The sequence below is a fragment of the Streptomyces sp. NPDC031111 genome, from assembly GCF_055570675.1.
In genome coordinates this window covers 1-56,965 of the sequence record NZ_JBVIGS010000024.1, presented here as the reverse complement: position 1 = coordinate 56,965, position 56,965 = coordinate 1, and the positions used below count along the sequence as shown (strand labels likewise).

At 71.8% G+C, this 56,965-nt stretch carries 50 protein-coding genes, 10 tRNA genes and 1 other RNA gene (1 of these 61 cut by a window edge); 29 read left to right on the top strand and 32 right to left on the bottom strand.

Annotated elements, in window-relative coordinates; genetic code table 11:
* The 8 genes from ACZ470_RS35005 to ACZ470_RS34970 all read right to left on the bottom strand — a co-directional run.
* Window positions 1-175: the start of an RNA polymerase sigma factor SigF gene (locus ACZ470_RS35005; RefSeq protein WP_468433878.1), read on the bottom strand. It extends 728 nt beyond the left edge of the window; the window shows 175 of its 903 coding nt (coding positions 1-175); it begins with the start codon at window positions 173-175; the stop codon falls past the left edge of the window.
* A 248-nt stretch (window positions 176-423) separates the two neighbouring features.
* A complete protein-coding gene (locus ACZ470_RS35000; RefSeq protein ID WP_468433944.1) occupies window positions 424-1,311 on the bottom strand; it encodes an RNA polymerase sigma factor SigF in 888 nt (295 codons plus the stop codon).
* Between the two features lie 176 nt (window positions 1,312-1,487).
* The gene (locus tag ACZ470_RS34995) at window positions 1,488-1,781 is read right to left on the bottom strand and encodes a Dabb family protein (protein ID WP_468433877.1); all 294 of its coding nucleotides are present in this window, start codon (window positions 1,779-1,781) and stop codon (window positions 1,488-1,490) included.
* Complete coding sequence (locus ACZ470_RS34990) at window positions 1,781-1,957, bottom strand: hypothetical protein (protein WP_468433875.1); 177 nt, start codon at window positions 1,955-1,957, stop codon at window positions 1,781-1,783. Before ACZ470_RS34990 ends, ACZ470_RS34995 begins: the two co-directional genes overlap by 1 nt.
* A 92-nt stretch (window positions 1,958-2,049) precedes the next feature.
* Window positions 2,050-2,134, bottom strand: a tRNA-Ser gene (locus tag ACZ470_RS34985).
* Window positions 2,135-2,179: 45 nt separating this feature from the next.
* A complete protein-coding gene (gene tadA / locus ACZ470_RS34980; protein ID WP_468433943.1) occupies window positions 2,180-2,608 on the bottom strand; it encodes a tRNA adenosine(34) deaminase TadA in 429 nt (142 codons plus the stop codon).
* A gap of 65 nt (window positions 2,609-2,673) precedes the next feature.
* Window positions 2,674-3,213 (bottom strand): tRNA adenosine deaminase-associated protein, encoded by a 540-nt coding sequence (locus ACZ470_RS34975; RefSeq protein ID WP_468433941.1) that lies wholly within the window; start codon window positions 3,211-3,213, stop codon window positions 2,674-2,676.
* Between the two features lie 323 nt (window positions 3,214-3,536).
* Entirely contained in the window at window positions 3,537-3,740 is a 204-nt protein-coding gene (locus ACZ470_RS34970) for a hypothetical protein (protein WP_468433873.1), read from the bottom strand.
* Window positions 3,741-3,877: 137 nt separating this feature from the next.
* Here ACZ470_RS34970 and upp point away from each other — a divergent pair, with 137 nt between their 5' ends.
* On the top strand, window positions 3,878-4,513 hold the full coding sequence (gene upp / locus ACZ470_RS34965) for a uracil phosphoribosyltransferase (protein ID WP_468433871.1): 636 nt from the start codon (window positions 3,878-3,880) through the stop codon (window positions 4,511-4,513).
* 33 nt (window positions 4,514-4,546) lie between these two features.
* Here upp and ACZ470_RS34960 read toward each other — a convergent pair whose 3' ends face one another.
* The 4 genes from ACZ470_RS34960 to ACZ470_RS34945 all read right to left on the bottom strand — a co-directional run bounded on the left by ACZ470_RS34960 (window position 4,547) and on the right by ACZ470_RS34945 (window position 7,629).
* A complete protein-coding gene (locus tag ACZ470_RS34960; protein WP_468433940.1) occupies window positions 4,547-5,158 on the bottom strand; it encodes a LytR C-terminal domain-containing protein in 612 nt (203 codons plus the stop codon).
* Between the two features lie 124 nt (window positions 5,159-5,282).
* Window positions 5,283-5,579 (bottom strand): type II toxin-antitoxin system VapB family antitoxin, encoded by a 297-nt coding sequence (locus ACZ470_RS34955; RefSeq protein ID WP_004943146.1) that lies wholly within the window; start codon window positions 5,577-5,579, stop codon window positions 5,283-5,285.
* 697 nt (window positions 5,580-6,276) lie between these two features.
* A complete protein-coding gene (locus tag ACZ470_RS34950) occupies window positions 6,277-6,882 on the bottom strand; it encodes an HhH-GPD-type base excision DNA repair protein (protein ID WP_468433869.1) in 606 nt (201 codons plus the stop codon).
* Between the two features lie 24 nt (window positions 6,883-6,906).
* Window positions 6,907-7,629, bottom strand: a complete 723-nt coding sequence (locus ACZ470_RS34945; RefSeq protein WP_468433867.1) for a siderophore-interacting protein — start codon at window positions 7,627-7,629, stop codon at window positions 6,907-6,909.
* 76 nt (window positions 7,630-7,705) lie between these two features.
* Between ACZ470_RS34945 and ACZ470_RS34940 the strand changes: the two genes are divergently transcribed.
* From ACZ470_RS34940 to ACZ470_RS34900, 9 genes are all read left to right on the top strand, one after another.
* Window positions 7,706-9,793: a penicillin acylase family protein gene (locus tag ACZ470_RS34940; RefSeq protein WP_468433865.1), complete on the top strand. Its 2,088-nt coding sequence runs from the start codon at window positions 7,706-7,708 to the stop codon at window positions 9,791-9,793.
* Entirely contained in the window at window positions 9,786-10,394 is a 609-nt protein-coding gene (locus ACZ470_RS34935; protein ID WP_468433863.1) for a GNAT family N-acetyltransferase, read from the top strand. Before ACZ470_RS34940 ends, ACZ470_RS34935 begins: the two co-directional genes overlap by 8 nt.
* Window positions 10,391-10,870 (top strand): cupin domain-containing protein, encoded by a 480-nt coding sequence (locus tag ACZ470_RS34930; RefSeq protein ID WP_468433861.1) that lies wholly within the window; start codon window positions 10,391-10,393, stop codon window positions 10,868-10,870. Before ACZ470_RS34935 ends, ACZ470_RS34930 begins: the two co-directional genes overlap by 4 nt.
* The gene (locus ACZ470_RS34925) at window positions 10,867-11,637 is read left to right on the top strand and encodes an SDR family NAD(P)-dependent oxidoreductase (RefSeq protein ID WP_468433859.1); all 771 of its coding nucleotides are present in this window, start codon (window positions 10,867-10,869) and stop codon (window positions 11,635-11,637) included. Before ACZ470_RS34930 ends, ACZ470_RS34925 begins: the two co-directional genes overlap by 4 nt.
* 136 nt (window positions 11,638-11,773) lie before the next feature.
* Window positions 11,774-13,537, top strand: coding sequence for a copper resistance CopC/CopD family protein (locus tag ACZ470_RS34920; protein ID WP_468433938.1), 1,764 nt, complete (start codon window positions 11,774-11,776; stop codon window positions 13,535-13,537).
* A gap of 162 nt (window positions 13,538-13,699) precedes the next feature.
* Entirely contained in the window at window positions 13,700-15,391 is a 1,692-nt protein-coding gene (locus ACZ470_RS34915; RefSeq protein WP_468433937.1) for a stealth family protein, read from the top strand.
* 13 nt (window positions 15,392-15,404) lie between these two features.
* Complete coding sequence (locus ACZ470_RS34910) at window positions 15,405-17,210, top strand: stealth family protein (RefSeq protein ID WP_468433857.1); 1,806 nt, start codon at window positions 15,405-15,407, stop codon at window positions 17,208-17,210.
* A gap of 37 nt (window positions 17,211-17,247) precedes the next feature.
* A complete protein-coding gene (locus ACZ470_RS34905) occupies window positions 17,248-17,817 on the top strand; it encodes a DM13 domain-containing protein (protein ID WP_468433856.1) in 570 nt (189 codons plus the stop codon).
* Window positions 17,818-17,885: 68 nt separating this feature from the next.
* A complete protein-coding gene (locus ACZ470_RS34900) occupies window positions 17,886-18,722 on the top strand; it encodes a DUF2182 domain-containing protein (RefSeq protein WP_468433855.1) in 837 nt (278 codons plus the stop codon).
* Window positions 18,723-18,741: 19 nt separating this feature from the next.
* Here the strand turns inward: ACZ470_RS34900 and ACZ470_RS34895 are convergent, their stop codons facing one another.
* The 3 genes from ACZ470_RS34895 to ACZ470_RS34885 form a co-directional block, all read right to left on the bottom strand.
* Complete coding sequence (locus ACZ470_RS34895) at window positions 18,742-19,401, bottom strand: DUF1326 domain-containing protein (RefSeq protein ID WP_468433854.1); 660 nt, start codon at window positions 19,399-19,401, stop codon at window positions 18,742-18,744.
* A gap of 134 nt (window positions 19,402-19,535) precedes the next feature.
* Window positions 19,536-20,957, bottom strand: a complete 1,422-nt coding sequence (locus ACZ470_RS34890) for an ATP-binding protein (RefSeq protein ID WP_468433852.1) — start codon at window positions 20,955-20,957, stop codon at window positions 19,536-19,538.
* Between the two features lie 154 nt (window positions 20,958-21,111).
* Window positions 21,112-21,199: transfer RNA gene (locus tag ACZ470_RS34885), tRNA-Ser, on the bottom strand.
* A gap of 72 nt (window positions 21,200-21,271) precedes the next feature.
* Here ACZ470_RS34885 and ffs point away from each other — a divergent pair.
* The 6 genes from ffs to ACZ470_RS34855 all read left to right on the top strand — a co-directional run bounded on the left by ffs (window position 21,272) and on the right by ACZ470_RS34855 (window position 29,831).
* An RNA gene (ffs, locus tag ACZ470_RS34880) (signal recognition particle sRNA small type) lies at window positions 21,272-21,370 on the top strand.
* Between the two features lie 47 nt (window positions 21,371-21,417).
* A complete protein-coding gene (locus ACZ470_RS34875) occupies window positions 21,418-23,646 on the top strand; it encodes a DNA polymerase III subunit gamma and tau (RefSeq protein WP_468433851.1) in 2,229 nt (742 codons plus the stop codon).
* A gap of 122 nt (window positions 23,647-23,768) precedes the next feature.
* Window positions 23,769-25,022, top strand: a complete 1,254-nt coding sequence (gene purD, locus ACZ470_RS34870; RefSeq protein ID WP_468433849.1) for a phosphoribosylamine--glycine ligase — start codon at window positions 23,769-23,771, stop codon at window positions 25,020-25,022.
* A gap of 296 nt (window positions 25,023-25,318) precedes the next feature.
* Window positions 25,319-27,082, top strand: a complete 1,764-nt coding sequence (locus ACZ470_RS34865) for a hypothetical protein (RefSeq protein WP_468433847.1) — start codon at window positions 25,319-25,321, stop codon at window positions 27,080-27,082.
* 243 nt (window positions 27,083-27,325) lie between these two features.
* Window positions 27,326-28,849, top strand: a complete 1,524-nt coding sequence (locus ACZ470_RS34860; protein ID WP_468433845.1) for a N,N-dimethylformamidase beta subunit family domain-containing protein — start codon at window positions 27,326-27,328, stop codon at window positions 28,847-28,849.
* Between the two features lie 82 nt (window positions 28,850-28,931).
* Window positions 28,932-29,831 (top strand): phosphoribosylaminoimidazolesuccinocarboxamide synthase, encoded by a 900-nt coding sequence (locus ACZ470_RS34855; RefSeq protein ID WP_468433843.1) that lies wholly within the window; start codon window positions 28,932-28,934, stop codon window positions 29,829-29,831.
* Between the two features lie 101 nt (window positions 29,832-29,932).
* Here ACZ470_RS34855 and ACZ470_RS34850 read toward each other — a convergent pair.
* The 8 genes from ACZ470_RS34850 to ACZ470_RS34815 all read right to left on the bottom strand — a co-directional run bounded on the left by ACZ470_RS34850 (window position 29,933) and on the right by ACZ470_RS34815 (window position 34,501).
* Window positions 29,933-30,005: transfer RNA gene (locus ACZ470_RS34850), tRNA-Gly, on the bottom strand.
* A 22-nt stretch (window positions 30,006-30,027) separates the two neighbouring features.
* Window positions 30,028-30,648, bottom strand: coding sequence for a response regulator (locus ACZ470_RS34845; protein ID WP_468433841.1), 621 nt, complete (start codon window positions 30,646-30,648; stop codon window positions 30,028-30,030).
* Entirely contained in the window at window positions 30,645-31,925 is a 1,281-nt protein-coding gene (locus ACZ470_RS34840) for a sensor histidine kinase (RefSeq protein ID WP_468433840.1), read from the bottom strand. Before ACZ470_RS34840 ends, ACZ470_RS34845 begins: the two co-directional genes overlap by 4 nt.
* Before the next feature lie 28 nt (window positions 31,926-31,953).
* Entirely contained in the window at window positions 31,954-32,730 is a 777-nt protein-coding gene (locus ACZ470_RS34835; protein ID WP_468433839.1) for an ABC transporter permease, read from the bottom strand.
* A complete protein-coding gene (locus tag ACZ470_RS34830; RefSeq protein ID WP_468433837.1) occupies window positions 32,727-33,689 on the bottom strand; it encodes an ABC transporter ATP-binding protein in 963 nt (320 codons plus the stop codon). The genes ACZ470_RS34835 and ACZ470_RS34830 overlap by 4 nt, the downstream gene beginning before the upstream one ends.
* A gap of 133 nt (window positions 33,690-33,822) precedes the next feature.
* Window positions 33,823-33,895, bottom strand: a tRNA-Gly gene (locus ACZ470_RS34825).
* A 77-nt stretch (window positions 33,896-33,972) separates the two neighbouring features.
* Window positions 33,973-34,047, bottom strand: a tRNA-Gly gene (locus ACZ470_RS34820).
* Window positions 34,048-34,183: 136 nt separating this feature from the next.
* Entirely contained in the window at window positions 34,184-34,501 is a 318-nt protein-coding gene (locus ACZ470_RS34815) for a histone-like nucleoid-structuring protein Lsr2 (protein WP_468433835.1), read from the bottom strand.
* 353 nt (window positions 34,502-34,854) lie between these two features.
* Here ACZ470_RS34815 and purS point away from each other — a divergent pair, with 353 nt between their 5' ends.
* The 7 genes from purS (at window position 34,855) to purM (ending at window position 42,463) form a co-directional block, all read left to right on the top strand.
* A complete protein-coding gene (purS, locus tag ACZ470_RS34810; protein WP_006133353.1) occupies window positions 34,855-35,118 on the top strand; it encodes a phosphoribosylformylglycinamidine synthase subunit PurS in 264 nt (87 codons plus the stop codon).
* Window positions 35,115-35,795, top strand: coding sequence for a phosphoribosylformylglycinamidine synthase subunit PurQ (gene purQ / locus ACZ470_RS34805; RefSeq protein ID WP_468433833.1), 681 nt, complete (start codon window positions 35,115-35,117; stop codon window positions 35,793-35,795). Before purS ends, purQ begins: the two co-directional genes overlap by 4 nt.
* Window positions 35,792-38,050, top strand: coding sequence for a phosphoribosylformylglycinamidine synthase subunit PurL (gene purL / locus ACZ470_RS34800; protein WP_468433831.1), 2,259 nt, complete (start codon window positions 35,792-35,794; stop codon window positions 38,048-38,050). The genes purQ and purL overlap by 4 nt, the downstream gene beginning before the upstream one ends.
* A 91-nt stretch (window positions 38,051-38,141) precedes the next feature.
* Window positions 38,142-38,939, top strand: coding sequence for a maleylpyruvate isomerase family mycothiol-dependent enzyme (locus ACZ470_RS34795; RefSeq protein ID WP_468433830.1), 798 nt, complete (start codon window positions 38,142-38,144; stop codon window positions 38,937-38,939).
* Between the two features lie 48 nt (window positions 38,940-38,987).
* Window positions 38,988-39,773, top strand: coding sequence for an META domain-containing protein (locus tag ACZ470_RS34790; RefSeq protein ID WP_468433828.1), 786 nt, complete (start codon window positions 38,988-38,990; stop codon window positions 39,771-39,773).
* 62 nt (window positions 39,774-39,835) lie between these two features.
* Complete coding sequence (gene purF / locus ACZ470_RS34785) at window positions 39,836-41,362, top strand: amidophosphoribosyltransferase (protein WP_468433826.1); 1,527 nt, start codon at window positions 39,836-39,838, stop codon at window positions 41,360-41,362.
* A 33-nt stretch (window positions 41,363-41,395) separates the two neighbouring features.
* Window positions 41,396-42,463: a phosphoribosylformylglycinamidine cyclo-ligase gene (purM, locus tag ACZ470_RS34780; protein ID WP_468433825.1), complete on the top strand. Its 1,068-nt coding sequence runs from the start codon at window positions 41,396-41,398 to the stop codon at window positions 42,461-42,463.
* A gap of 132 nt (window positions 42,464-42,595) precedes the next feature.
* On the opposite strand, the gene ACZ470_RS34775 is transcribed toward purM, so the two are convergent.
* Complete coding sequence (locus tag ACZ470_RS34775) at window positions 42,596-42,844, bottom strand: DUF3073 domain-containing protein (protein ID WP_468433823.1); 249 nt, start codon at window positions 42,842-42,844, stop codon at window positions 42,596-42,598.
* A gap of 318 nt (window positions 42,845-43,162) precedes the next feature.
* The gene (locus tag ACZ470_RS34770) at window positions 43,163-44,251 is read right to left on the bottom strand and encodes a Leu/Phe/Val dehydrogenase (protein ID WP_468433821.1); all 1,089 of its coding nucleotides are present in this window, start codon (window positions 44,249-44,251) and stop codon (window positions 43,163-43,165) included.
* Window positions 44,252-44,471: 220 nt separating this feature from the next.
* On the opposite strand from ACZ470_RS34770, the gene ACZ470_RS34765 reads away from it, so the two are divergent.
* The gene (locus ACZ470_RS34765) at window positions 44,472-45,314 is read left to right on the top strand and encodes a DUF8083 family protein (RefSeq protein WP_468433819.1); all 843 of its coding nucleotides are present in this window, start codon (window positions 44,472-44,474) and stop codon (window positions 45,312-45,314) included.
* Window positions 45,315-45,854: 540 nt separating this feature from the next.
* Complete coding sequence (gene bldC / locus ACZ470_RS34760) at window positions 45,855-46,061, top strand: developmental transcriptional regulator BldC (RefSeq protein WP_003949541.1); 207 nt, start codon at window positions 45,855-45,857, stop codon at window positions 46,059-46,061.
* 437 nt (window positions 46,062-46,498) lie between these two features.
* Here the strand turns inward: bldC and ACZ470_RS34755 are convergent, their stop codons facing one another.
* The 7 genes from ACZ470_RS34755 to ACZ470_RS34725 all read right to left on the bottom strand — a co-directional run bounded on the left by ACZ470_RS34755 (window position 46,499) and on the right by ACZ470_RS34725 (window position 53,201).
* Entirely contained in the window at window positions 46,499-46,687 is a 189-nt protein-coding gene (locus tag ACZ470_RS34755; protein ID WP_468433817.1) for a DUF6274 family protein, read from the bottom strand.
* A 330-nt stretch (window positions 46,688-47,017) separates the two neighbouring features.
* Window positions 47,018-47,092 (bottom strand) — tRNA-Asp (locus ACZ470_RS34750).
* A 93-nt stretch (window positions 47,093-47,185) separates the two neighbouring features.
* Complete coding sequence (gene hrpA / locus ACZ470_RS34745; protein ID WP_468433816.1) at window positions 47,186-51,166, bottom strand: ATP-dependent RNA helicase HrpA; 3,981 nt, start codon at window positions 51,164-51,166, stop codon at window positions 47,186-47,188.
* 94 nt (window positions 51,167-51,260) lie between these two features.
* A tRNA-Phe gene (locus tag ACZ470_RS34740) sits at window positions 51,261-51,334 on the bottom strand.
* Window positions 51,335-51,358: 24 nt separating this feature from the next.
* Window positions 51,359-51,433, bottom strand: a tRNA-Asp gene (locus tag ACZ470_RS34735).
* Between the two features lie 37 nt (window positions 51,434-51,470).
* Window positions 51,471-51,543 (bottom strand) — tRNA-Glu (locus tag ACZ470_RS34730).
* An 80-nt stretch (window positions 51,544-51,623) separates the two neighbouring features.
* The gene (locus ACZ470_RS34725; protein ID WP_468433814.1) at window positions 51,624-53,201 is read right to left on the bottom strand and encodes a metallophosphoesterase family protein; all 1,578 of its coding nucleotides are present in this window, start codon (window positions 53,199-53,201) and stop codon (window positions 51,624-51,626) included.
* 84 nt (window positions 53,202-53,285) lie between these two features.
* Here ACZ470_RS34725 and ACZ470_RS34720 point away from each other — a divergent pair, with 84 nt between their 5' ends.
* The 4 genes from ACZ470_RS34720 (at window position 53,286) to ACZ470_RS34705 (ending at window position 56,847) form a co-directional block, all read left to right on the top strand.
* Window positions 53,286-53,636, top strand: a complete 351-nt coding sequence (locus ACZ470_RS34720; RefSeq protein WP_159534388.1) for a metallopeptidase family protein — start codon at window positions 53,286-53,288, stop codon at window positions 53,634-53,636.
* 73 nt (window positions 53,637-53,709) lie between these two features.
* Complete coding sequence (locus ACZ470_RS34715; RefSeq protein WP_468433812.1) at window positions 53,710-54,249, top strand: hypothetical protein; 540 nt, start codon at window positions 53,710-53,712, stop codon at window positions 54,247-54,249.
* A gap of 252 nt (window positions 54,250-54,501) precedes the next feature.
* Window positions 54,502-56,622, top strand: a complete 2,121-nt coding sequence (locus ACZ470_RS34710) for a DEAD/DEAH box helicase (RefSeq protein ID WP_468433811.1) — start codon at window positions 54,502-54,504, stop codon at window positions 56,620-56,622.
* Between the two features lie 152 nt (window positions 56,623-56,774).
* Window positions 56,775-56,847, top strand: a tRNA-Lys gene (locus ACZ470_RS34705).
* The last annotated feature ends 118 nt before the right edge of the window (window positions 56,848-56,965 follow it).

The window sequence follows — 56,965 nt, the reverse complement described above, 5'->3', positions numbered from 1 at the left end:
ACAGGGAGCGGGACAGGGTGCGGGTGTCGAGGGCCGCCGTGTCCGGGAGTTCCGGAGCCGGCGCGGCCGCGAGGGCCGGCCCTTCGTCGATGGGGCCGAGTGCGTCGAGAGCATGGGGAGCTGTCTCGCTCTCCGCGAGCGTGAGCACCTTCGAGCTGCCCTGTTCTGCGGACATGCCACCCCCTTTGGGTCGCGGGACGGTCGCGGCGAACGCTCCCCGTTCTGAGGAACGCAGCCATCACCTGGAATACCGGCGCCGAGGCCCCGGCAAACGCGCTTCCCGCAGAATGTCACATGTCGGCAACGCGCTGTAGTGACATGTCGACATCTGAGATGCGAATCAGCCCTGGAAACAAGCGGTCTGACGGCCTTTCGGCTCAGAAATGCGCAGAACGGCACTTCTGAGCGATTCGCTCGATCCGGTTACGCGTCGATCCTGTTTGCGGACCGCAGCCGCTGGAAGCTACGCGCCAGTAGCCGGGACACGTGCATCTGCGAGACGCCGAGTTCCGCACTGATCTGCGACTGGGTGAGATTGCTGTAGTAACGCAGCAGCAGGATGCGCTGCTCCCGCTCGGGCAGCTGGACGAGCAGATGCCGGACCAGGTCGCGGTGTTCGACGCCGTCCAGGGCGGGGTCCTCGTAGCCCAGCCGGTCCAGCAGTCCGGGCATCCCGTCGCCCTCCTGTGCGGCCTCCAGCGAGGTGGCGTGGTACGACCGTCCCGCCTCGATGCAGGACAGCACCTCCTCCTCGCTGATGCGCAGCCGCTCGGCGATCTCGGCGGTCGACGGGGAGCGTCCGAAGGCGGTCGTCAGGTCCTCCGTCGCGCTGTTGACCTGCACCCACAGCTCGTGCAGCCGGCGCGGTACGTGGACGGTGCGGACGTTGTCCCGGAAGTACCGCTTGATCTCGCCGACCACCGTGGGCATCGCGAACGTCGGGAACTGCACGCCCCGCTCCGGGTCGAAGCGGTCGATGGCGTTGATCAGCCCGATGGTACCGACCTGGACGACGTCCTCCATCGGCTCGTTGCGGGAGCGGAACCGGGCGGCGGCGTAGCGCACGAGCGGGAGGTTCGCCTCGATGAGCGCGGCGCGTACGCGGGCGTGCTCCGGCGTACCCGGCTCCAGATCCTTGAGCTGACCGAAGAGGACCTGCGTCAGCGCCCGGGTGTCGGCCCCGCGCCGCTTGGCCGGGCTCGCCGGCCCGGTGTCGGCCGGGGCGGGCAGGGGCGGGGCGGGGGCCGGGGCCTGGACCGCGTCGGGGGACACCTCGTCCTGGGGCGGCGCAGTACTGGCCGACACGGTCAACGCCACCTCTTCATCGCTCACACGGTCCGTCAACTCATCCTTCAAAAGCGGTCATAGCATCACAAGACTGACTCTCTGTGCGCAAGCACCGCATATTCCGTGTTGAGTCTCAAATAAGGGCATACGGCACGAAAAACCCCCCGCTGTCACGGCGGGGGGTTACGAGGGACGGAGCGTCAGAACTCGTAGTCGGCGATCACCCACGTGGCGAACTCGCGCCACAGTCCGACGCCCGCCTGGTGCTCCGGGTGCTCCACGTACCGGCGCAGCGCCTCGGCGTCCTCGAACGCGGAGTTGATGGCGAAGTCGTAGGCGATGGGGCGGTCGCTGATGTTCCAGGCGCACTCCCAGAAGCGGATCTCCGGGATCCTGCCGTCCAGCGCGCGGAAGGCCTCCTCGCCCGCGACGACCCGCGGGTCGTCGCGCTCGACGCCCTCGTTCAGCCGGAAGAGCACCAGGTGGCGGATCATCACTTTCCTCCGTTGGCGATCCAGGTCATGAAGTCGCCGATGGCCTTGGCGGCCTCCGATATGCCCTCGAACCCTATCTGGACGTAGTCGGCCGCGGTCTCCGGGTCCGTGATGATCAGATACAGCACGAAGACCACGAGGACGTAGACGGCGACCTTCTTCGCGTTCACCGCCATCGCGGCCCTCCCCTGTCACTGGTGTCACACGAGCATCGAGCGGGCCCATGATCGCACGAAGGGCCCCGTCTGACGACGAGGCCCTTCCCAAGCGGTAGCGGAGGGATTTGAACCCTCGGTGACTTGCGCCACACTCGCTTTCGAGGCGAGCTCCTTCGGCCGCTCGGACACGCTACCGAGGGAGACCTTACAGCACGGTGGGGCGTGGTTTGAAATCGGTATTCAGCGATTCCGGAAGAACTCCGTGAGCAGCCGCGCGCACTCCTCGGCGAGCACTCCCTCGATCACTTCGGGCCGGTAGTTGAGCCGCCGGTCGCGGACCAGATCCCAGAGGGAGCCGACCGCGCCCGCCTTCTCGTCCCGGGCGCCGTAGACGACCCGGTCCACCCGAGACTGCTGGACGGCGCCCGCGCACATCGTGCACGGCTCCAGCGTCACCACCAGGGTGCAGCCGGCCAGCCGCCACTCCCCGAGCTCCGCGGCGGCCCGCCGGAGGGCGAGCACCTCCGCGTGTGCCGTCGGGTCGCCGACGGCCTCCCGCTCGTTGTGGGCGGCGGCCAGCACGGTGCCGTCCGGGGCGAGCACGACCGCGCCGACGGGAACGTCCCCGCCCCGGACGGCCAGTTCGGCCTGGTCCAGGGCGTGGCGCATCGCCGCCCGCCAGGGGTCGCGTACCGGGTCCGGCGGCACTCCGGGTGGGGTGGGGGCCGACACGGTCAGCGGACGGTCTCCAGGACCTCCGAGGCGCCCAGTACCTCGGCGATCTCGGTGACGGCGTCCTCGGTCAGCGAACGCAACTCCTTCTCGCTGACGCCCAGGTCCTCCAGGATCTGCGCGTCACCGACCGGTCCGCGCGGCACGGCGTCGGCGGAACCGGCGGCCGGGGGGCCGTCGTCGGCGTCCTCGTCGTCCGGTTCACCGTCCTCCGTGCCGTCGAGGTCGAGGGCGTCCAGGTCGGTGCCGTCGTCCCCGGGCTCACGGCCGAGCAGCTCGTCGGTGAGCAGGATCTCGCCGTAGCTGCTGCGGGCGGCGGCGGCCGCGTCGGACACGTAGACCCGAGGATCCTCCTCGCCGTCCACGCGGACGACTCCGAACCAGCCCTCCTCCTGCTCGATCAGCACGAGCACCGTGTCCTCGTCGGGAGAGGCCTCCCGGGCCAGGTCGGCCAGATCCGACAGGGTTTCCACATCGTCGAGCTCCGTGTCGCTCGCTTCCCACCCGTCTTCGGTGCGCGCGAGCAGTGCGGCGAAGTACACCGTGACTCTCCCACTGGTCATAGGCGTGCCGGTTGGGGGTCCCCCCGGCGGAGGTGTTGCGGGCGGGGAGACGGTGCTCCGAGCCCCACCCACTCGGAATCGTGGCAGAAACAAGGCCGTCAGGGGACGTCTTCGGCTCCCTGTGTCCGGCAGTTTTGATCGCAGTCCGCCGAGTGCGCCCGCAATGGACTCACCAGCGCACTCCTTGTCGCCACGTGCGGATCGTACGCGGAGCAACCCGCCCTCCTCGCACGGCCACTTCGGCAAACGTGTCCGCGTGGCGCGATCTTCCCGCGGCCGGGCGGGTTTTTCCCCGGTGCCGCCTACCAGCGGAAGGTGCGCATGCGCATGGCGTGGCGCAGCCGGGCCGCCTTGGCGCGGCGCGGCTGGACCCGGTCGCGCAGCGCCCGGGCCTCGGCGAGTTCGCGCAGGAACCGGGCGCGGCGCCGGCGCCGGTCGGCCTCCGCCTCCGCCGGATCGGTCACTCCGCGCGGCGACGGATCGTCTCGCTCTTCCTGCTCAGGCATCGGTTCACCACCCCAGTCCGTCCCTCCCACTTTCCCCCGGACGAGCGGTTTGACGCCAGCGAACGAGTGACGGGCGCGCGAGGGGCTTGCCGTGCGCGGGGACGCCGGGGGGACCGGGCCCGGTTAATGTTGACGACATGCGTCTCCATGTCGTCGACCACCCCCTGGTCGCTCACAAGCTCACCACGCTGCGCGACCAGCGCACCGACTCCGCGACCTTCCGCCGTCTCGCCGACGAGCTGGTCACCCTGCTCGCCTACGAGGCCACGCGCGACGTGCGCACGGAGCAGGTCGACATCCAGACGCCGGTGGAGCGCACCACGGGGGTGAAGCTCTCCCACCCGCGCCCGCTGGTGGTGCCGATCCTGCGGGCCGGCCTCGGCATGCTGGACGGCATGGTCCGGCTGCTGCCGACCGCCGAGGTGGGCTTCCTCGGCATGATCCGCAACGAGGAGACGCTTCAGGCCTCCACGTACGCCACCCGGATGCCGGAGGACCTCTCCGGGCGTCAGGTTTACGTCCTGGACCCGATGCTCGCCACCGGCGGCACGCTGGTCGCGGCGATCCAGGAGCTGATCAAGCGCGGCGCGGACGACGTGACCGCCGTGGTGCTGCTGGCCGCCCCCGAGGGCGTCGAGGTCATGGAGCGCGAGCTGGCCGGCACGCCGGTGACGGTCGTGACGGCGTCGGTCGACGAGCGGCTCAACGAGCACGGCTACATCGTGCCGGGCCTCGGCGACGCGGGCGACCGCATGTACGGGGCGGCCGAGTAGGCCCAGGGGTGTCCCCCCGGGGCCCCGCGTTTCTCAGCAGTTCTTGTCCGAGGCGGTCGTCGGCTTGGGCTCGGCCAGAGTGGTCAGGGCCCGGTCGGCGGCCGCCTTCGGCGTCAGGGCCCGGAAGCCGTCGCCGATGATCAGGTCGACCTCGTCGCCCTTGCGGGCCGGGTCGGTGCGGCGTTCGGCGTCGGCGAGCTGGGTGCCGAGCACCGGCAGCGAGGTGTCGAGCGCCGTGGAGGGCCCGAGGAGTACGCCGGTGCCCTTGACCTTCTTGTCGTACTCCTTGGTCGCGTTGGTGACCTCGCCGATCCTGAAGCCGCGCTTCTTCAGCTCGTCGGCGGTCTTCTGCGCGAGTCCGCCGCGGGTCGTGGCGTTGAGGACGTTGACGGTGATCGTCCCGGGCTCGGGGAGTGCCTTCGGGGCGGCCGTGCGGCTCGCCTTGGCCGCGCAGGCCGCCTTGGTGCCGGCCGCCGACGCGGAGTCGCCGCCGCCGGTGAACACGTCGATGAGCTGGAGCGTGCCCCAGCCGCCCACGCCGAGCACGGCGACGGACGCGACGGTCAGGCCGACGAGCCTGCCGCGCCGCCGGGGCCGGCGCATCCGCGGGTACTTGTCACCCGTGATCCGGTACTGGCCGCCCATGCCGGGTGGAGTGAGCATGCTCATGAGCGCAGCGTAGTGCGCTCCGGCGGCAATGCCTACTAGATGATCATTCGACTGGGTGCAGTCCAACCCGAAAGGGCCACACCGGGCCTCGGGGAGGGTGTCAGTCCAGTTCGAGGACGCGGGCGTGCAGCACCTGGCGCTGCTGGAGCGCGGCCCGTACCGCGCGGTGCAGCCCGTCCTCCAGATACAGATCGCCCTGCCACTTCACGACGTGCGCGAAGAGGTCGCCGTAGAAGGTCGAGTCCTCGGCGAGGAGGGTCTCGAGGTCGAGCTGCTGCTTGGTCGTCACGAGCTGATCGAGGCGGACCGGGCGCGGCGCGACGTCCGCCCACTGCCGGGTGCTTTCCCGGCCGTGGTCGGGGTACGGCCGGCCGTTTCCGATGCGCTTGAAGATCACACGGAAAGCCTACCGGTCAACGCGTTCCGGGCGCAGCCATGGCGACGCAGTGCGACGCCGGAAAAGGCACCCGAATACGGGATGAAAGGGGAGCGCGGGTGTGATACGAGCCATCGCGAACCCGCGCCGACCGGGGCTTCCGCCCCCCTCCCCGGGCTTGGCTCGCCGCCGGGTGAGGCCGTGGCCGGCCGCGGGTGCGTCGTGGCCGGTCGCGCAGTTCCCCGCGCCCCTAAGGGCGCTCCAGTCGCGGGCGGTCGTGTCGTCGGGTGGGGTGGTGGTCGGGTGCGGGTGCGTCGTGGCCGGTCGCGCAGTTCCCCGCGCCCCTGGGGGTGCTCCAGTCGCGGGCGGTCGTGTCGCTGGGGGTGGGGGCGTGGTCGGGTGCGGGTGCGTCGTGGCTGGTCGCGCGGTTCCCCGCGCCCCTGGGGGTGCTCCAGTCGCGGGGCGGTCGTGTCGCTGGGGGTGGGGGCGTGGTCGGGTGCGGGTGGGTCGTGGCTGGTCGCGCAGTTCCTCGCGCCCCTGGGGGTGCTCCAGTCGCGGGTGGTCGTGTCGCTGGGGCGGTACGGGTGGGCGCGGCGGCACCCGGCCAACGCGGTGAGTGAGGGGGCGCGGGCCCGCTGTCCGGACTCACGGTGTTCGTCGCCGGGTGCGGGCGGCTGGCGCCGCGGGTGGATCCGGTCGGGGGCCGGGCCGTCGCCGACTACCGCTTCCCGGAACTCTTCGCGGCCTTGGCCGCTTTTGCCGCCGCCTTCATTTCCTGCTTGTGCGCCCGCACCTTGGCCAGTGACTCCGGGCCGGTGATGTCGGCGACGGAGCGGAAGGACTTCTCCTCGCCGTACGCGCCCGCGGCCTCCCGCCAGCCCGTGGGCCGCACGCCGAGCTGCTTGCCCAGCAGGGCCAGGAAGATCTGGGCCTTCTGCTTGCCGAAGCCGGGCAGCTCCTCCAGCCGCTTCAGGAGCTCCCGGCCGTCGGCGACGCCCCGCCACACGGCCTCCGCGTCACCGTCGTACCGCTCGACGAGGTACCGGCACAGCTGCTGGATGCGGCCCGCCATCGAGCCGGGATAGCGGTGCACGGCAGGCTTGTCGGAGAGCAGCGCGGCGAACGCGTCGGGGTCGTACGCGGCGATCTCGTGCGCGTCCAGATCGTCCGCGCCGAGCCGCTCGGCGATCGTCGCCGGGCCCTTGAACGCCCACTCCATCGGGATCTGCTGGTCCAGCAGCATCCCGGTCAGCGCGGCGAGCGGGCTGCGGCCCAGCAGCGCGTCGGCGTCGGGGTCCTGGGCGAGGTGAAGAGTGACGTCCATGCCCCGATGATCGCGCGTCGCGGCTCAGCTCGCGCGCCAGTACCCCAGCGCGTGCACCCGCTGCTTCGGCACCCCCAGCTCCTTGCGCACGAAGGCCGACAGCGCCCGGGTGGTCGCGGTGTCGCAGGCGATCCACACATACGGGTCGGGGGTGGACCGCAGGAGGTCGGGCAGTTCGGACCGCACCTGTTCGACCAGCGCGGCCCCGGCCGACTGCCGGGCCACCTCGCGCACCTCGTGCCGGTCCGGGTCGGCCCCGCAGGGAAGTCCGTCCAGCGCGCCCTCGAACCAGAGCGTCGCCGGAGCGGACCCCAGCGCGCCGAGCAGGGAGTTGATGGCCGGCAGCGAGGCCGGGTCGCCGACCGCGAAGAGGTGGGAGGGGCCCGGGTCCGGCTCCTCGAAGCCCGTGCCCTGCACGGTCGCCTCGATGGTGTCGCCGGGCTTCGCCGCCCTGGCCCAGTCGCTGGCGCACCCCTCGTGCAGCGCGAACTCCAGGCTGAAGGTGCCGGCCACCGGGTCGGGGTCGACCAGCGTGTACGCCCGCTGGTGCGGCTTGCCCGCGTTGTCGAACCACAGCCGCACCCACATGGTGGGATGGTCACCGGTGGCCGCCAGCATCCCGCCGTCGGTGAAGCGCACCCGCCGGTAGTCGGCGGTCACGTCCTCGGTGCCCGTCACGGTGAACCTGAAGTCCTTCGCGCGCAGCAGTTTGAGGACCGCGCCCTCCCAACCCCGCCCCTGCCCCATAGCGCCTTCACCCTTCACGTACGATTCCGTCACGGCTTACTTAGGGGAGCCTAACCTAATGGGAAATGAGGGCACAGTGGGCGGCGAGATCTTCCGGGACCCCTGGGGCATCCCGCACCTGCGCGCGGACGACGCGAACGGACTCGCGTACGCCCAGGGACGGGTCACCGCCGCCGACCGGGCCTGGCAGCTGGAGGTCGAACGGCACCGCGCCCAGGGCACCTCGGCCTCCTTCCTCGGCCCCGAGGCACTCCCCTGGGACCGGTTCGTCCGGCGCGCCCGCCTGGCCGACACGGCCCGCCGCTGCTGGGACGAGCTGGAGCGCACGGACCCCGGGACGGCGGAGTGGGTACGGGCGTACGTGGCCGGCGTGAACGAGGGGCTGCGCGCCGCCGACGCCCCCGAGTTCGCCCGTACGGGTCAGGCCCCCGGCCGCTGGGAGCCCTGGACCCCGCTCGCGGTCTGGCTCTCCGTCCACATCCTTTTCGCCGGCTTCCCCGCCAAGCTCTGGCGCGAGCACATCACCACCCGCCTCGGTGCCGACGCCGTCGGCCTGTTCGCCGCCGACGGCCCCGGCACCTCGGGCAGCAACGGCTGGCTGGTCTCCGGGGAACGCACGGTCACCGGGCACGCGGTCATCGCCGGGGACCCGCACCGCTTCATCGAGGACCCCGGCGTCTACCAGCAGATCCGCCTGTCCTGCCCCGAGTTCGACGTCGTCGGCCTCGCCGTCCCCGGCGTCCCCGGCATCGCCCACTTCGGGCACACCGGCACGGTCGCCTGGGCCATCACCAACGCCATGGCCGACTACCAGGACCTCTACCGGGAGCGGCTGCGGCGCACCGGCGCCGGGGTGGAGGCGCTCGGCCCGGACGGGACGTGGCGGCGGGCCGCCCGGCACACCGAGACCGTCGAGGTGGCGGGCGAGGAGCCGGTCGAGGTCGAGGTGATCGAGACCGACCGGGGCCCGGTCGTCATCGGCGGCCCCGAGGGACTCGACGACGGCGTGCCCGAGCCCGGCGAGCCCCCGGTCGCCGTCGCCCTGCGCCACCCGCCCCGCGTCACCGGCGACCTCGGCTTCGGCGCCCTGCTGCCACTGCTGCGGGCCCGCCGGGTGGCCGACGTGGACCGGGCCGTCGACCTGTGGGCCGAGCCGGTCAACGTCGTCATGGCCGCGGACACCGAGGGCGGCACCCTGCACCGGGTGGCCGGCCGGGTCCCGGTCCGCTCCGAGGCGAACGGCACCCGCCTGGTGCCGGCGTGGGAGCCCGGGTACGAGTGGAAGGGCTGGCACGAGCCACCGCGCGCCGGACTCACCGAGGGCGTCGCCGTGATGGCGAACCAGCGGGGGCTGGCGACCCCGCTGGGCGTGGAGTTCGCCCCGCCGCACCGCGCCGACCGCATCACGGAACTGCTGTCCCGGCAGACCCGCTGGTCCGCCGCCGACATGTCCGCCATCCACATGGACACCCACCTGGCCTCGGCCACCCCCCTGCTCACCCACCTGGCCGACCTCGACACCCTCACCGCTCCCGCCGCCGCCCTGCGCGACCGTCTGCTGCGGTGGGACCGCCGCATGGACGCGGACAGCGCCGACGCGGCGCTCTTCGCGGCGGTGCGGAGCGCGCTCGTGCGGCGCCTCGCGGCACACCCCGTGTTTGCCGCGACGGCCACGCCACCCCCGTACCCGGAGGTGTTCCGCCCCTGGCTCGCGCTCGTCCCGCGCATCGGTCACGCCCTCGAACACCTCCTGTCCGCCGACGAGCTGTACGGCATCGACCGCCCGGCGGCGGTCCGCGAGGCCCTGGAGGAGGTGGCCGCCCGGCCGCCCGCCGGAACCTGGGGCGACACCCACCGCCTGGCCCCCTGGCGGGCACTGCCGCCCACGACGCCGTACGACGAGCCCCGTCTGTCCGGCGACCACGACTGCGTGCTGTGCACCTCGCCCGTGCCCGGCCTCACCGACCTCGCGGCGCGCGGCCCGGCCGCCCGGTACGTCTGGGACCTGGCCCGCCGCGAGGACAGCCGCTGGGTGGTGCCGCTGGGCGCGTCCGGTGTCCCCGGCTCACCCCACCACCGCGACCAGCAGCCCCTGTGGCTCGCCGGAGACCTGGCCCCGGTCGTCACCGACTGGGCACAGCTGAAGAAGGAGACCGATGTCTGACCCGTACGCCTCCCGTCCGGCCGTCCACGAGCAGGTGGTCGACGGTTTCGGCGCCGTACGCGTCCTGCCGCTGGACCCGGCCGCCGACGCGCCCCTCCTCCACCGCTGGGTGAGCGAGGAGCGCGCCGTCTTCTGGGGCATGAACGGCCTCACCGTCCAGCAGGTCGCCGGGATCTACGCCCACATGGACACCCTCGACACCCACCACGCGTACCTCGTCCTCAAGGACGGCGAACCGGCCGCGCTGCTCCAGACGTATGAACCGGAGGCGGACCGGGTCGGCGAGTGCTACCCCGTCGAACCCGGCGACATCGGCATCCACCTGCTGATGGCCCCCGCCGGGAGCGCGGGTTCACGTTCGGGCTGGACCAACGGGCTGGTGGCCGCGATGGCCACGTACGTCCTGCTGGGCCTGGACCGCAGGCGCATCGTCGTCGACCCGGACGTGGCCAACGAGAAGGCCGTCGCCCGCTTCGTCCGGCAGGGTTTCACCGCCGGTCCCGAGGTCGTGCTGCCGGAGGTCGACCTGCCGGACGTGTACCTGCCGGAGAAGAAGGCCCGACTCGCCTTCCTCACCCGGGAGGTAGCCTTCGGAAGGTGACGCCCGACGAGCTCGTCGCCCACTACGGACTGGAGCCGATCCCCCGCGAGGGCGGCCGGTTCCGGCAGACCTGGGCCGGTCCCGCACGTCCCGACGGCCGCCCCGAGGGCACCGCCATCGTCGCCCTCCTCACCGACGCCCCCGGCGACTTCTCCGCCCTGCACCGCCTCCCCGCCGACGAGATCTGGCACTTCTACCTCGGCGACCCGCTCCAGCTGCTCCTCCTCGCCCCCGACGGCACTGCCCGCACCCCCGTGCTCGGCCCGGACGTCCTCGGCGGTCAGCACATCCAGCTCACCGTCCCCGCCGGCACCTGGATGGGGGCGCGGGTGGCGGCCGGCGGCACCTGGACGTTCTTCGGCTGCACGATGGCACCCGGCTTCACCTACGAGGGCTACGAGCACGGCGACCCGGCGGACCTGACGGCGCGCTACCCGGACCAGGCGGCGCGGATCGCGGAACTCTGCCGCCCATGAGCGAGCGGGGTCTGCTGCACGGCCAGGTCGCCCTGGTCACGGGCGCGGGCGGCGGCATCGGCCGGGGCATCGCCCGGCGGTTCGCCGAGGAGGGCGCGGCCGTCGCGCTGCACTGCCGTACGGCGGTGGCGCCCGCGCGGGAGACCGCCGACCGCATCCGGGAGGCGGGCGGCGCGGCCGTCGTCCTGCGGGCCGACCTCACCGACGAGGACGCCTGCCACCGGGTCGTGGCCGAGGCGGCCGACTGGGGCGGCGGCCGGCTGACCGCGCTCGTCAACAACGCCGGGATCCAGCCGGTCCGGGACCTCGCCGGGATGACGGCGGCCGAGTGGCGGGAGGTCGTGGACACCAACCTCACCAGCGTCTTCGCCTGCACCCAGGCGGCCGCGGAGCTGATGCGGGACCGCGGCGGCGGCTCCGTCACCCACATCGCCTCGGTCGAGGCCCACAGCCCGGCCCCGGCCCACGCCCACTACTCCGCGTCCAAGGCGGCGGTGGTGATGCACGCCCGCTCGGCGGCCCAGGAGTACGGCCCGTGGGGCGTGCGCGTCAACACCGTCTCCCCCGGCCTGATCGAACGGGAGGGCCTCGCCGATGCCTGGCCCGAGGGCGTACGCCGGTGGCGGGAGGCGTCCGCGGTGGGCCGGCTCGGCCGCCCGGAGGACATCGGCGACGCCTGTGTGTTCCTGGCCTCCCGGCTGGCGTCCTGGGTGACGGGCCACGACCTGGTGGTCGACGGAGGGGTGTCGGCCCGGCCCACCTGGTGAGCCGATGAGCACCGGGGGCCTGTCGTCCGTACGTAACCCGTAGCCGGATTGCGGAGGCGGGTACGACGTGGGGCGACGGCGGAGCGGGGCGGCGGGCGGCGGCGGACGGGACGGAACCCGGCGGCTCCGAGGGCTGGTGCTGCTGGGCGCCGTGCTGGTCCTGCTCCTCCTCGGCGCGGCCCCGGCGAGCGCCCACGCCGCCCTGCGCGGCACCGACCCCGAGGACGGAAGCGTCGTCAAGTCCGCGCCCCGGCACCTCACCCTGACCTTCACGGAGTCCGTCGGCCTGCTCGAGGACTCCTTCCGCGTCTACGGCCCCGACAACCGCCGGGTCCCTCTGGGTGAGCCGCGGCACGCGGGCGGCGCCTCCGACACCGCCCGCACCGAGCTGCCCGGGGGCCTCACCGACGGCACCTACACGGTGGCGTGGCGGGTGGTCTCCGCCGACAGCCACCCCGTCTCCGGCGCCTTCACCTTCTCCGTCGGCAGGCCCTCGCCCACCGCACCGGCGGCACCCGCGACGCCGGCCGAGCACCCCGTCACGGGGAGCCTCTACGACACCGGCCGCCATCTCGCGTACATCGCCGCCGCGCTGCTCATCGGCACGGCGGCGTTCGCGGCGCTGTGCCGGCCACCGGACACGGCCCCGCTGCGGCTGCCGCTGCTCACCGGCTGGTGGACCCTGGTGGCGGCGACGTCCTGCCTCCTGGTCCTGCGCGCCCCGTACGAGAACGGCACCGCACCAGCGACCGCGTTCGACCTCTCGGCCCTCTCCGGCACGCTCACCGGCCGTCCGGGCATCGCCCTGCTGACCCGGCTGGCCCTGCTCCTGCTGACGGCGGCGGTACTGGTCCCGCTCCTCCGGCACCGCGCCGGCCCCCGGACGCGCCTCGCGGCCGGCGCGGGCCTCTCCGTCGCCCTGGCCCTGACCTGGGCGGCGGCCGAACACGCCTCCGCCGGGATCCAGGTGCCCCTGGCCATGACGTCGTCCGTGCTGCATCTGCTGGCGATGGCGTGCTGGCTCGGCGGGCTGACGGCCCTCCTCCTCACCCTCCACCGCGCGAAGACCCCGCCGCCCGTCGCCACGGTCACCCGCTTCTCCCGCCTGGCGTTCCTGTGCGTGATCGTCCTCGTCGTCACCGGCGTCTACCAGTCGTGGCGCGGCCTCGGCTCCTGGTCCGCCCTCACGGAGTCGTCGTACGGCCGGACCCTGACCGTCAAACTCGCCGCGACGGTCTTCCTGCTGGCGGCGGCGGCACTGTCCCGCCGCTGGACGGCCCTCCTGGCGCGGCCGGCGAAGGCACCGGCGGCGGTCGAGGAGCGCGTACCCGAACCGGTGGGCGCGCCGGGCCCTCCTCCGCCGCCGGCACCGGAGGACCCGGCGACGGACGACGGCCCGGACGACCGCCACCGCCGCGCCCTGCGCCGCTCCGTGCTGGTGGAGGCCGCCGTCGCGGTGCTCGTCCTGCTGGTCACCACGGTGCTCACCGGCACCCTCCCCGCCCGCGCGGAGGCGGAGGCGGCCAGGGCGCCCGAACCCCAGGTGGCCGGCCTCCCCGGCGCGACGGCGGTCACCGTCCCCTACGACGTCGGCACCCCCGGCGGCCGCGGCACGGTGCAGATCACCCTGGACCCGGGCCGGGTCGGCGAGAACGGCCTCCAGGCCGTGGTGTTCGGCGCCGGCGGTGCCCTGACCTTCGTACCGGAGCTGCGGATCTCCTTCACCCTCGCCGCCGAGGACATCGGCCCCATCGACGCCGAGGTGACCGACCGGGGCGGCTACTGGGCCACCAACGACCTCAACCTCCCCCTCGAAGGAACCTGGACGATGAAGCTGACGATCCGGGTCTCCGAAGTGGACCAGGTGAGCGAGACCCGTCAGGTGCTGGTCGCCCGCTGATTCCGCCGGCAATTCCAAGATCGAAAAATCGAAGTAATCAAGATCGAAAAATATGCTTCGTTAATTCTTCGAGAACTTCTCTACAACCTTCTCTTGCGTGTGCATGTCTGGCTGATCGCAGGGATGTTCAGGGGGCTACGAAGAGGAGCTCAGAACGTGACCATGCGTTCCTTCGTCCGGCGGGTGGGGCCGAGAGTCGAGCGGAAGGCCGCCGAACGGGTGTGGCAGCTGCGGACGATGCGGCGGCGCCGCATGGCCGCGGTGACGGACCCGGTGGTCCGCCCGGTGGCGGTGCGCGGCCAGCGGCTCTACGGACGGGTCGTGACCCGGTTCGACGCCGCCGACGCGGCGGCCTCCAACCTCGGCCTGGTCGTCGACGCGCTGGAACAGGAGGGCATCGCCCACTTCCTGGTGCCGGCCTCGCGCACCCGCCACACGGTCGGGGTGAACGCCGTGGACCGGGAGCGCCTCCTCACCGCCCTGGAGGCGCGCTGCGCGGGACAGGCGGTGTTCATCGGCCGGCCGCTGCCCGGCGGGCAGTTGAAGCATCCCGCGCTGTTCATGGACGGCGCGCTGCCGTCCGCGCTGCGCACCGCGCCCGTCCTGCGGATCGGGGAGAACCACCTGGGCCCCTCCGGCCAGTTGCTCGCCGGACCGGAGCTCGCCTGCGACGTGGAGTTCTGGGAGGACGGGGCGCAGCTCCTGGCCTCCGGCGACGGACCCCGCCGACTGGCCAAGGTGCAGCCGCAGGCGTCCGAGGACGTCTTCGCCGAGTCCCTCGTCGCGCCGCGGAACAACGGCGTCACGGACGTACTCCCGGTGTCCGAGCAGAAGCCCGCCACGGTGCGGGTCGGCGACCGGGAGCTGCCGACCTTCGCCGCGCTCACCCTGCCGACCGTGAACGACGTGACCTTCCCCGTCGACGTCGTCTACACCTGGGTGGACGGCGAGGAACCGGAGATGCGGGCCAAGCGGGCCCGGTACCAGCGGGGCGGTATCGCCGAAATCCTGGACAAGGAGACCAACGCCTCCCGCTACACCAGCCACGACGAGCTGAGGTACTCGCTGCGGTCGCTCGCGATGTACGCCGACTTCGTCCGCCACATCTACCTCGTGACGGACGGTCAGCGGCCGCACTGGCTCGACGACGAGGCGCCGGGGCTCACGGTCGTCGACCACCGCGACATCTTCCCGCCGGACGTCCTCCCGGTGTTCAACTCGCACGCGATCGAGACCCGGCTGCACCACATCCCCGGCCTGTCGGAGCACTATCTGTACTTCAACGACGACGTTTTCGTCGGACGCCGGATCACCGCCGAGCACTTCTTCCACGGCAGCGGCCTGATGAAGATCCCGGTCTCCCCGCTCAAGATAGGCGTCGGCAAACCGCACGCCGAGGAGACGGCCACCAATTCCGCGAACAAGAACGTCCGCCGACTGCTGCTGGAGAAATTCGGGCGGATGACCACCAACAACTTCCTGCACACCCCGCTGCCGCAGCAACGGGGGACACTGCGGGCGCTGGAGGACCTCTTCCCCGAGGACATCGCCCGCACCACGGCGTCCCGCTTCCGCTCGCCGCAGGACATCGCCATGACGGCCCCGCTGCTCTACCAGTACGCGCTGACGACCGGCCGCGGCGTACCCGGGAAGTTCAGCTACCGCTACGTCAACATCAGCCGCCCCGACGCCGAGGAGCGCCTGGCCGACCTGCGCCGGAGCCGCCGCTTCGACTTCTTCTGCCTCAACGACGTCGACGTGCCGTCCGAGGAGCGGGAGCGGGTCGGGGCCCGGATGAGCGAGTTCCTGGAGCACTACTTCCCCTTCGCGAGCCCCTTCGAGAAGCGGCAGTGACGGGGGCCGGGGGATGGGCATCCGTCATCGCATCGCGGCGCCCGCCGGTGTGCGGGCCGCACGGGACCTGCTGGCGCGGCTGCGGCCCTGGCCGGCGGCCCGGCTCTGGGCACTGCGCACGGCCCCGGCCCGCCGGCGCCTGCGGGCCACCGTCCCCGGACTGCGCCTGGTCACCTTCGGACCGACGCGGCTGTACGGACGTACGGTCGCCGCATACACCGCCGCGGACGCCGTCGAGACCGATCTCGAGCGGGTGTGCACCCTGCTGGAGGGGCTCGGCGTCCCCTACTTCCTGATCCCCGTCGGCCCCGGGCACAGCGCGCCGCGCCAGGTCGTCGGCGTGGAGGAGCGCCACCGCGACGCCGTCCTCACCCGGGCCGCCCACCGCCTGGCGGGCACCGCCGGGTACGTCGGCGCCGTCGGACCGGACGGTGCCGTGACGGTCGCGGCGCTGTGGGCCGACGGGAAGCTGCCGCGGGCGCTGCGGCGGGCCGCCGTGCTCCGCACCGGCGTGGTCCGCCTCGGCCCCGGGGGACAGGTGCTCAACGGTCTGGAGGCGGGCTGCGACATCGAGTTCTGGCGCCCGGGCCGGGACCTCCCCACGGACCCCTCCTGGCTCACCGTTCCCGGCGGCCGGCTGCCGGACGTCTTCGGTCCGGCCCTCGTCGCCCCGCGCCGCAACCCGGTGTCGGAGGTGCTCCCGCCGGCGGCACGGCAGCCGGCCTCGGTGGCGCGCCGCCGGCGCGGTGTGCCGACCTTCGCCCCGTTCGCCGAGCCGGGCATCGACGAGGTGTGCTTCCCCGTCGACGCCGTGTACACCTGGGTCGACGGGGACGACCCGGCGCTGGCCGCGAAGCGCCGCGCCCACCAGGCGCTCTCCGGCGGCGTCATCGCCCCGCGCGAGACCGGCGCCTCCCGCTACACCAGCCATGACGAGCTGAGGTACGCGCTGCGCTCGCTGGAGATGTACGCCGGGTTCGTCCGGCACGTCCACCTGGTGACCGATTCCCAGCTCCCCGCGTGGCTGGACCCGGACGCGGAGGGCCTGACCGTGGTCGACCACCGGGACATCCTCCCGGCGGACGCGCTGCCCGTGTTCAACTCGCACGCGATCGAGAGCCGCCTGCACCACATACCGGGCCTGTCGGAGCACTACCTGTACTTCAACGACGACGTCTTCATCAACCGCCCCGTGGGCGCCGAGCACTTCTTCCACGGCAACGGCATCGCCCGCATCCCGCTGTCCCCGCTGAAGCTCGGAGTCGGCGACCCGCACCCCCTCGAGCCGGCCCCGAACTCCGCCGGCAAGAACGCCCGCGAGGTGATCCGCCGCTTCCACGGCCGGTACATCACCAACAAGTCCCTGCACACCCCGCACCCCCAGCTGATCTCGGTCATGCGGGAGATGGAGAGCCTGGAGATCGAGGAACTGCGGCGGACCGCCCACTCCCGCTTCCGCTCCACCTCGGACGTCGCCCCGGCGTCCACGCTCCACCACCACTGGGCGATCGCGACCGGCCGGGCCGTCCCGGCCGACTACCGCTTCCGCTATGTGCAACTCGGCGCTCCGGACATGCCGCGCCGTCTGGCCCGCCTCGCGGCCGGCGAGGACGTCGACTTCTTCTGCCTCAACGACGTGGACACCGCACCGGAGGCCAGGCCGGAGGCGCGGAGCGCACTCCACGCCTTCCTGGAACGGAAGTACCCCTTCCCCAGCCGCTTCGAAGGCGCCCACCGCCCGTCCTCCGTCCCTGGCCTCGGCGGACGTAAGGATTTCGTCATCCGCCACGCGGCCCCGGACGGCCGGCCGACCCGTTGAATGGGGGCGACGTGTGATTCCCAGGAGGGTGGGCGACATGGGACGGGTGCGGAGCGCGCTGTTCAGACCGTGGATGGTCGGCGTACTGGTGGTCGTGCTGGCCGGGGGCGGGTTCGGGCTGTACTGGTTCCAGCCGTGGAAGCTGTGGCAGGACGAAACGGTGCAGGAGGCGCTGCCCGAGGTCACCGCCGCCGCCACGACACCGCCCGCCGGGGCACCGTCCGGGGCGGCGACCACCCCGCCGCCGGCGGGACCGACGACCCTGGCGAGCGGAGAGCTGATCAGCCACGAGCACCCGACGTCCGGCACGGTGACGTTCGTGCGGCTGGCCGACGGCAGTCACGTGGTGCGCCTGGAGGGGCTCGACACCAGCAACGGCCCCGACCTGCACGTGTGGCTGACCGACGCGCCGGTGAAGGAGGGACGCGCCGGCTGGCACGTCTTCGACGACGGCGAGTACGTCAGCCTCGGCAAGCTCAAGGGCAACAAGGGCAGCCAGAACTACGCCGTGCCCGACGACATCGACCCGGCCCGCTACACCAGCGTCAGCATCTGGTGCGACCGCTTCGACGTCTCCTTCGGAGCGGCGGAACTCGCCCGCGCCTGACGCGGGCGCGCGGTCGCGCCGCGGGGGCGTGCGTGCTGTCCTGGAAGCAGTCACAGAGGTACGCGCCGATGCGTCACAGCCGGACTTCCGCCGTCGCCCCCGCCCGGCCTCCCGCGCCGACCGGAGCACGCGGAGGGCTGCTGCCGGCCCGGGATCTCGCCGCCGCCTGGCTCCTGATCGTTCTCATCGCGGTGCCCGCCTGGGTGCTGACGATCGGGCAGGCCCGGGACATGGGGGTCGGGCCGGGCACGATGGGGACGGCGCTGCCCCTGTTCCTGCTGCTGTGGGTGACGATGATGGCGGCCATGATGCTGCCGTCCATGGCGCCGGTGGCCCTCACCTGGGTGCGGGGGATCGGCCGTCGGTCCTCCGGCTGGACGCGGGCGGTGCGCACCGTCGAGTTCGTGGGCGGGTACCTGCTGGTGTGGACGGCCTTCGGTCTGCTCGCCTACGCGGCCCTGGCCCTCACGGGCGGCCTGGTGGACGACCGTCCGACCGCCGGGCGCTGGATCGGCGCGTCCGCCTTCCTGCTCGCCGGCCTGTATCAGCTCGGCCCCCTCAAGAACGTCTGTCTGCGGCACTGCCGCGACCCCATGGGCCACCTGGTGCGCTACGCCGGGTTCCGGCGGCCGGCCCGCGACCTGCGGGTGGGCGTCCACCACGGCGCCTACTGCGTGGGCTGCTGCGCGGGACTGATGGTCGTCCTGGTGCCGCTCGGCGTGATGAACGTGGCGGCGATGGCCGGGCTGGCGGTGGTGATCTTCATCGAGAAACTGTGGTCCCGCGGTCCGCTGCTCGCCCGCGCCGTGGGCGTCCTGTTCCTCGTGCTCGCCGTGCTCACGCCGTTCGCGGACTGGCTGCTGCCGGGCCTGCGGGGATCGATGCCGATGACGGACGGCATGTGACGCGACAGGCGGGCAGGCCCTAGTCGGGACCGCTCCAGTCGAACGGGAAGTACTTGCTCGACTTCCCCGAGCGCTCCCAGGAGAAGCCGAACGCGTCGGCGCGGTCGGACGTGGCCCGCCCCCAGGTGGCGACCTGGCCCGGTCCCACCTCGGCACCCGGGGCGTTGTGGACCTGGACGCGCGCGCCCTCCGGCGTCGTCGGGCCGGTGAGCGCCTCGGCGGCGGCCGTGACCCGGCCGGGAATCTCGGCCCGCCAGGTGGCGAGGTCCTCGTCGATCTCCACATGGACCGGGGCGACGTCCATGCCGCGCATCTCGGGGTGGAACATCTCCCCGAACCGCGCCGGCCACCCGCCCGCCTCGCCGCCGAAGACGGCCTGGAGCGCGGCCCGCTGCCGCTCGTCGGCCCGTTCGTCGAGGAACACCGCCGCGTACGGCTCGGTGTGCGTGCCGGCCCAGGGGTTGCCGACGAAGGAGCCGAGCATCAGGACGTTCAGACCGTCGAGCCGCACGTCGCCGAAGCTGCCTTCACGGATGTGCCAGACCAGCACGCCTTCGCAGTCGCCGTAGGTCGGGGGCTGGGCGAACGTACAGGGGCAAGGAATCGCGCACTTGCACACGTCGAACCAGTCACCGGTCAGGTGCCAGCGTGTACCGGTGGTGGTGGCTTGACCGGTCATCTCGCTACCTCCCGCTCACTCGGAGTGGAGGACCGTGCTCCGAGCCCGCACCCGGAACAAGGAGGCGGCCTCCCCTCCAGCTTGCACCCACACCTCACCGGAGAAAACCCGCGTCGGCAGAAGCCCGGCCCCGCTCACGCCCTGCGCCAGGCCATGAGCAGTTCGTCGGGGCCGTAGGCCGCCTGGAGACCGGAACATCCGATCCCGCTGCGGGAGACCGCCACGAGCGGTACCGGCTCGTCGGTGACCGCCGCCCGGTGCTTCTGCAGGGCGGCCAGGTCGTGGCTGTCGAACGCGGAGTTCTCCAACCACTTGACCGAGCCGAGGAAGAGCAACTGCTTGGCCACCGGCTGCCGGTCGGCGCCCACCAAGTCGATTTCCACGTCGTTGCTGCGGGTCCAGTACCCGCCGATCGCCGGGGCGGCGGGCAGGACTCCGTCCGGCAGGAGGCGAGCGAGGGATTCCCGGACCAGGGGCTCGATCGCGCGGCCCCGCCAGCTCGTCCACTGTTCCCTGATCCGGCTCAGAGTGAGATCCCCGCGCATCCGCTCGATCTCCGCCATGTGCGGATCCAGAAACGCGAGCCAGAAGCGCAGGTAGGGGTCGGCCACCCGGTAGCGGCGTTCCTTCGACGGCCTGAGCGAGAGCGGCAGCTCGGCGGCCACGACTCGTTTCTCGGTCAGGACGTCGGTGGCTCGGGTGAGAGTGGTGTGGGCGATGCCGCCCGCCGCGCGCGCGATGTTGGTGAAGGTGCGCTCCCCGGATCCGATGGCCCGCAGGACTTCCCTGCTCATCGCCTGCGGTGGAAACTCCGCGGCCAGTGACCGTTCGGCGGATACCACCAGCGCCGAGATCGGGTTGTCCAGCGAGTCGCGGAGGAACTCCCAGACATCCGCTCCGGCCCGCCACTCGGCGCAGATCAGAGGCAGACCTCCCGTGATCAGAGCGGCGTCGAACGCGGCCGCCGGAGACAGGGCGAGCATCTCGCCGATGTCGGCCGGGTTCAAAGGCCCCACGATCATTTCCCGGCCCCGCTGGTGAAAGGGCCGGTCGTAGCTGTTCAGCGCCTCCATCATCGACAGATCGGACCCGACCAGGAGGAGAAGCACCGGTTTGCGGCTGAGCAGCCGGTCCCATGCCCGCTGGAGCATGCCCTCGAAGGCGTCGATGCGGTCCATCAGATACGGAACCTCGTCGATGACGACGACGCTGGGGGCGTCGTCGGGCAGGGCCTCCGCCAGCAGCCTGAGTGCCGCATTCCACTGTTCCGGGGTCTCCTCCGCGAACAGTTCCCGCTCCGGCAGGGTGGATCTGGCCACGGCGTCGAGCAGCTCCGTCAGTTCGTCCTCCGCCGTGCCGCCTGCCGCGGTGAAGAAGAGGGACGGCGTCCCGGTCCGCCGGATGAACTCCTCGACGAGGCTGGACTTGCCGACCCGCCTCCGTCCGCGCATGAGGACACACTGGCCGGGTTTCGCCGACCCGACCGCGTCGCGAACCGCCTCCAACGCGTTGCCGAGCACGCTCAGCTCGCGTTCCCGCCCGATGAAGCGACGCATGCAAGCCTCCCGCCAGCGATGGTATCGCTGGCGATACTATCGCCAGCGATACCGTCTTCGGGCGTACATCGAGGAAAGACCGACTGGGACGGACGACGTCGAAGGGCCCCACCGCAAGCGGTGGGGCCCTTCGACAACGTGCCCGGTGAGGCACTGGCGGAGGATACGAGATTCGAACTCGTGAGGGGTTGCCCCCAACACGCTTTCCAAGCGTGCGCCCTAGGCCTCTAGGCGAATCCTCCGCCGGAAACATTACATGACCGAGAGGAGTGCTCGCGAACTCGTTCCCCGCCCGCGACATGCGGTAGCCTCTGCGTAGCCCCTCACGCGGCGCTACCTGACTGAACTCCCCCAGGGCCGGAAGGCAGCAAGGGTAGGTTGGCTCTGGCGGGTGCGTGGGGGGCGCTTGCGTTCCCGGCGTCCGGTCCGGTTGTCAGCGCACGCCTATAACCTCGTAGGCGTGTCGTCTCTCGCGCTCTACCGCCGCTACCGCCCGGAGTCCTTCGCCGAGGTCATCGGGCAGGAGCATGTCACCGACCCGTTGCAGCAGGCGCTGCGGAACAACCGGGTCAATCACGCGTACCTGTTCAGCGGTCCGCGCGGCTGCGGCAAGACGACCAGCGCGCGGATCCTGGCCCGCTGCCTGAACTGCGAGCAGGGCCCCACGCCCACGCCGTGCGGGGAGTGCCAGTCGTGCCGGGACCTCGCGCGCAACGGACCCGGTTCGATCGACGTCATCGAGATCGACGCGGCTTCCCACGGTGGTGTGGACGACGCCCGTGAACTGCGCGAGAAGGCGTTCTTCGGGCCGGCGAGCAGCCGCTACAAGATCTACATCATCGACGAGGCCCACATGGTCACGCCGGCCGGCTTCAACGCGCTGCTCAAGGTCGTCGAGGAGCCCCCGGAGCATCTGAAGTTCATCTTCGCGACCACCGAGCCCGAGAAGGTCATCGGCACCATCCGGTCGCGTACGCATCACTACCCGTTCCGGCTGGTGCCGCCCGGCACGCTGCGGGACTACCTGGGCGAGGTGTGCGGCAAGGAGGACATCCCCGTCGAGGACGGCGTGCTGCCGCTCGTCGTGCGGGCCGGCGCCGGGTCCGTGCGTGACTCGATGTCCGTCATGGACCAGCTGCTCGCCGGTGCCGGGGAGGAGGGTGTGACGTATGCCATGGCCACCTCCCTGCTTGGATACACGGACGGCTCGCTGCTCGACTCCGTCGTCGAGGCCTTCGCGACCGGTGACGGCGCCGCCGCCTTCGAGGTCGTCGACCGGGTGATCGAGGGCGGCAACGATCCCCGCCGGTTCGTCGTGGACCTGCTGGAGCGGTTGCGCGACCTGGTGATCCTCGCCGCCGTGCCGGACGCGGCCGAGAAGGGACTCATCGACGCCCCCGCCGATGTCGTCGAGCGGATGCAGGCCCAGGCCGGCACCTTCGGCGCCGCCGAGCTCAGTCGCGCCGCCGACCTCGTCAACGAGGGGCTCACCGAGATGCGCGGCGCCAACTCGCCCCGCCTCCAGCTCGAGCTGATCTGCGCGCGGGTGCTGCTGCCCGCCGCCTACGGCGACGAGCGTTCGGTGATGGCCCGGCTGGACCGTATCGAGCGCGGTGTGAGCTTCTCCGCGGGCGGCGCCGGCACCGGTATGCCCGCCATGGGGTACGTCCCCGGGCCGGAGGCCCATGGGGGAGCGCAGGGACAGGGCGCCGTCGAGCCGGGGGGCGGTCCCGCCGCCGCCCGCGCAGCGGTTCGGGCTCAGGGCCCGGCGCCCGCGCCCACCCCTCCCGCCGCCCCGGCGCAACAGCCGCCGGCGCAACAGCCACCGGTGCAGCAACCCCCGGCCCAGCAGCCCCCGGCGGCCGCCCCGGCACCGTCCGACGCGCCGCCCGCCCCGAGCGCCCCGGGTGCCTGGCCCACCGCCGCCCCGACCGGCGGAGGCGGCGGCCGCAGGCCAGGCGGCTGGCCCACCGCCGCCCCGGCGGGCGGAGGCGGCGGCCGGCCGCCCTCGGCCGCCCCCGAGCCCGAGGCGGCCCCCGCGCCCGCGACACCCGCCCCCGCCCCCTCGGGCGGCGGCGGGCTCGACCCCCGCATGCTCTGGCCGAACATCCTGGAAACGGTCAAGAACCGTCGCCGCTTCACCTGGATCCTGCTCAGCCAGAACGCCCAGGTGACGGGCTTCGACGGCACGACCCTCCAGCTCGGCTTCGTGAACGCGGGCGCGCGGGACAACTTCCTCAGCAGCGGCAGTGAGGACGTACTGCGGCAGGCGCTGGCCGAGCAGTTCAACGTGCAGTGGAAGATCGAGGCGGTCGTCGACCCCTCGGGCGGAGGCACCCCGGCGCCCGCCCCGGCCGGCGCGCCCGCAAGTCGGGGCGGCGGCGGTGGCGGCGGGTACGGCGGCTCCGGCACCGCAGGCGGTCAGCGCCCCGCTGCCCCCCAGGCCACGGCCCCGGCCGCCGCCCCCGCCCGCCCGGCCGGCACCCCGGCCGCACCCGCGCCCGCCGCCGGCTCCACCCCGGCCCCGGCACCCCGCCCGTCCGCCCCGGAGCCGTCCGCTCCCGTCTCCCCCGAGGACGACACCCCCGAGGACGACGATCCCGACCTGGACGAATCCGCCCTCTCCGGGCAGGAACTGCTCGTACGGGAGCTGGGCGCGACGGTCGTCGAGGAGTTCACGAACGACTGACGAACGACCAGCGGCGTACACCCCGTCGCGGTGGCGTCTGGAGGAACCTACGAACACCCTCCCCCCACCCCTTCGGAAGCCCGCACAAAGCGAACCGGGCGTCTCCCGTTAGGCTGACCCCCGTGAAGGTCCTCGTCATCGGCAGCGGCGCCCGCGAACACGCCCTGTGCCACTCCCTGTCCCTCGACCCCGATGTCACGGCGCTGCACTGCGCCCCCGGCAACGCCGGCATCGCCGAGGTCGCCGAGCTGCACCAGGTCGACGCCCTCGACGGCGCGGCCGTGTCCGCGCTGGCCACGCGGCTCGGCGCGGACCTCGTGGTGGTCGGCCCGGAGGCGCCCCTCGTCGCCGGTGTGTCCGACGCCGTGCGCGACGCGGGCATCCCGGTCTTCGGCCCCTCCAAGGAGGCCGCACGGCTCGAGGGCTCCAAGGCCTTCGCGAAGGACGTCATGGCGGGGGCCGGCGTGCCCACCGCCCGCAGCTACGTGTGCACGACGCCCGAGGAGGTCGACGCGGCCCTCGGGGCGTTCGGCGCCCCGTACGTCGTGAAGGACGACGGACTCGCGGCCGGCAAGGGTGTCGTCGTCACCGACGACGTCGAGGCGGCCCGCGCGCACGCCGCCGCCTGTGAGCGCGTGGTGATCGAGGAGTTCCTGGACGGCCCCGAGGTCTCCCTCTTCGCGATCACCGACGGCGAGACGGTGGTCCCGCTCCAGCCCGCCCAGGACTTCAAGCGGGCGCTGGACGGCGACGAGGGCCCGAACACCGGCGGCATGGGGGCGTACTCCCCGCTGCCGTGGGCCGACCCGAAGCTGGTCGACGAGGTCATGGAGACCGTCCTCCAGCCGACCGTGGACGAGATGCGGCGCCGTGGCACCCCGTTCTCCGGCCTGCTCTACGCCGGTCTGGCGATCACCTCGCGCGGAGTCCGCGTGATCGAGTTCAACGCCCGCTTCGGCGACCCCGAGACCCAGGTCGTCCTGGCCCGGCTGAGGACCCCGCTGGCCGGTCTGCTGCTGGCCGCCGCCACCGGCAACCTCGCCCACCTGGAGCCGACGCGCTGGAGCGACGAGGCCGCGGTCACCGTGGTCGTCGCCTCGCACAACTACCCCGGCACCCCCCGCACCGGCGACCCGATCACCGGCCTGGACGAGGTCGCCGCCGAGGACGCCCCGCACGCGTACGTGCTGCACGCGGGGACGAGGCGCGAGGGCGACGCGGTGGTCAGTGCGGGCGGGCGTGTGCTGTCCGTCACGGCGACCGGCAAGGACCTCACCGAGGCCCGCGACCGCGCCTACCGCGCGGTCTCCCGCATCCGCCTCGACGGCTCACAGCACCGCACGGACATCGCGGCGAAGGCCGCACGGGAGGCGTGACCGCGCAACCGCACGGGCGCCGCTCACCGGCGCCGCTGAACCCCGCAGGCCCCGGATCCGTCTCAGGATCCGGGGCCTGAGCCTTGCCGTCCGTCATCCACCTTTCCCCAAAGCCATTCCATCGAGTGAGCGATGCGCCATCCGGCTGACGGGAACGGGGGCCCCAACTAGGGTGCCGCGCAAGCGTTCCGGCACTTGGCCCACCGGCATTGCGATGTCAGTGACGGGTGCCACAGTGGGGGAGTGGACAACGCCAGGACAGCGTCAGGACGGCAGTGAGGGGGTGAGGTCGGGCCATGAGCGGAAGCGGAATGCGAGCGGACACGGGCGCCCAGTCCGCGCGGTCGCACGCGCTGGCCGTCCTGCGCATCCGCAGCCGGGCGCTGGCCGTCGCGCTGCTGCCGGCCGCCGTCGCCGTGATCCTGCTGGCCGGCGGCTCCACCGGCCGGCTGACGGGCACCGGCTGGGACCTGGCCCGCAGTCTCCTCACCCCGGTCGCGGTGCTCGTCCTGCTCGCCGCCGCCGGCGTCGCCCTGGTCGTCGCCCGGGCCCGGCCCGCCATGAGCCCCACGGTCCCGGTCGCCGAGGAGGCGGCCCCGGACCTGTACCGGATGGTGCGCGACCTCGCCGACCGGCTCGACGTCCCCGCCCCGTCCGCGATAGCGCTCACCCCGGACTGCGACAGCTGGCTGGAGGACCGCACCCACCCGGCCCACGGCCCTCCGCCCGTCGAGGAGCACGGCGACATAGCCGGTGCGGGGCACCCCTTGCGCCCGAGGTCCGCCGCCGCGCCCGTGCTGGTCATCGGCTCCCCGTTCCTGTGGTGGATGCGCGTGGGCGAGCTGCGCGCGGTGCTCGCCCCGGTCGTCGCCGGTACGGGACCGTCGGCGCATCCGGACATAGCCGCCGCCCGGCGCTTCGTACGGGGGCTGGACGCGGCGGTGGCCGTGACCTCGGCGCCCCGCCGGGGGCCGGTGTTCCGCGGGGTGCTCGCGGGCGTCGGCTGGGTCACCCGGCTGCTGCTGCGCGGCTGCCGGGGACACGCCGCCGAGATGGAGCGCGGGGTCGCCGCGGCGGCCGCGGATCGTGCACAGGCTGTGGACTACGGGCTGCGGATCGTCGCCCAGGAGCAGGTGGGGCTGGCGTACGCGGGCTGGGACCGGCTGCTCACCCGGGTCGCGCTGCCCGCCTGGCGGATGGGCCGCTGGCCCTCGCGGCTCAACGCCGGAGTGGTGGCGGCGCTGACCGAGCTGTCCCGCCGGGACCGGCTGGCGGAGGGCTTCGCCTCCCGCCTCGGCGAGCGGCCCGCCTGCGACCTGCTGGAAGAGCCCGGCGCGGTGGACGAGGCCGCTTCGCTCCTCGCCGCACGCCTCTTCCACGGCGGGCCCGCGGAGACCGGACCGGCCTGGTCCCCGGTCCCCTGGGCGGAGTATCCGGAGGAGGTCGTCGACCGCAAGTGGCGCACGGACGCCGCCCGCCTCCACCGGGTCCTGGACTCCCTCCACGGCCCCCCGGCGCCCGGTGAACCCCCGGCCGCCGCCGGTCCCACCCTCTCCCGGGTCCTCACCCACCTGACCACCGCGCCGCCCCTCCCGGCGGACCCCGCACCGCCCGCCGCCCCCGACGACGAGGACCTGACCGGCACCACCCCCCGCAGCGCCGCCCTCGCCGCCCGGCTCACCGCCGAACTGGCCCGTGAGGAGGCCGCCGCGGTCTCCCCCGCCACCCCGCGAGCCGCCGCCTCCCCCGAGGCCGACCCCCTCCGGGACGACCGGGAGCTCCGGGACCTCCCCCTCTTCCCCCTCCAGCCCCCGCGCACCGGCCGTGAACTGCTCGCGGACCACATCACGGCGATGGTCTGCTGCGCGGCGATGGACACCGCGGGCGCCACCCCCGGACTCGACTGGCTCGACGGCCCCACCCTCCTCGTCGGCGGCGCGCGGGCCACGGACCTGTCGCCCCAGGTCCTGACCCTGATCGAGGACGGCGACCCCTCGGCCCTCCGGCTGTGGCTGACCCGGCAGGGCATACGTCCCGAGAAGCCCGTACGGCTCGTCTGAGCCCCGGACCGCCCCGCGACCGCCCCGCCCCCTCCGGAGCCCACCCTTCCGTTTTCGGTCAATTCACAACGAACGGTGACGGAGTGCGTGCGTAATGTGATGTGCTGGGACCGTTCGCGCTCACTGGCAAGAGCTCGCGACATACGACAAGCACATAACTGATGGCGGGCCTCATCCGCCAGGCGACTGCCGGACCGCACCACGCACCGCACCGCGACGGGGGCACGAGGGAGGGGAGCGATCATGGGCTCGGAGCAGACTCGCCGCTGGGAGTCGGGAGCGATGGCGCACGCCGTGAACGATCCCTTCGGACTGGGCCCCCTCCCGTGGCTGCGCGGCAGCGAGACATACGTCGGCGACACCGGCCGGGTCGTCCCCTGGTACGTGGACCCGGAGCCGTACGCGGACCCGGGCCGTGCCGCCGCCCGCATCCCGAGGCAGGGCGGGCGCAAGGTGCCCGCCCCTCGCGCCGCCGGCTCCGTCGGCCCCCGCGCGGCCGACGACGTGCACCTCCAGATCAAGGGCTTCGCCTCCACCGGCGGGGTCGCACCCGGCGAGTCCATCGACTTCCACATCACCGTCGACCCGCCCCAGCCGTTCGACGTGGACGTCTACCGCATCGGCCACTACAACGGCGACGGCGCCACCAAGATCACCTCCAGTCCCCGGCTCTCCGGCATCGTGCAGCCGGCGCCGCTCACCGCCGACCGCACCGTCTCCTGCCACCACTGGTGGCTGTCCTGGCGGCTGCCGGTCCCGTCGTACTGGAGCGTCGGCGCGTACGTCGCCGTCCTCACCACCGCCGACGGCCACCGCTCGCACATCCCGTTCACCGTCCGCGACAGCCGCCCGGCCGACCTCCTCCTGGTCCTGCCCGACGTGACCTGGCAGGCGTACAACCTCTACCCGGAGGACGGCCGCACCGGCGCGAGCCTCTACCACGCCTGGGACGAACAGGGCCGGCTGCTCGGCGAGGCCGACGCCGCCACCACCGTCTCCTTCGACCGCCCCTACGCGGGCGCCGGCCTCCCGCTGCACGTCGGCCACGCCTACGACGTCATCCGCTGGGCCGAGCGCTACGGCTACGACCTCGCCTACGCCGACGCCCGCGACCTGCACGCCGGCCGGGTCGACCCCACCCGCTACCGGGGCCTGGTCTTCCCCGGCCACGACGAGTACTGGTCGGTGCCGATGCGCACCGCCGTGGAACGCGCCCGGGAGCACGGCACGTCCCTCGTCTTCCTCTCCGCCAACACCATGTACTGGCAGGTGGAGCTCGCTCCCTCACCGACCGGCCCCGACCGCCTGCTCACCTGCCGCAAACGCCAGGGACCGGGAAAGGCTGCGCTGTGGCGGGAGAACGACCGCGCGGAGCAGCAACTGCTCGGCATCCAGTACGCCGGCCCCGTCCCGCGGCCGCATCCGCTGATCGTCCGCAACGCCGGCCACTGGATGTGGGAGGCGACCGGCGCGCACGAGGGCGACGGCATCGAGGGCCTGGTCGCCGCCGAGGCCGACCGCTACTACCCGCGCACCCCGCTCCCCGAGCACGAGGAGCGCGTCCTGCTCGCCCACTCCCCGTACACCGACCGGGAGGGCGCCCGCCGCCATCAGGAGACGTCCCTCCACCGGACCCTCTCCGGCGCCTGGGTCTTCGCCTCGGGCACCTTCGCCTGGTCACCGGCCCTCGACCGCCCGGGCCACGTCGACCCCCGGGTCCAGCGCGCCACCGCCAACCTCCTGGACCGCATCTGCAAACGCGCCTGACCGCCCGGGGCCACCCCGTACGGAGGGCGACCCGCGCATACGGGAGAATCGACGTACCTGTACAGAACCACGCGGAGGAACCGTGTCCGGATTCGTCGAAAAGCCCGAGCCGATCCAGGTTCCGGGCCTGGTGCATCTGCACACCGGCAAGGTGCGCGAGTTGTACCGGAGCGAGGCGGGCGACCTCGTGATGGTCGCCAGCGACCGCATCTCCGCCTACGACTGGGTGCTGCCGACCGAGATCCCCGACAAGGGCCGGGTCCTCACCCAGCTCTCCCTGTGGTGGTTCGACCAGCTCGCCGACCTGCTCCCCAACCACGTGCTGAGCACCGAACTCCCCGCCGGCGCCCCCGCCGACTGGGCGGGCCGCACCCTGGTCTGCAAGTCCCTGAACATGGTCCCGGTGGAGTGCGTGGCCCGCGGCTACCTCACCGGCTCGGGCCTCGCCGAGTACGACGAGTCCCGCACGGTCTGCGGCCTCGCGCTCCCCGAGGGCCTGGTGGACGGCTCGGAGCTGCCCGCGCCGATCTTCACCCCGGCCACCAAGGCCGCCGTCGGCGAGCACGACGAGAACGTCTCCTACGAGGAGGTCGCCCGCCAGGTCGGCGCGGAGACCGCCGCCCAGCTCCGCCAGGCGACGCTCGCCGCGTACTCCCGCGCCCGGGACATCGCCCGCGACCGGGGCATCGTCCTCGCCGACACCAAGTTCGAGTTCGGCTTCGACGGCGACACCCTGGTCATCGCCGACGAGGTGCTCACCCCGGACTCCTCGCGCTTCTGGCCGGCCGACCAGTGGGAGCCGGGCCGCGCCCAGCCGTCCTACGACAAGCAGTTCGTGCGGGACTGGCTGACCTCGGCCGAGTCGGGCTGGGACCGCAGGAGCGAGCAGCCCCCGCCGCCGCTGCCGCAGCACATCGTGGACGCCACCCGCACCAAGTACGTGGAGGCGTACGAGCGGCTGACCGGCACCACCTGGAGCTGAACGCCCGACGGCCGGGCCCGCGACGGGCCCGGCCCCCGACGAAGACTCATGACAAAGGCCCACGACAAAGGCCCCGGTCGATGACCGGGGCCTTGTTCCAGAGCGAACGACGAGGTTCGAACTCGCGACCTCAACCTTGGCAAGGTTGCGCTCTACCAACTGAGCTACGTTCGCATGCGCCGTGGCGCGAGACCCACTATACCCAACCTCGCTGGCGTGCGAGGCGCACCGCCGCATGACGGTTCTCCGCCCCGAGCTTCGAGACGGCCGAGGAGAGGTAGTTCCGCACGGTCCCCTGGGACAGCGCGGCCCGCTGCGCGATCTCCGCCACGGGTGCCCCGTCCGCCGCGAGTTCCAGCACCTCGGCCTCGCGCGCGGTCAGCGGGGAGTCGCCGGAGGCGATCGCGTCGGCGGCCAACTCGGGGTCGACGTAGCGGTTTCCCTCGTGCACCGTGCGGATGATCTCCGCGAGGCGCTGGGCGCTGACGGTCTTGGGGACGAACCCGCGCACCCCTGCCGCGAGCGCCCGCTTCAGATGGCCGGGCCGTCCGTGACTCGTCACGATCAGCACCCGGCAGCCGGGCAGCTCCGCCCGCAGGGATGTGGCGACCTTCACACCGTCCGCGCCGGGCATCTGGAGGTCCAGTACGGCGACGTCGGGCGCGTGCGCCCGTGCCATCGCCAGCGCCTCCGGACCGGAGGCCGCCTCGGCGACGACCGTGAGATCGTCCTCGAGGGACAGCAGCGCGGCCAGCGCGCCCCGGATCAGATGCTCGTCGTCGGCCAGCAGCAGCCGTACGGGCCGGGGGCTCGTCACGAAGTCGCCTCTCTCACAGGGGTCGTTCCGCTCGCGCCGGGCGCGGACACGGCGGCGGGAGGAGCCTCGCCGGAATGCGCGGGCAGCGGGACCTCGACGGTCAGCACGAACAGCCCGTCCCCGGTGGGCCCGGCCCGCAGCGTCCCCCCGATCTCCGCCAGCCGCTCACGCAGCCCGACCAGCCCGGACCCCCGGCCCGGGCCGCCGGTCCGCGGCACCCCGTCGTTCTCCACCGTCAGCACCACAAGCCCCTCCCGTACCCGCAGTTCCATCGCGCACCGCCGCGCGTCCCCGTGGCGCAGCACATTCGTGGCCGCCTCCCGCACCGCCCAGCCGAGCGCGGACTGCACCGGCGCGGGGAATCCGGTCGCCGGTCCGGTGACCGTGCAGTCGATCCCGGCGGCGGACAGGACGCCCTGGGCGCCCGCGAGCTCGCTGGCGAGGTCGGCCTCGCGGTAGCCGCGCACCACCTCGCGCACCTCGCGCTGCGCCTCGTGCGCGAGCCGCTGCACCTCGACCATCTGGGTCACGGCCTCCGGCCGTTCGCGCTGGGCCAGCTGGACGGCCAGTTCGCTCTTCAGCGCGATCACCGCGAGGTTGCGGCCCATCACGTCGTGCAGATCCCGCCCGAACCTCAGCCGCTCCTCGGCGACGGCGAGCCGGGCCCGGGTCTCCCGGGCCTCGTCCAGTTCGTAGACGGCGTTGAGCAGCCAGGCGGAGAAGGAGTAGGTGAAGCCGAAGAACCCGCCGACGAGCAGGACGAGCGGGCTGACGACCAGCGCGGCGACCCAGGGCAGCCCCATGGCCAGCATCATCACTCCCGACCCCACCGCGAAGCCCACCACCACGGCGACCACCCGCCGCCGCCCGCGCACGCCGACGGCCGCGGCGCCCGCGCCGAAGACCATCACGGTGCTGAAGACGCCGGCGGAGGCGGTCGCGGCCTCGTTGTCGCCCGGCCCGTGCTGGGAGACGACGAGCGCGGCGACGGCGACCAGCACGGTCGTCACACCGAACACCCACAGTGTCCGGACCGGCCGGTTCCGCTGTCCGCGCTGCCAGTCCAGGGCGCGCGAGGCGGTCACCCCGCAGACCGCGCTGTGCAGGGCCGTCAGGGACAGCAGCAGCGCCGCCGTGCCCGGCCCCACCTCCCCGATCACCGGACCGCCGGCCACCGAGAGTTCCGTCAGCGCGAGCAGGTGGAACGACCACCGCGTGTACGTCTCGAACTTCGCCGGGGTGCTCTTGCGCCCCCACCAGCCGCCGGGCCTGCTCATCTCCTCGCGTCCCCTGTCCTCGCCTGCGTCAGCGCCTCGGCTCCCAACGGAACCACCGCCGTACAGCAAACACCGACAGCAGGATCCAGGCCACCGCCGTCGCCACGGCGCCCAGCGCCTCGGAGGCCGACAGGTCGCCGGTGAAGCCGCCGCGCACCAGGGTCATGACGGGGGTCAGCGGCAGCAGCTCGCAGAAGGAGGCGATCCGGTCGGGAAGGATCTCCAGCGGGACCATCATCCCGGAGGCCAGCATCGAGAGGAACATCAGCGGTATCGGGGTGACCTGGGCGCTCTCGCTGGTCCGGGTGAAGCTCGCGGTGGCGGCCGCGAGTCCCACGCACAACACCAGCCCCAGCAGCAGCCCCAGTACCGAGAGATGGACGGCCGGCGGGGCCGGGATGTCCAGCAGGACCGCACAGCCGGCCGCCAGCAGCAGCGACTGGAGCAGACCCGTCGCGGCCGACGGCAGCGCGGACCCGGCCAGGATCTCGGCGTCCCGCAGCTCCCCGGTGCGCAGCCGCTTCAGGACGAGCTCCTCGCGGCGGGCGACGAGGGAACCCACGAGCGACGAGTAGACGGCGAACAGGAGCGAGAAGCCGATCGCGGCGGGCAGCACCAGCGTGCCGACGGTGAGTCCGGCCTCGGCGAGGTCCATCTCCTTGGACGTCTCGCGCACGCTGAGCGGCAGCACCAGCGGCACGAACAGCGCGGCGAAGAGGGTGCCCCTGGTGCGTCCCAGGAGCGTCAGTTCGGCGCGGGCGAGCGCGGCCATCCGGCTCGCCGGGGTGGTCATGGCCGTGCTCATGCCGCGTACTCCTTCGTCGCCGCCGCCCCCGCGGACGCCTCCTTGGCGATCCCGAGGAACGCCTCCTCCAGGGACGCCGACCGCACGTCCAGCCGGTGCAGCGCCACCCCGGCGTGCTGCGCCCACACCAGCAGTCCGGTGGCGGTCCGCTGGAGCTCGTGGGTGCGCAGCCGGACGGTCCGGCCGTCGACCGTGTGCCCGCTCACGCCCAGTTCGGCGAGCGGGGGCAGGTCGCCCACGAAGTAGCCGTCGGGCAGGTCGAAGGTGATCCGGGAGGGCTCGGAGGCGGTCACCTCCGCCGGGGTGCCGGTGGTGGCGATGCGGCCCTCGTGCATGATCGCGAGCCGGTCGGCGAGGTGCTCGGCCTCTTCGAGGTAGTGCGTGGTGAGCAGGACGGTCGTACCGCGGTCGCGCAGCGCGCTCACCAATTCCCAGGTGTCGCGGCGGCCTTCGGCGTCGAGTCCGGTGGTCGGTTCGTCGAGGAAGAGCACCTCGGGGTCGCCGAGCAGGGCGAGCGCGAGGTCCAGGCGGCGCCGCTGGCCGCCGGACAGCTGCTTCACGCGGACGTCGGTCTTCGCCTCCAGGCCGACCAGTTCCAGCACTTCCCCCTCCGGCCGGGCCCCGCTCACGCAGCCCGCCCACATCCGGGCGGTCTCGGCGACGGTCAACTCGGAAGGGAAGCCCCCTTCCTGGAGCATGACGCCGGTGCGCGGCCGTACGGCGGCGCGCTCGGTGTACGGGTCGTGGCCGAGGACCCGGACCCGCCCGCCGGCCGGGGCGTCGAGTCCCTCCAGCAGTTCGACGGTGGAGGTCTTGCCCGCGCCGTTGGTCCCCAGCAGGGCGAAGATCTCCCCGCGCCGCACGGAGAAGTCGATTCCGCGCACCGCTTCGAACCCGCCCCCGTAGACACGTCGCAGGTCGGTGACCTCAATCACGTGTTCGTGTTCGTTGGCTTCCATGCTTCGAGCATCCCGGTGACCGGGGCGCCGGGGCAGTGCGGGCTGTCACCACCGGACATGACAAATGTCAGACGGGCGGGCGGCCCAGGCACACGAAAAGACCCCGGTCCAATGGACCGGGGTCTCATTCCCGAGCGGACGACGAGGCTCGAACTCGCGACCTCAACCTTGGCAAGGTTGCGCTCTACCAACTGAGCTACGTCCGCATTGCCTCCGATCGGCTCTCACCGACCGGCGCGAACACCAGCCTACCTGATCCACCGGAGTGATCGGTACGGCGGTGTGGAGCGGGTGACAGGAATTGCACACTGCGCCTTCCCCCTGGAAGGGGGATGTTCTACTACTGAACTACACCCGCATGTACTCCGTGAGCCGGGCCTTTCGGCCTCGCCCCTCGGCGTGCTCCAGACTCTAGCTGATCAGCGGGGGTGCTGCGCAAGTCGGTTGCGGTGAGGGGCGGGTGACCGGCCGTCGGGGCGGGTCACCCGGCCGGCTCACTGCGCCGCGGCGAACGCCTCGTAGACCTTCTTGGGGATCCGGCCCCGGGCCGGCACGTCCATCTTGTTCGCCTGCGCCCAGGCGCGCACGGCGGCCGGGTCGGGGGCGACCTCCGTCTGCCGGTACGCCTTGCCGGAGCGCGACCGCTTGCGGCCGGCGTCCACGTAGGGCGCGAGCGCCTTCCGCAGTTTGCTGGCATTGGCTTCGTTGAGGTCGATCTCGTACGACTTGCCGTCGAGCCCGAAGGCGATCGTTTCCGCCGCTTCCGAGCCGTCGATGTCGTCAAAGAGAGTGACCACGACCTTCTGCGCCACGAATATCGGTCCCTTCGTGCGGCACCTCTCGTCCGGACGTCCGTGATGACGTGCCGGTACGTCGCCGAGATGTCGGCTGTCCGCCTGTAATCGGGCAAAGTATCTGCTAATGACAATTCATTTGTACAGTGCCCGGCATTGCAATGTGAAGCCCGACTAAATCTCCCCGCGTGTCCGGTGCGCAATAGCGATGAGCGAGTGAACGCGGATCTTTCCCGGATCTTTTCCCTGACGCCTCCCGGCGATGCCGAATCGTGATGGGGCTCACGTAGATTCCTACAACTCTACCCGCGTAGAAATTTTGTGCGGGTAGTCTGAAGGAACCTGCTCAGCACCACACACCGGGAGTGCCAGTGGCACGCGTCGTAGTCGACGTCATGCTCAAGCCGGAGATCCTCGACCCCCAGGGCCAGGCGGTGCAGCGCGCACTGCCGCGACTGGGTTTCGAAGGGATCTCGGACGTCCGTCAGGGAAAGCGATTCGAACTGGAAGTTGACGGGCCGGTCGACGAGGCCGCGCTCGCCCGTATCCACGATCTTGCGGAATCCTTCCTCGCCAACACCGTGATCGAGGACTTCACCGTACGGGTCGAGGAAGTCGCGGAGGCCGCGAAGTGACCGCTCGTATTGGCGTCGTCACTTTCCCGGGCAGTCTCGACGACCGGGACACGCAGCGCGCGATCCGTGTCGCGGGCGCCGAACCCGTCGCCCTCTGGCACAAGGACAAGGACCTCAAGCAGGTCGACGCCGTGGTGCTCTGCGGTGGTTTCTCGTACGGCGACTATCTGCGCGCCGGCGCCATCGCGCGCTTCTCGCCGGTGATGGACACCGTGATCGACCAGGCCAAGGCGGGCCTTCCCGTCCTCGGCATCTGCAACGGCTTCCAGATCCTCACCGAGGCGCACCTGCTCCCCGGCGGCATGCTGGGCAACGACCATCTGCACTTCATCTGCCGCGACCAGAAGCTGCGGGTGGAGAACGCGGACACCGCCTGGACCACCGACTACACGGCCGGCCAGGAGATCCACATCCCGTTGAAGAACATGGACGGCCGCTACGTCGCCGACCGGCGGACGCTGGACGAGCTGGAGGCCGAGGGCCGCGTCGCCTTCCGCTACCTGGACATGAACCCCAACGGCTCGCTGAACGACATCGCCGGCATCACCAACGCCGCCGGCAACGTCGTCGGCCTGATGCCGCACCCCGAGCACGCCGTCGAGCCGCTGATCGGTACGGGCCGTACCGACGGCCTGCCGTTCTTCACCTCGATCCTCAAGAAGCTGGTCAACGCATGAGCCGGACGCCTCTGGACACGGTCGAGCACGCGGCCGCGACCCCCGACGTCGAGCTGCCCTGGGCCGAGCTGGGCCTGAAGAAGGACGAGTACGAGCGGGTGGTGGAGATCCTCGGCCGCCGCCCGACCGGCGCCGAGCTCGCCATGTACTCGGTGATGTGGTCCGAGCACTGCTCGTACAAGAGCAGCAAGGTCCACCTCCGCCAGTTCGGCGAGAAGGCCCCCGAGAACGACGCCCTCCTCGTCGGCATCGGCGAGAACGCCGGCGTCGTCGACGTCGGCCAGGGCTACGCGGTCACCTTCAAGGTCGAGTCGCACAACCACCCGTCGTACGTCGAGCCCTACCAGGGCGCCGCGACCGGCGTCGGCGGCATCGTGCGCGACATCATCGCGATGGGCGCCCGCCCGGTCGCCGTCGTGGACCCCCTGCGCTTCGGCGCCGCGGACCACCCCGACACCAAGCGCGTCCTGCCCGGTGTCGTCGCCGGCATCGGCGGCTACGGCAACTGCCTGGGCCTGCCCAACATCGGCGGCGAGGTCGTCTTCGACGCCTGCTACCAGGGCAACCCGCTGGTCAACGCCGGTGCCATCGGCGTCATGCGGCACGAGGACATCCACCTGGCCAAGGCGTCCGGCGCGGGCAACAAGGTCATCCTGTACGGCGCCCGGACCGGCGGCGACGGCATCGGCGGCGCCTCGATCCTGGCCTCCGAGACCTTCGACGACGCCAAGCCGTCGAAGCGCCCCGCCGTCCAGGTCGGCGACCCCTTCCAGGAGAAGCTCCTCATCGAGTGCACCCTGGAGGCGTTCAAGGAGAAGCTGGTCGTCGGCATCCAGGACCTCGGCGCGGCCGGACTGTCCTGCGCCACCTCCGAGCTGGCCTCCAACGGCTCCGGCGGCATGCGCGTCACCCTCGACGACGTCCCCCTGCGCGACTCGACGCTCTCCCCCGAGGAGATCCTGATGAGCGAGTCGCAGGAACGCATGTGCGCGGTCGTCGAGCCCGACAAGGTCGACCGCTTCCTCGAGATCTGCGACAAGTGGGACGTCATCGCCACCGTCATCGGCGAGGTGACCGACGGCGACCGCCTGGAGATCTACTGGCACGGCGGCAAGATCGTCGACGTCGACCCGCGCACGGTCGCCCACGAGGGCCCGACCTACGAGCGCCCCTACGCACGCCCGTCCTGGCAGGACGAGCTCCAGGCGGACGACGCGAACAAGCTCCCCCGCCCGGCGACGAGCGAGGAGCTGAAGGACCAGGTCCTGAAGCTGGTCGGCTCGCCCAACCAGGCGTCCAAGCAGTGGATCACCCAGCAGTACGACCACTTCGTGCAGGGCAACACCGTCCTCGCCCAGCCCGAGGACTCCGGCATGATCCGCATCGACGAGGCGTCCGGCCTCGGCGTCGCGATCGCCACCGACGGAAACGGCCGCTACGCCAAGCTCGACCCGTACACGGGCGCGCAGCTGGCCCTGGCCGAGGCGTACCGCAACGTGGCGACCACCGGCGCCAAGCCGCTGGCCGTCTCCGACTGCCTGAACTTCGGCTCGCCGGAGGACCCGGCGGTCATGTGGCAGTTCGCGGAGGCCGTACGCGGTCTGGCGGACGGCTGTCAGCAGCTCGGCACTCCGGTGACCGGCGGCAACGTCTCGCTCTACAACCAGACCGGCGAGGCCGCCATCCACCCCACCCCGGTGGTAGCGGTCCTCGGTGTCATCGACGACGTGGCCCGCCGCACGCCGGTCGCCTTCCAGGAGGACGGCCAGCTGCTGTACCTCCTCGGCGACACCCGCGAGGAGTTCGGCGGCTCGGCCTGGTCGCAGGTCGTCCACGACCACCTCGGCGGCCTGCCCCCGAAGGTCGACCTGGAGCGGGAGCGCCTCCTCGCCGAGATCCTGATCTCCGCCTCCCGCGACGGCATGATCGACTCCGCGCACGACCTGTCCGACGGCGGTCTGATCCAGGCCGTGGTCGAGTCGGCGCTGCTTGGCGGCAAGGGCGCGCGTCTGGTCGTACCGGACGGGCTCGACGCCTTCACCTTCCTCTTCTCCGAGTCGGCCGGCCGCGCGATCGTCGCCGTGCCGCGCTCGGAGGAGGTCCGCTTCAACGACATGTGCGGCGCCCGCGGCCTCCCGGCCACCCGCGTCGGTGTCGTCGACGGCGACACGGTGGAGCTCCAGGGCGAGTTCACGCTCCCCCTGACCGAACTGCGCGAGGCCCACGAGGGAACCATCCCGGCCCTCCTGGCCTGATCCCCACACCCGCACGGCACGAAGCCCCCGCCCGGTCCACCGGTCGGGGGCTTCGGCCTGCCGAAGGGCCGCCCCCGCATAGGCTTCCGCCATGCCACCGGCCAAGAAGCGCGCCCGTTCGTACGATCCCGTCAAGACCCGTGGCGCCGTGCTGGCGCAGTTCGGGAACGTGCGGGCGGCGGTCCGCACCCTTGGCCCGGAGCAGCTCGCCCTGCCGACGCGGCTCGGTGACTGGACCGTACGGGAGCTGGTGGCGCATGTCGGGATGGCGTTGACGGCCGTGGACCGGCTGCTCGACGAGCCCGTGCCCGCGCGGCAGGACGGGCGGCTGCTCGACTGGCCGTTCGCCATAGCCGCCGACGCGGACACCATCGCCGACACCGCGCGCCGGCTCGCGGCCGAGCACTCCGACCTCGACGCCCACCTCGCCGACGTCGAGCGGCGCTTCACCGAGCGGCTCGACGCGCATCCCGGCGGACGGCTGCTCCCCACCAGCGCGGGCGCCCTGACACTGGCCGACTACGTCGTCACCCGCACCGTCGAGCTCGTCGTCCACACCGACGACCTGAACGCCGCCGTGCCCGGCCTGGACATCCCGTACGACCGTCAGGCGCTGGCCGCCTGCACCCGGCTGCTGGCCGACACGCTCGCGGTGAAGGCGCCCGGCGGCTCGACGGAGGTGCGGGTTCCGCCGTACGCGGTCGTGCAGTGCGTGGAGGGGCCGCGGCACACCCGGGGCACCCCGCCGAACGTCGTGGAGACCGACCCGCTCACCTGGATCCGGCTGGCCGGCGGACGGACGGCCTGGCAGGACGCCCTGGCCGACGCCAAGGTCAGCGCCAGCGGGGAACGGGCCGACCTCGGACCGTATCTGCCGCTGCTCCGGTGACTCCGGAGGGGAAGGGGAACCGCCCGCTCACCGCCCCGTCGAATGGGCATGTACAGGCAGAAGCACCAGCAGCGCATGACCCTGACGGCCCTCGCCGTGCTCGCCGTCCCGCTCGCGGCGGCCTGTGGCAGCGAGAAGGCGGGGGCGGGCAGCGGCACCGCCGGGGCGGAGGAGCCGGTCACCGGCATCCGCTGGACCGTCGACAGCGTCACCGTCGACGGCACCACCCACCGCGTCCCCGACGGGGCGCACGTCACCCTCGACGAGGACGGCCGGGCCACCGGCAACTACGGCTGCAACCTCTTCAAGGGACGCGTCACCTTCGACGGCGACCGCATCCGGTTCGGTGAGCGGGAGACCACCCTGAAGGCCTGCTCCGAGGAGCTGATGGACCTCGAGAGCACCGTGGCCCGCACCCTCGGCGACGGCGCCCTGAAGACCGAGGTGAACGACGGCCGCCTCACCCTGACCACCGAGGCCGGCGACACCGTACGCCTCAGCGAGACCGAGGACAGCCCGCTGCACGGCACCAAGTGGACCGTCACCACACCCGCCGTCGACGAACGCGCCCACCTCACCTTCGACAAGAAGGAGGGCACCGTCTCCGGCAGCCTCGGCTGCAACCAGGTGAACGCCGACGCCACGGTGCGCGACGGCCGTATCACCCTCGGCGTGCCCGCCCTGACCCGAATGATGTGCGAAGACTCACTCATGGACAGCGAGAGGTCCCTGACGAAGCTGTTCCACGGCACCGTCGACTACCGAATCGAAGGCCAAACCCTCACGCTGACCAGCGAAAACGGCACCAGTGTCCGGGCCGTCGCACAGCGCTGATCCACGGTCGGGGCCCCATCCCGCATTCGGACCAGTGGTCGATCTCGCCTACACTCGATGGCGTGCCACGTGGTGACGGACGACTCAACCACGACCTGCTCCCCGGTGAGAAGGGCCCCCAGGACGCTTGCGGCGTCTTCGGTGTCTGGGCTCCGGGCGAAGAGGTCGCCAAGCTCACGTACTTCGGGCTCTACGCCCTCCAGCATCGGGGCCAGGAATCCGCGGGAATCGCGGTCAGCAACGGCTCCCAGATCCTCGTCTTCAAGGACATGGGCCTGGTGTCCCAGGTCTTCGACGAGACCTCTCTCGGTTCGCTCCAGGGTCATATCGCGGTCGGACACGCCCGCTACTCGACCACCGGTGCCTCCGTGTGGGAGAACGCCCAGCCGACGTTCCGCGCCACCGCGCACGGATCCATCGCGCTCGGCCACAACGGCAACCTGGTCAACACGGCGCAGCTCGCCGAGATGGTCGCCGAGCTCCCCAAGGAGAACGGCCGCGCCCCCAAGGTGGCGGCCACCAACGACACCGACCTGATCACCGCCCTGCTGGCCGGCCAGCGCGCCGCCGACGGCGAACCGGTGACCGTGGAGCAGGCCGCGCACGTGGTCCTCCCCAAGGTCAGGGGTGCCTTCAGCCTCGTCTTCATGGACGAGAACACCCTGTACGCGGCGCGTGACCCGCAGGGCATCCGCCCGCTGGTCCTCGGCCGTCTGGAGCGCGGCTGGGTCGTCGCCTCCGAGTCCGCCGCCCTCGACATCTGTGGCGCCAGCTTCGTGCGCGAGATCGAGCCGGGCGAGTTCGTCGCCATCGACGAGAACGGACTGCGCACCTCCCGATTCGCGGAAGCGAAGCCCAAGGGCTGTGTCTTCGAGTACGTGTACCTGGCCCGCCCGGACACCGACATCGCCGGCCGGAACGTGTACCTCTCGCGCGTCGAGATGGGCCGCAAGCTCGCCAAGGAAGCCCCGGTCGAGGCCGACCTGGTCATACCGACCCCGGAGTCGGGCACCCCGGCCGCCATCGGCTACGCGGAGGCGTCCGGCATCCCCTTCGGCGCCGGCCTGGTCAAGAACGCGTACGTCGGACGTACGTTCATCCAGCCGTCGCAGACCATCCGCCAGCTCGGCATCCGGCTGAAGCTCAACCCGCTCAAGGAAGTCATCAAGGGCAAGCGCCTGGTCGTGGTCGACGACTCGATCGTCCGCGGCAACACCCAGCGCGCCCTGGTCCGCATGCTCCGCGAGGCGGGCGCCGCCGAGGTCCACATCCGGATCTCCTCGCCGCCCGTGAAGTGGCCCTGCTTCTTCGGCATCGACTTCGCCACCCGCGCCGAGCTGATCGCCAACGGGATGACCATCGACGAGATCGGCACCTCGCTGGGCGCCGACTCCCTGGCGTACATCTCGATCGACGGCATGATCGAGGCGACCACCATCGCCAAGCCGAACCTGTGCCGCGCCTGCTTCGACGGCGAGTACCCGATGGAGCTGCCCGACCCCGAGCTCCTCGGGAAGCAGCTCCTGGAGACCGAGCTGGCCGCCGGCACCGCCGCCCCGGCCGCGGTCGACGCGATCCGCCGCCCGTAAGCCCTGACGGACGACACGAAAGCTCTCACAGTCATGTCCCAGAACACTGGTGCCAGCTACGCAGCGGCGGGCGTCGACATCGAGGCGGGCGACCACGCCGTCGAGCTGATGAAGGAGTGGGTGAAGAAGACGCGGCGCCCCGAGGTCCTCGGCGGCCTCGGCGGTTTCGCCGGCCTCTTCGACGCCTCCGCCCTGAAGAACTACGAGCGGCCCCTGCTCGCCTCCGCCACGGACGGCGTCGGCACCAAGGTCGACATCGCGCGCCGGATGGGCGTGTACGACTCCATCGGCCACGACCTGGTCGCGATGGTCATGGACGACATCGTGGTGTGCGGCGCCGAGCCGCTGTTCATGACCGACTACATCTGCGTCGGCAAGGTCCACCCCGAGCGCGTGGCCGCCATCGTCAAGGGCATCGCCGAGGGCTGTGTGCTGGCCGGATGCGCCCTGGTGGGCGGTGAGACGGCCGAACACCCCGGCCTGCTGGGTCCGGACGACTTCGACGTCGCCGGGGCCGGTACGGGCGTCGTGGAGGCCGACCGGCTGCTCGGCGCGGATCGCATCCGTACGGGTGACGCGGTGATCGCCATGGCGTCCTCCGGGCTTCACTCGAACGGCTACTCCCTCGTCCGGCACGTCCTGCTCGACCGCGCGGGGCTCGCCCTGGACGGCCGGATCGACGAGCTCGGCCGCACCCTCGGCGAGGAGCTCCTGGAGCCCACCAAGATCTACTCGCTGGACTGCCTGGCGCTGATCCGCACCACCGAGGTGCACGCGTTCAGCCACGTCACCGGCGGCGGACTCGCCGCCAACCTGGCGCGCGTGATCCCCGACGGGCTGCACGCGGTCGTGGACCGCTCCACCTGGACCCCCGCACCGGTGTTCGACCTGGTCGGCCGGACCGGTTCGGTCGAGCGGCTGGAGCTGGAGAAGACGCTGAACATGGGCGTCGGCATGATCGCGATCATGCCGCAGGACTCCGTCGACGTGGCGCTGACGACGCTGGCCGACCGCGGGGTGGACGCCTGGGTGGCCGGTGAGATCACCGACCGCGGCGAGCACACCACGGGCGCAGCGCTTGTCGGTGACTACGCGAACTGAGCACGCCAAAAGTGCTGCCCGCGCGGTGACCGGGCGGGCAGCACACGCCACGGAGGCGGTCCGTCCGGTACGGGCAGCACTAAACCCGGTCGGTGACCGGAGTCACCTACCGGGCTCGTGTTCAGCGCAAGGTCAAGCGCCGCGACGCTGTTGAGAGGACGGGCCGTCCTCGTCCTCGTCGTCGTCCTCGTAGAGGTCGGCGTACCGTGCGTACAGTTCGTCGTCCTGCTCATCGTCCTCGAAATGGTCACCGTTCGGTGACTGGTTCGACGTCGATGCGCCCAGCTCCTCGGCCAGGCGTGAGAGGTCAGTCCCACCGCTGTTGTACTTCAGCTGGCGGGCGACCTTCGTCTGCTTGGCCTTGGCCCGGCCGCGCCCCATGGCTCGACCCCCTCAACGACGGGGCTCGACGGCCCCAGAGTCTTGACACGCGTTCATGGTCCAGAACGGACTCTCCGCGGAGAGACCGGTCCGTAGGGCTTCCACGGTACCTGAGCCCGCGCCCATACGGTACGTCGCCCGCATGACGTGCCCGCGCCCAGGACCTTCGAGGCGCCCCGTCCTCGCTGGTCAACCGCGATTTTAACCACTTATCGACGGTCGACCCGCCGGGAGAAGTGAGAGTTCTCTCCAAGTGCCCGCCGGCGGGTACCGCTCATACGTACGAATGCGTCCCGAGCCGGGCCGCCCGCGCACGCGTCATCGCACCGGGCGCGCCTCCGCCATCCGCTGCTCGGCGATCCGGTCGGCCGCGGCGGCCGGCGGAATCCCGTCCTCCTTCGCACGTGCGAATATGGCGAGCGTGGTGTCGAAGATCTTCGACGCCTTCGCCTTGCACCGGTCGAAGTCGAAGCCGTGGAGCTCGTCGGCGACCTGGATGACACCGCCGGCGTTCACCACGTAGTCCGGCGCGTAGAGGATCCCGCGGTCGGCGAGGTCCTTCTCCACGCCCGGGTGGGCGAGCTGGTTGTTGGCGGCGCCGCAGACCACCTTGGCGGTCAGCACCGGCACGGTGTCGTCGTTCAGCGCCCCGCCGAGCGCGCACGGGGCGTAGATGTCCAGGCCCTCGGTGCGGATCAGCGCCTCGGTGTCGGCGACGGCGGACACGCCCTGGGGGTGCCGGTCGAGGATCCGCCGCACGGCGTCCTCGCGCACATCGGTGATCACGACCTCGGCGCCCTCGGCCCGCAGGTGCTCCACCAGGTGGTGGCCGACCTTGCCGACGCCCGCGACGCCGACCTTGCGGTCGCGCAGCGAGGGGTCGCCCCACAGGTGCTGGGCGGCGGCCCGCATGCCCTGGTAGACGCCGAAGGAGGTGAGCACCGAGGAGTCGCCCGCGCCGCCGTTCTCCGGGGAGCGGCCGGTGGTCCAGCGGCACTCGCGGGCCACGACGTCCATGTCGGCGACGTAGGTGCCGACGTCACAGGCGGTGACGTACCGGCCGCCGAGCGAGGCGACGAACCGGCCGTAGGCCAGCAGCAGCTCCTCGGACTTGATCTGCTCCGGGTCGCCGATGATCACGGCCTTGCCGCCGCCGTGGTCGAGACCGGCCATGGCGTTCTTGTACGACATCCCGCGCGCGAGGTTCAGCGCGTCGGCGACGGCCTCCTCCTCGGAGGCGTACGGGTAGAAGCGCGTACCGCCGAGGGCGGGGCCCAGCGCGGTGGAGTGGATGGCGATGACGGCCTTGAGGCCGGTGGCACGGTCCTGACAGAGCACGACTTGCTCATGGCCCCCCTGGTCCGAGCGGAACAGGGTGTGCAGGACGCCGTCAGATACGTCGGTCACTGTGGTGACTCCTGAGTAAGTAGCGGCGGGTGGGGTCGGGCCCCGTAGAGGTGGCGGGGACCGTGGCACGAGATTAGATCCTCGGGCGCCCGGCGGCGGCACCGTGTCCCAGATCACCTCCGACCGGAGTACCGCCGTGCGACGATTTGGATGGGTTTCCCACCCGTCCGGGCGGTGGCCCCGCAGGTTTTCGCGACGGTCCGCGGGGGAGGGAGCAGGCGTGCCCAAGGTGTCCTCGGTGATCGTCCCCTACGCGACCTACTTGCGCGTGTACGAACCGCTGGCCGCCTTCCCGGAGCCGGAACGCGGCCACTGGGCCCGTTACGCCCGCCGCACCGACCTGCCCTCCTACCAGGACGAACTCCGCCGGGCGCTGGCCGACCTCGTGCCCACCCCGCCGGTGCCGGTGCCGGTGCACGAGAGCGACGACGCGTTCGTGCTGGAGGCCGACGGCGTGGTCTGCGTCTGCCCCTGGCGGACCCGGCTGCGCGGCTGGCAGGCGCTGGGAGAGCTGGCCGAGGACTTTCCGCTGCCGGTCCTGGACGTGCTCCTGCCCCCGGTCGTCCGGCACCAGGCCGCCCAGGACTACGAACGCTGGCTGGCCGACAACCCCGACGCCCGGCCGTGGATCCGCACCGCGACCTGGCAGGTGCCGATCAACTGGTTCGTGCTCTTCGCCGACGACGAGCGGGAGTACGTCAAGGGCTCCTCCGACGAGGCGCCCCTCCTGCGCTACCGGACCCCGATGGTCCAGGCCCGGCGGCGGGTGGCCAGGGGGCTGCGGGCGCTGCGGGAGGCCGTGGACGAGAGCCTGCTGATCGACGGGCTCGTGGACGTGGGTCGCTGGCTGGAGGAGTTCCACCCGCGCTCGCAGGTCGAACTGGACTACGGCGGACTGGTGCACGCCCTGCCGGCCGGCACGCTGGAGGACGACCACTCGGCGGCGGACGTGGCCGAGGGGATCGCGGCGCTGCGACGCGGCGACGGGGAGGGCGCCGGGGCCGCCTACGCGCGGCTCGTGGAGCGGTGGCGGTCGGTGCGCGACCTGCGCTCGGCGAACTGACGTTTGACCAAACGCCCTTCTTGGGGTTTTGTCTTCGCCCTGAGGTGTCCTGAGATTCCGTCAGCGCGGGTCCGACAACGGACGTAGATGCCGATCCGGGCGTATGTCCCAAGCGCGTCAAGCGTGACGGACCGCACGTACGCGGCCCTTGCGCCCCTTGCCCACCCTCATGCCAAAATAGGACAAGGAGTCCGGGGAGGGCTCCTCCGTCCTGCTGTGCTCGACTATGGGCGGATTCTCAGCATTGCACGCTTTGGGGGGTCTCGTGCCTCCTGATCGCCGCTGTGACTGATCGTCACAGCGGCGTGACTGTCCGCTATGGCACGGTCCATCGGCTTCCGCGGCTGATGAACACCTGGGAGGGCAATTCCGTCGGTTTGGCCGACGTCGCTGGACAGATGGTGTAGTTGTAGTGCCGAGGACAAGCCGTTCGTCCTATAACCGACTCGACTCGCGTCCGCCATTTCGGGCAACGCGGGTCAAGGTGCAGAATTTAGAGGAAAGAACCGAGAAGGTTCGGTTCTCCCGAGGAGGCCGCTCATGACCGCTCGCACCCCTGATGCCGAGCCGCTGCTGACCCCGGCTGAGGTCGCCACCATGTTCCGCGTCGACCCGAAGACGGTCACGCGCTGGGCGAAGGCAGGCAAGCTCACGTCGATCCGCACGCTCGGCGGGCACCGCCGCTACCGCGAAGCCGAGGTCCGCGCACTGCTCGCGGGCATTCCGCAGCAGCGCAGCGAGGCCTGAACAACTGAATGAACCGGGTGGCACCGGCTGGTCCCCCACTGGCCGAGAAGCCCGGGAACACTGGCTCCAAGCGACGCGGGGACTGCCCCAACAGGCCCCTCGCCCAAGCTGATCAGAGCTTTCCAGGCAACTGAACAAGGGTGCGTCGTCGATCGCGCTGGACTCCGCCGGGTCCAGCGCGATCTTTTTTGTGCGCCGATGGGGAACCTGGTCGGGCTCCGACCGGCCCCCTGGGGCGCTCCGTGCGCGGCCTTGTCGGAGTCTGGGGGCGGGTGGGGGATCAGCTGTGCGCCGGCCGGCGCGGGCCTCTCCGGGTGGTGCAATTGCACATATTAAATTGACCTGTTGTAGGAGAGGTGTAAGTGCAGCACTTCCCAAAACTCATACGGTGACACCCGTCACATACCAGTCGGCTTGTTGAGCCTGCGGCATATGCGCTAGAGGGAACGGGCGTTGAGGTCGGGTTGTTCCTCGGCGGGCCGGGACGGGCGGGGAGCGGTGTCCATCGCCAGCCGCTGGAGGCGGTGGCAGATAGGGCAGTGGCGGGTGAGGTGGCGGTACGACGACGCGGCCGCCAGATGCGCGCGGAGCAGTGCCCGTGTCTCGTGCCTAGCCGATGCCGCCATTCGCCACCTCCAGGGGGCCACACGGAGCCGTGCCCTGCCTCTTGGAGTACCGAGCGCCGGCGAACCCGTCAAGACGGCGGAGAGGCGCAGAGAGGCGCACAGCGCCCTGAACCACACAAAGAGCCCGGGGGTGAAGTCCCGGGCTCTTGCGGTGTGATGGGGGCGGCATGCGAAAGGGCCGCTTCCCTTGCGGGTGCGGCCCTCACGGTTGTTGCGGTCCTGACGGGATTTGCTGTGTCCGATCGCGGCTCCGCCGCGGGCGCGGCCTCCGGGTGGGAGTCGACATGCGTGAGGGCCGCTCCCTTTGCGGGTGCGGCCCTCACGGTTTTGCGGTCCTGACGGGATTTGAACCCGCGGCCTCCACCTTGACAGGGTGGCGAGCACTCCAAACTGCTCCACAGGACCAGGTTTCGCAGTGCGATTCGTGCGTTGCGCTGCGAGAAGGACTGTACAGGAGGTGGAGCCCCCTGGTCGAACTCACCCTGCGTACCGGAGCCGTTACGGCACCGCCGCGTCGATCGCCTTCACGATCCGCTTGTCCGACACGGGGTACGCCGTACCGAGCGCGTGGGCGAAGTAGCTGACCCGCAGCTCCTCGATCATCCAGCGGATGTCCAGCACCTGCCGCGGCACCGGCCGCCCCTGCGGCATCTGCTCCAGCAGCCACGCGTACTCGTCCCGCATCTCATGGACCTTCGCCATGCGCGTGGTGTCCCGCTGGACGTTCGCCGGCATCTGCTGGAGGCGGCGGTCCGCGGCCACCAGATAGCGCATCAGGTCCGGCAGCCGCCGCAGCCCCGCCTCGGTCACGAAGCCGGGCCGCACCAGCCCGTCCAGCTGACCCCGCACGTCCTGGAGGTTCGGGAGCAGCGCGGGGCTCCGTACGCCCTTCAGACGGCGCTCACAGGCCTGCCACGCGGCCAGCACCTGCTGCACCTGGCCCACCGCACGGACCGTCGTGTCGACGATCTCCGCGCGGACCTTGTCGTACAGCTTCCGGTAGGACTCCTCGTCCCACACCGGCCCGCCGAAGTCGGCGATCAGCTTGTCCGCAGCGGCCATCGCGCAGTCGTCGAACAGCGCCTGCACCGAACCGTGCGGATTCGCGGACAGCGCCAGCTTCTGCGCGTTCGTCAGCTTCTCGGCCGCGAACTTCGCCGGGTTCACCGGAATCCCGAGCAGGATCAGCCGGCGCGTGCCCTTCCACATCGCCTCCGCCTGCTCGGCCTCAGTGTCGAACAGCCGGACCGAGACCGTGTCGCCGTCGTCGACCAGCGCCGGATACGCCTTCACCGGCTGACCGGCACGGCGCGTCTCGAACACGCGCGTCAGCGTGCCGATCGTCCAGTCCGTCAGCCCCTTGCGCTCCAGGGACTCACCGCCCTGACGCTGCGCCGTGGCGGCGGCCGCCTGGGACAGCGCCTTGCGGGCCTTCGGCCGCAGCCGCAGCCTCAGCGCCTCCAGGTCCTTGTCCTCGGCGATCGTGCGGCGCCGCTCGTCAACGATCCGGAACGTGACCTTCAAGTGGTCCGGAACCCGGGACCAGTCGAAGTCCTCCGCCTCGAAGGGCACCCCGACCATCCGCTTCAGCTCACGGGCCATCGTCACGGTCAGCGGCTCCTGCAACGGCACCGCCCGCTCCAGGAACGCCTTCGCGTAGTTCGGCGCCGGCACGTAGTTGCGCCGGATCGGCTTGGGAAGCGAACGGATCAGCTCCGTGACGACCTCCTCGCGCAGACCCGGGATCTGCCAGTCGAACCCCTCGTCCGTCACCTGGTTCAGCACCTGGAGCGGGACATGGACCGTCACACCGTCCGCGTCCGCACCCGGCTCGAACTGGTACGTCACCCGGAACTTGAGCGGGCCCTGCCGCCACGAGTCCGGATAGTCCGCCTTGGTGACCGACTCCGCCGACTCACGGATCAACATCTCGCGCTCGAAGTCGAGGAAGTCCGGCTGCTCGTTCCGCTTCCGCTTCCACCACGAGTCGAAGTGCGCCCCCGACACCACGTGTTCGGGGATCCGCTGGTCGTAGAAGTCGAACAGGGTCTCGTCGTCGACCAGGATGTCCCGGCGCCGCGCCCGGTGCTCCAGCTCCTCGACCTCGGTCAGGAGCCGCCGGTTGTCGGCGTAGAACTTGTGGTGCGTACGCCAGTCGCCCTCGACGAGCGCGTTCCGGATGAACAGCTCGCGGGAGAGCTCGGGATCGATCCGGCCGTAGTTCACCTTGCGCTGCGCCACGATCGGTACGCCGTACAGCGTCACCTTCTCGTACGCCATCACGGCCGCCTGGTCCTTCTCCCAGTGCGGCTCGCTGTACGTGCGCTTGATCAGGTGCTCCGCGAGCGGCTCCACCCACTCCGGTTCGATCTTCGCGTTGACCCGCGCCCACAGCCGGGACGTCTCCACCAGCTCGGCCGACATCACGAACCGCGGCGGCTTCTTGAACAGCGCCGAGCCCGGGAAGATCGCGAACTTGGCGTTCCGCGCGCCCAGATACTCGTTGCGCCCGCCGTCCTTGCGGCCCGTCGGGCTGCCCGAGTCCTTGGACTCCTTCACGTCCTTCATGCCGATGTGCGACAGCAGACCGGCCAGCAGGGAGACGTGGATGCGGTCGCCGGGGGCGTCCTCCTCGTTGAGGTGGATGCCCATCTGCTTGGCGACCGTGCGCAACTGCGTATAGATGTCCTGCCACTCGCGGATCCGCAGGAAGTTCAGGTACTCCTGCTTGCACATTCGCCGGAACGACGACGAACCGCGCTCCTTCTGCTGCTCGCGGACGTACCGCCACAGGTTGAGGTACGCGAGGAAGTCGCTGGACTCGTCCCGGAACCGGGCGTGCTGCTGATCCGCCTGGGTCTGCTTGTCGGCCGGCCGTTCCCGCGGGTCCTGGATGGACAGCGCGGCGGCTATCACCATCACCTCGCGGACACAGCCGTTCCGGTCCGCCTCCAGCACCATGCGGGCCAGCCGCGGGTCCACCGGCAGCTGCGCCAGCTTCCGGCCGGTCTCCGTCAGCCGCTTGCGGGGGTCCTTCTGCGTCGCGTCGAGCGCGCCCAGCTCCTGGAGCAGCTGCACACCGTCGCGGATGTTGCGGTGGTCCGGCGGATCGATGAACGGGAACTTCTCGATCTCGCCCAGGCCGGCCGCGGTCATCTGGAGGATGACCGAGGCGAGGTTCGTGCGCAGGATCTCCGCGTCCGTGAACTCCGGACGGGTCAGGAAGTCGTCCTCGCTGTACAGACGGATGCAGATACCGTCCGACGTACGGCCGCAGCGGCCCTTGCGCTGGTTGGCGCTGGCCTGCGAGACCGGCTCGATCGGCAGCCGCTGCACCTTCGTGCGGTGGCTGTAGCGGGAGATACGGGCGAACCCGGGATCGATGACGTACTTGATGCCCGGGACGGTGAGGGACGTCTCGGCGACGTTGGTCGCCAGCACGATCCGCCGGCCGCTGTGCTGCTGGAAGACCCGGTGCTGCTCGGCGTGCGACAGACGCGCGTACAGCGGCAGCACCTCGGTCGACCGGTACCGCTTCTTCGTCAGCGCGTCCGCCGTGTCCCGGATCTCCCGCTCACCGGAGAGGAAGACCAGGATGTCGCCGGGCCCCTCCGCCATCAGCTCCTCGACGGCGTCCGTGATCGCGGTGATCTGGTCGCGGTCGGCGTCGTCGGAGTCCTCCTCCAGCAGCGGCCGGTAGCGCACCTCCACCGGATAGGTGCGCCCGCTGACCTCGATGATCGGCGCGTCCCCGAAATGCCGGGAGAAACGCTCCGGGTCGATGGTCGCGGACGTGATGACGACCTTGAGGTCCGGACGCCTCGGCAGCAGCTGGGCGAGATAGCCGAGCAGGAAGTCGATGTTGAGCGACCGCTCGTGCGCCTCGTCGATGATGATCGTGTCGTAGGCGCGCAGCTCGCGGTCGGTCTGGATCTCGGCGAGCAGGATGCCGTCGGTCATCAGCTTGACGAAGGTGGCGTCCGGGTTCACCTGGTCGGTGAAGCGGACCTTCCAGCCCACCGCCTCACCCAGCGGCGTCCCCAGCTCCTCCGCCACCCGCTCCGCGACCGTGCGGGCGGCGATGCGCCGGGGCTGGGTGTGCCCGATCATGCCCCGGACGCCCCGGCCCAGCTCCATGCAGATCTTCGGGATCTGCGTCGTCTTGCCGGACCCGGTCTCACCGGCGACGATCACGACCTGGTGATCACGGATCGCCTCGGCGATCTCGTCCTTCTTCTGGCTGACGGGCAGCTGCGCGGGATACGTGACCGCGGGGACCCGGGCGCGCCGCCCGGCCATCCGCTCCTCGGCCCCGGCGACCTCCGCCTCGATCTCGGCGAGCACGGCGGCGAGGGCCTCCGGCTTACGGATCTTGCGGGCACCCTCGAGCCTGCGCCCGAGCCGGTGCGCGTCGCGCAGCGACAGCTCGGAGAGACGGGGGGCGAGGGAGCCGAGAGCGGGGGCAGAGTGCGTAGACATACGGACTCCAGGATCTCATCCCGCGAAAATTCGCGGCCAATGATTTTGCCGGGGCACACAACAAGGCCCCGATCGGGGATCGGGGCCTTTGCTGTGGCTGGGGCCGGGGTCGAACCGGCGACCTATCGCTTTTCAGGCGATCGCTCGTACCAACTGAGCTACCCAGCCGCGGTGTTTCACGTGAAACACCAGCGGTCCTGACGGGATTTGAACCCGCGGCCTCCACCTTGACAGGGTGGCGAGCACTCCAAACTGCTCCACAGGACCAAGCGTGTCGTACGACAGTGTCGCACAGGGTGGTGCGTGCCCCCAACGGGATTCGAACCCGTGCTACCGCCTTGAAAGGGCGGCGTCCTAGGCCGCTAGACGATGAGGGCTATCGGCCCGCCTGGGCGCTTCTCAGCGCGTCGGGGACGTGAGAAGCATACGTGGTGTCGGGAGCGTTCGCCAAAACGGTTTACGGGGCGGGGGTCGACGGGGTTCCGGAGGAGGGGGACGGCGAGGTGGACGCGCCCGGCTGGTTCTCCTTCGGGAGGTGGCGGCTCACCTCGGCCGTGGTCAGGCCGAGACCACCCAGTTCGATGGAGTCCCAGGCCTGGAGGCGGCGGGTGTCGCGGTCGAAGTAGAGGATCGACGTCTCGATCGGGTCCGGGTACTGGCCCTCGATGGCGCGCAGACCGCTGCCGCCGGTGGAGCCCTCGACACGGAGCCGGGTGCCGTACTTCATGACCTCCGTCTCCTCGTGGTGGATGTGGCCGGCCAGGACCAGCGGCACGGTGCCGTCGACCTCGCGGGCCGCGGACGGCTCGTGGGCGATCGCCACGTCCACCGGGGTGCCGGCGGTCCGCTGGTCGCGCAGGGCGGAGGCGAGACGGGCGCCCGCCAGCTCCTGGGACTGCTCGGCTCCGGCCTTCTTCGAGCGGTCCGGGGTGAACTGCGGATCGCCGATGCCGGCGAAGCGGAGGCCCGCGATGGTCTTCGCCCTGCCGTCGTCGAGGACGTGGACGTTCTTCAGGCCCTCGAGATAGCGCTGGGTGATGAGCGAGTCGTGGTTGCCGCGGACCCAGACGTAGGGGGCGCCCAGGTCCTCGATGGGGTCCAGGAAGCCGTTCTCGGCGGCGCTGCCGTGGTCCATGGTGTCGCCCGAGTCGACGATCACGTCCACTCGGTACTGCTCCACGAGCGAGGCGATGATCTTCCAGCTGGCCGGATTGAGGTGGATGTCCGACACGTGCAGCACGCGGATGGTGGTCGGGTCGGGCTGGTAGGCGGGGAGCGTGGAGGTGGCGTCGTAGAGCTTGGTCACGTTGGTGACGAGGCGCGCCAACTCCTTCTGGTAGACGTCGAACTCGGTGACGATGCTCCGCGCGTCGCCGACCAGCGAGGGGGCCGAGGAGAGCAGGCCGGAGAACCTCGGCTCCAGGACGGAGTCGGGGTTCCAGGTGGCGTACGCCGTTCCGCCGGACGCGGCCAGGAGACCGAGGGCGAGACCGCCGGCGGCGAGGGCGCGGCGGGGTCGCCGGTAGACGGCCAGGCCGAGGGCGGTGGCGCCGGTGACGACGGCGACGCAGGAGCGGACGGCGAGGTCGGCGGTGCCGTGGGCGATGTCCCGCGTGACCTCGTCCTGGAGGCCGGAGAGGCGCTCGGGGTGGTCGACGAGGGCCTGGGAGCGCTCGGGGTCCAGCTGGTCGACGTTGACGTCCAGCCGGACGGGGGCGATGTGGCTGTCGAGCTGGAGGGCGCCCAGGGGAGAGACATTGATCTTCGTGCCGCCGGTGAAGGAGGGGCGCAGGGTCATGGTGGTGTTCATGGGGCCCACGGGGACCCGGACGTTGCCGACGACCAGCAGACCGAGCCAGGCGCCGAGGACGACCACGGCGACGAGGCCGACGGCGCGCCTCCAGGGGCGCGGCCGGGCGGACAGCGCGGGCGTCGGGGTGGCGGCCCGCCCGGGGCGACGGTGGCGGGTGAGGGCCCGCGGGACCCGTCGGACGCGGTGGAGGGCTTTCATCACGGCGGAGGGGACGCGGGCCATTGGTCCCGTATGCCCAAGCCGGCCGCGGGATATGCGGGGGCCGCGCGCATCTCGTACGGACGGCTCGTACCCGACAATGGCTCTGTGCTGGAGATGACGCGCGAGATGTTCGAGGAGCTGGTCGCCGAGGCGCTGGACCGGATCCCGCCGGAGCTGACCCGACTGATGGACAACGTCGCGGTGTTCGTGGAGGACGAGCCGCCCGCGGACGACCCGGAGCTGCTCGGGCTGTACGAGGGCACTCCGTTGACGGAGCGGGGCGAGTGGTACGCGGGGGTGCTGCCGGACCGGATCACCATCTACCGGGGGCCGACGCTGCGGATGTGCGAGTCCCGGGAGGACGTCGTCGCCGAGACCGAGATAACGGTGGTGCACGAGATCGCGCACCACTTCGGCATCGACGACGCCCGGCTGCACGCGCTCGGCTACGGATAGACCGTACGCGTGTCTTCTTGCGGGTGGCGGGAGTTGGGGTTGTTGACCCCGTACTCCCATCGGAGGTGGCTCCGTGCGCCGCTTGTACGTACCCGTCCGTCTGGCCGCCACGGTCGTGGCCGTCGCCGCTGCCGCCGGCTGCATGAGCGTGAGTGAGGACGGTGCGGGCGGAAGCGCCGGGCCGACGCACTCCTCGGGGAGGCCGGGCGGTGAGGCGCCGGACGGGGGCGCCACCGCGCCGGGCGGCGGTGGGTACGGCGCCGCGCCGGCGGACGGGGAACACGGAGGCGTCGAGGGCAAGGGGCACAAGGGCAAGGGGAAGAAGGACAGGACCGGGAAGACGGAATCCGCCGGGGCCTCGCCGTCGGCGGGGGCGAGCCGGTCCGGGCCGCCCGACGGACCGGACGGGCCCGCCGGACCCACCCCCGACGACCGGCCCGACCCGCCCGAGCCCTCGCGGACGCCGGACCCCCAGCCCACGCCGACCCCGCCCGAGCCGTCGGTCACACCCGAGCCGACGCAGGCGGAGCCGTCCTCGTCGGCGCACCAGCCCCCCGACACCCAACTGGCGCAGCGGGAGCCCGCGCCGCACGCGGGGGCGCCCGTGGTCTGACCTCCAGGCCCCGCCTGTGCTTCCCCGCCCGCCGGACCCCCCGCTCACCTGCCGGTTTGCTTTCGGGGTGCCGGGGTGCGTATGGTGGCAGATCGTTTGATCCTATTTGCCCGGCGCCACAGCAGAGCGCGCCGTGTGGCGCGTACTCTCCCTTGCCGTGGTGGACCGCATCGAGGCGGTCGTAATTGCGAATCGCGAATCACGGAGTTGACGGGCGCGTGCCGAAGAGACTCCGGAAGGTTTCGCATTCGTATGCCCATCGCCAGTACTGATCACGTCGTCGTGCCCGAGAACACCGAGGACACCGACATCACCCCCGCCCCCGAGGCGACCCCCGAGCTCACCTTCGCCGACCTCGGTCTGCCCGAGGGCGTCGTGCGCAAGCTCGCGCAGAACGGCGTGACCACCCCCTTCCCGATCCAGGCCGCGACCATCCCGGACGCCCTGGCCGGCAAGGACATCCTCGGCCGGGGCCGCACCGGCTCCGGCAAGACCCTCTCCTTCGGTCTGCCGACCCTGGCCACGCTGGCCGGCGGCCGCACCGAGAAGCACAAGCCCCGCGCCGTCATCCTCACCCCGACCCGCGAGCTGGCCATGCAGGTCGCCGACGCGCTCCAGCCCTACGGCGACGTCGTGGGCCTGCGCATGAAGGTCGTCTGCGGCGGCACCTCCATGGGCAACCAGATCTACGCCCTGGAGAAGGGCGTCGACATCCTGGTCGCCACCCCGGGCCGGCTCCGCGACATCATCAACCGCGGCGCCTGCTCCCTGGAGAACGTGGAGATCGCGGTCCTCGACGAGGCCGACCAGATGTCCGACCTGGGCTTCCTGCCCGAGGTCACCGAACTGCTCGACCAGGTTCCCGCGGGCGGCCAGCGGATGCTGTTCTCCGCCACGATGGAGAACGAGATCAAGACCCTCGTCGACCGGTACCTGAACAACCCGGTCAGCCACGAGGTCGACGCGGCGCAGGGCGCGGTGACGACCATGTCGCACCACATCCTGGTCGTGAAGCCCAAGGACAAGGCGCCGGTCACCGCCGCCATCGCCTCCCGCAAGGGCCGCACCATCATCTTCGTCCGCACCCAGCTGGGCGCCGACCGCGTCGCCGACCAGCTGCGCGAGTCCGGCGTGAAGGCGGACGCGCTGCACGGCGGCATGACCCAGGGCGCGCGCACCCGCACGCTGGCCGACTTCAAGGACGGGTACGTCAACGTCCTGGTCGCCACCGACGTCGCCGCGCGCGGCATCCACGTCGACGGCATCGACCTGGTCCTGAACGTGGACCCGGCCGGCGACCACAAGGACTACCTGCACCGCGCGGGCCGCACGGCGCGCGCCGGCCGCACCGGCACCGTGGTCTCCCTCTCCCTCCCGCACCAGCGGCGCCAGATCTTCCGGCTGATGGAGGACGCGGGCGTCGACGCCACGCGCCACATCATCCAGGGCGGCGCGGCCTTCGACCCGGAGGTCGCCGACATCACCGGCGCCCGGTCGATGACCGAGGTCCAGGCCGAGTCCGCGGGCAACGCGGCGCAGCAGGCCGAGCGTGAGGTCGCCCAGCTGACCAAGGAGCTGGAGCGGGCGCAGCGCCGCGCGTCGGAGCTGCGCGACGAGGCCGACCGGCTGCTGGCCCGGGTCGCGCGCGAGCGGGGCGAGGACGTCGAGACCGTGGTGGCCGAGGCGGCCGCCGTGGCGGCGGACGAGGCCGAGGTCACCCTTCCGGAGCAGCCGACCGCGCGGGACGTCGAGCGCGTGGAGCGTACGGAGGCTCCGGCGCCGTACGAGCGGCGCGAGCGCCGTGACGACCGCGGTGGTTTCCGTCGTGACGACCGTGGCGACCGCCGTGACGACCGCGGTGGACGTTCGTTCGAGCGTCGTGACGACCGTGGTGGTTTCAACCGGGACCGCGACCGCGACCGTGGCGGTTTCCGTCGTGACGACCGCGGTGACCGCCGTGACGACCGTGGCGGGCGTTCGTTCGAGCGTCGTGACGACCGTGGTGGTTTCAACCGGGACCGTGACCGCGGTGGTTTCCGCCGCGACGACCGTGGTGACCGCGGCGACCGCCGTGACGACCGCGGTGGGCGTTCCTTCGAGCGCCGCGACGACCGTGGCGGGCGTTCGTTCGAGCGTCGTGACGACCGTGGTGGTTTCAACCGGGACCGCGACCGCGACCGCGGCGGTTTCCGCCGGGACGACCGCGGTGGTCACCGGGGCAGCGACCGCCCGTTCAACCGCGACCGCCAGGGCGACCGCCCGGGCTTCCGTTCCGGCTCCCACGACCGCCCGTACGGCCGTCGTGACGACCACCGGGGCGGCGGCTCCTTCGGCCGCCGCGAGGACAAGCCGCGCTGGAAGCGCAACGGCTGACACAGGCTCACCGAGCCGGCCGGGAGGGCCCGCACGACACCCGTCGTGCGGGCCCTCCCGCGTCTCCCGGGGACACGTCCCGACCCGCCTCCGCGATACCCGATCGGAGTCTCGGCCACGTCGGGCTATGCTCGGGGAGGCAACATCGCCAGGGGCCCTTAGCTCAATTGGCAGAGCAGTGGACTTTTAATCCATTGGTTGTGGGTTCGAGTCCCACAGGGCCTACCTCTCGCAGGACCGGCACAGCGCCTCCGACCTGCCGCGGGGGGGGGGAGAGAGAGGGGGGGGGGGGGGGGGGGGGGGGGGGTTTTTGGGGGGGGGGGGGGGGGGGAGGTGGGGGGGG

Excerpts from the sequence above, each read along its gene's own strand:
- purM (WP_468433825.1), top strand. The coding sequence starts at position 41,396 with ATGTCCCAGAACACTGGTGCCAGCTACGCAGCGGCGGGCGTCGACATC.
- ACZ470_RS34725 (WP_468433814.1), bottom strand. The coding sequence starts at position 53,201 with ATGGCCCGCGTCCCCTCCGCCGTGATGAAAGCCCTCCACCGCGTCCGA.
- ACZ470_RS34970 (WP_468433873.1), bottom strand. The coding sequence starts at position 3,740 with ATGCCTGAGCAGGAAGAGCGAGACGATCCGTCGCCGCGCGGAGTGACC.
- ACZ470_RS34790 (WP_468433828.1), top strand. The coding sequence starts at position 38,988 with ATGTACAGGCAGAAGCACCAGCAGCGCATGACCCTGACGGCCCTCGCC.
- ACZ470_RS34890 (WP_468433852.1), bottom strand. The coding sequence starts at position 20,957 with ATGCGTCGCTTCATCGGGCGGGAACGCGAGCTGAGCGTGCTCGGCAAC.
- ACZ470_RS34840 (WP_468433840.1), bottom strand. The coding sequence starts at position 31,925 with ATGAGCAGGCCCGGCGGCTGGTGGGGGCGCAAGAGCACCCCGGCGAAG.
- ACZ470_RS34755 (WP_468433817.1), bottom strand. The coding sequence starts at position 46,687 with ATGGCGGCATCGGCTAGGCACGAGACACGGGCACTGCTCCGCGCGCAT.
- ACZ470_RS34860 (WP_468433845.1), top strand. The coding sequence starts at position 27,326 with ATGGGCTCGGAGCAGACTCGCCGCTGGGAGTCGGGAGCGATGGCGCAC.
- tadA (WP_468433943.1), bottom strand. The coding sequence starts at position 2,608 with ATGCGCCACGCCCTGGACCAGGCCGAACTGGCCGTCCGGGGCGGGGAC.
- ACZ470_RS34990 (WP_468433875.1), bottom strand. The coding sequence starts at position 1,957 with ATGGCGGTGAACGCGAAGAAGGTCGCCGTCTACGTCCTCGTGGTCTTC.
- ACZ470_RS34935 (WP_468433863.1), top strand. The coding sequence starts at position 9,786 with ATGTCTGACCCGTACGCCTCCCGTCCGGCCGTCCACGAGCAGGTGGTC.
- ACZ470_RS34925 (WP_468433859.1), top strand. The coding sequence starts at position 10,867 with ATGAGCGAGCGGGGTCTGCTGCACGGCCAGGTCGCCCTGGTCACGGGC.
- bldC (WP_003949541.1), top strand. The coding sequence starts at position 45,855 with ATGACCGCTCGCACCCCTGATGCCGAGCCGCTGCTGACCCCGGCTGAG.
- ACZ470_RS34710 (WP_468433811.1), top strand. The coding sequence starts at position 54,502 with ATGCCCATCGCCAGTACTGATCACGTCGTCGTGCCCGAGAACACCGAG.
- ACZ470_RS34900 (WP_468433855.1), top strand. The coding sequence starts at position 17,886 with ATGCGTCACAGCCGGACTTCCGCCGTCGCCCCCGCCCGGCCTCCCGCG.
- ACZ470_RS34905 (WP_468433856.1), top strand. The coding sequence starts at position 17,248 with ATGGGACGGGTGCGGAGCGCGCTGTTCAGACCGTGGATGGTCGGCGTA.
- ACZ470_RS34775 (WP_468433823.1), bottom strand. The coding sequence starts at position 42,844 with ATGGGGCGCGGCCGGGCCAAGGCCAAGCAGACGAAGGTCGCCCGCCAG.
- ACZ470_RS34945 (WP_468433867.1), bottom strand. The coding sequence starts at position 7,629 with ATGGGGCAGGGGCGGGGTTGGGAGGGCGCGGTCCTCAAACTGCTGCGC.
- upp (WP_468433871.1), top strand. The coding sequence starts at position 3,878 with ATGCGTCTCCATGTCGTCGACCACCCCCTGGTCGCTCACAAGCTCACC.
- ACZ470_RS34910 (WP_468433857.1), top strand. The coding sequence starts at position 15,405 with ATGGGCATCCGTCATCGCATCGCGGCGCCCGCCGGTGTGCGGGCCGCA.
- purL (WP_468433831.1), top strand. The coding sequence starts at position 35,792 with ATGAGCCGGACGCCTCTGGACACGGTCGAGCACGCGGCCGCGACCCCC.
- ACZ470_RS34960 (WP_468433940.1), bottom strand. The coding sequence starts at position 5,158 with ATGGGCGGCCAGTACCGGATCACGGGTGACAAGTACCCGCGGATGCGC.
- ACZ470_RS34835 (WP_468433839.1), bottom strand. The coding sequence starts at position 32,730 with ATGAGCACGGCCATGACCACCCCGGCGAGCCGGATGGCCGCGCTCGCC.
- ACZ470_RS34795 (WP_468433830.1), top strand. The coding sequence starts at position 38,142 with ATGCCACCGGCCAAGAAGCGCGCCCGTTCGTACGATCCCGTCAAGACC.
- ACZ470_RS34895 (WP_468433854.1), bottom strand. The coding sequence starts at position 19,401 with ATGACCGGTCAAGCCACCACCACCGGTACACGCTGGCACCTGACCGGT.
- hrpA (WP_468433816.1), bottom strand. The coding sequence starts at position 51,166 with ATGTCTACGCACTCTGCCCCCGCTCTCGGCTCCCTCGCCCCCCGTCTC.
- ACZ470_RS34995 (WP_468433877.1), bottom strand. The coding sequence starts at position 1,781 with ATGATCCGCCACCTGGTGCTCTTCCGGCTGAACGAGGGCGTCGAGCGC.
- ACZ470_RS34915 (WP_468433937.1), top strand. The coding sequence starts at position 13,700 with ATGCGTTCCTTCGTCCGGCGGGTGGGGCCGAGAGTCGAGCGGAAGGCC.
- ACZ470_RS34830 (WP_468433837.1), bottom strand. The coding sequence starts at position 33,689 with ATGGAAGCCAACGAACACGAACACGTGATTGAGGTCACCGACCTGCGA.
- ACZ470_RS34950 (WP_468433869.1), bottom strand. The coding sequence starts at position 6,882 with ATGGACGTCACTCTTCACCTCGCCCAGGACCCCGACGCCGACGCGCTG.
- ACZ470_RS34865 (WP_468433847.1), top strand. The coding sequence starts at position 25,319 with ATGAGCGGAAGCGGAATGCGAGCGGACACGGGCGCCCAGTCCGCGCGG.